Here is a 57,551-nt window from a genome sequence, read left to right as displayed (position 1 = left end):
GCGGGCCGCACCTCGGCCGCAGAGCACATGGCCTACCTCAAGGCCGAAGTGGACAAGGTGCTCAAGGCCACGGGTGCAAGCCAAGTGGTATTGGTGGGCAACTCGCGCGGCGGCAACGCCATCCGCAACTACATCTACAACGGCGGCGGCGACAAGACGGTGAGCCACGCGATCCTCGGCGGCACGCCCAACCACGGCGTGTGGGCGATACCGGGGTTCCGAGAAGGCAACGAGTTCTCGGGCACGGGCCCTTTCCTCAAAGCCCTGAATGCTCCCAAGAACGCGGCGGGCGACGAGGTGAGCGGCCCCGTGAAATGGATGACGATCCGCTCGGACAACAACGACAAGTTCGCCCAGCCCGACGGTCTGTGGATAGGCCAGAAAGGCAAGCCCACCTACGTGACCGCCGCAGGCCCCGAACTCAAGGGCGCCACCAACGTGGTGATTCCGCGCATCGACCACCGCGAGACGTCGTACTCCCCCGCTGCGTTTGAAGCCACCTACCGCTTCATCACCGGCAAGGCACCACAGGTCACCACCATTGCGGCTGAAAAGCAGGTGGTGCTCAACGGCAAGGTCACCGGCCTGGGCGTGGACCCGGCCGACCCCAAAACCGGCAACTTCAGCAACAACCTGCCCCTGGCGGGCGCGCAACTGGAGGTGTATGCCACCGACCCCGCCACGGGCGCCCGCGCGGGCAATGCCTTGCTGCGCAAGACCTTGGGTGCGGATGGCCAATGGGGACCACTGACGGTGCCCAACGGCGCGCCCGTCGAGTTCGTGATCAGCGCACCCGGCTATGCCACCACCCACATCTACCGCAGCGGCTTTCCACGCAGCAGCAACCTCATCCACCTGCGCGCAGAACGCATGGCCGATGCCGACAAAAGCGCCGAGAGCGTGGTGACACTGACCCGCCCGCGCGGCTACCTGGACCCGGCACGCGACAAGATGCTGCTGGATGGCGCAGCACCTGCTGGTGTGCCCGCTGGGGCAGGTGTTGCATCTGCCAAGGTCAAGCCTGCGGGCGGCGTGCGCAGCATTGCGGGTGAGTTCAATGGCGAACGCGTGGTGGGACAGACCTGGCCGGCCGCCAGCGGCCACCTGGTGTTTCTCGAACTGACTTACTGATGGAATAGGCGTTGCTCGGTGCCTGAGCTCCGTGCAGCACACCACCAAGAGCGGTCAAGACGGCCCCGATGGCTAGGCGCTCCGTCGCAGACAGTACGAAGGGCCTGCCAACCCTCTTTTCGGGGTCGCGAAGGCCCTTGCGGGCGTGCCAATCTAGGCGCGCGACGCAGCGTGCACTCTTGCACACGTAAGGAGCGGAACGACGAGTGGCGCGCCCGCAGGGGCCTTCCCTTCGGGTTGCCCGGCCTGGGGGCCGTCTGCGGCGTTGCCCGCGCTTGCAAGGTGCCTACCTTGCTGCGCACAGGCGCCTTGCATCCCACCCCCAGGTCGGGCAACGCGATCCCCGAAAAGAGGGTTGGCAGGCCCTCACGGCAAGACGAAGCAACGACGCCAGCGGGGTCGTATTGGCCGCTCTACGCCAAAAGACGCGAGGACTTGGGGACGTGCGCCATCAGGAACTCCATCTGATCGGCCAGGATGCGCCGGTTACGCAGGATGAAGTCCTCCCACAGACTCGGCACATAGGGCGCATACAGCAGCGGCATGTGTGCCTGCTCTGGAGTGCGGGGGCCCTTGCGGTGGTTGCAGGGGCGGCACGCCGTGACCACGTTCATCCAGTGGTCCTGGCCGTTGCGCGCAAACGGCACGATGTGCTCGCGCGTCAGGTCTTCCTCATGAAAATGCCCGCCGCAGTAGGCGCACACATTGCGGTCGCGGGCAAAGAGCTTGCTGTTGGTCAGGCTGGGCTTGAGCTCGAACGGATTGATGCTGGGCACGCCCTTGGTGCCGATGATGCTGTTGATGGCGATCACCGATTGCTCACCCGAGATGGCGTTGTGCCCGCCCCGGAACCGGGCAATCTGTGCACCAGACTCCCAGCGCACTTCCCCGGCGGCGTAATGAATCACCGCCTGCTCCAGCGAAATCCACGATTGGGGCAGCCCTTGGGCTGACAGCTTCAAGACCTTCAAAACACGCCTCCTGGAACACAAAGTACACAAGGATCGGAACGCAGATGTCTCGCGGGCAGCCCTGCGCGGGGCCAGCCGTGGGTCACAATATACTCCGTTTTCATGACAAATTGGCGTCCTGCGCTTGATGGACTTGCGCATGCTGCTATCAAAAAGATAACAAACCGATGAAGATCTTTCGCGGATTCCACCACCCTGGCATTGCCAATGCCTGTGCGCTGACCATCGGCAATTTCGATGGTGTGCACCGGGGCCACCAGGCCATGCTGGCCTTGCTGAACAGCGAGGCTGCACACAGGGGCGTGGAAAGCTGCGTGCTGACGTTCGAGCCCCACCCCCGCGACTACTTCGCGGGCGCCCACCAAAAGCCCGAGCTGGCACCCGCACGCATCGGCACCCTGCGCGACAAGCTCACCGAACTGGCCCGCTGCGGTGTGCAGCAGACCGTGGTGCTGCCGTTTGACGCGCGGCTGGCCGCCCAGTCGCCCGACGCTTTCATCGACGAGGTGCTGGTGCGTGGCCTGGGGGCCCGGTATGTGCTGGTGGGCGACGATTTCCGCTTTGGCCGCCAGCGCGCCGGCGACTACGCGATGCTGGACGCCGCCGGGCAAGCCAAGGGTTTTGACGTGGCGCGCATGAACAGCTACGAGGTGCATGGGCTGCGCGTGTCCAGTTCCGCCGTGCGCCAGGCGCTGGCCGCAGGCGACATGGAAGCCGCGGCACGCCTGCTGGGACGGCCCTACACCATCAGCGGCCATGTGGTGCACGGACGCAAGCTGGGGCGCGAGCTGGGCGCCACCGCCGGTGGAGCCGGCGACGGCTTTCGCACCCTGAACCTGCGCTTTGCCCACTGGAAGCCTGCCGCCAGCGGCATCTTTGCCGTGCTGGTGCATGGCCTTGCCGCCGAGCCGTTGCCAGGGGTGGCCAACCTGGGCGTGCGCCCCTCGCTGGACCCGAACGACGTCAACGGCGGGCGCGTGCTGCTGGAAACCCATTGCCTGCATTGGCCCGCCGATCTGGGGCCCGAGGGGGCGTACGGTAAAATCGTGCGCGTGGAACTGCTACACAAACTGCACGACGAGCTGAAATACGACGGTCTGGATGCCTTGACGAAGGGCATCGCCAAAGACTGCGCCGACGCGCGTGCCTACTTTGCCTCGGCCCAGGCACCCAACCACACCGAAACCCGGCGCCAGACCACCCGCGACCGAATTTGAGGGAGCTGCTTCTCGCAGCGCCCGCCTGACGGGCCCGCCATCCTTCGCGCTCCAACCCCGTTCTTGCTCCGGGCCTTGCCCCGGAATGCCCCGTTTTTAAGGCTCCCTCATGTCCGACGACAACGCCAGCACTCCTTCCACGGATTTCCGCAGCACCCTCAACCTGCCCGACACCTCCTTCCCCATGCGTGGCGACCTGCCCAAGCGCGAGCCGGGCTGGGTCAAGGACTGGGAAGACCAAGGCATCTACAAGCGCCTGCGGGATGCCCGTCGGGGTGCGCCCAAATTCATCCTGCACGACGGCCCGCCCTACGCCAACGGCCAGATCCACATGGGTCATGCGGTCAACAAGATCCTGAAGGACATGATCACCAAAGCGCGCCAGCTCGAAGGCTTTGACGCGCTGTACGTGCCTGGCTGGGACTGCCACGGTCTGCCGATCGAGAACGCCATCGAGAAGAAACACGGCCGCAACCTGAGCCGCGATGACATGCAGGCCAAGAGCCGCGCGTTTGCCACCGAGCAGATCGCGCAGCAGATGGTGGACTTCAAGCGCCTGGGCGTGCTGGGCGAATGGGACAACCCCTACAAGACCATGAACCCCGCCAACGAGGCGGGCGAGATCCGCGCCTTCAAGCGCGTGATGGAGCGCGGCTTTGTGTACCGGGGCCTCAAGCCCGTGTACTGGTGTTTTGACTGCGGCTCTTCGCTGGCCGAGTTCGAGATCGAATACCAGGACAAGAAGAGCACCACGTTGGACGTGGCCTTCAAGTCGCACGACCCCGCCAAGCTGGCAGCCGCCTTTGACCTGCCCGCATTGGCCAAGGATGCGTTTGTGGTCATCTGGACCACCACTGCCTGGACCATCCCTGCCAACCAGGCGCTGAACCTGAACCCCGAGATCAGCTACGCGCTGGTGGACACGGGCGAGCGCATCCTGCTCGTGGCCGAGCCGCTGGTGGCCTCGTGCCTGGAGCGGTACGGCCTCACGGGCAGCGTGCTGGCCACCACCCTGGGCAAGAACCTGGGCGGCCTGGAATTTGAACACCCGCTGTACGACCTGAAGAGCGAGGACGGAACCCAGGGTTACAAGCGCCTGTCGCCCGTGTACCTGGCCGACTACGCCACGGCCGACGACGGCACGGGTATCGTGCACTCCTCGCCCGCCTATGGTTTGGAAGACTTCAACTCCTGCCGCGCGCATGGCATGGCGCTCGACGACATCCTGAACCCCGTGCAGGGCAACGGCACCTACGCGGCCGACTTCCCGCTGTTCGGCGGCCAGCACATCTGGAAGGCCGTGCCCGTGATCATCGAAGCCTTGCGCAACGCAGGCCGCCTGATGACCACCAAGGACATCACACACAGCTACCCGCACTGCTGGCGTCACAAGACGCCGGTGATCTACCGCGCCGCCGCACAGTGGTTCGTGCGCATGGACGAGGGCGAAGGCGTGTTCACGAAGCCCGGCATGAAGCCCGCTAAGACGCTGCGCCAGATCGCCCTGGATGCCATCGAGCACACCAGCTTCTACCCCGAGAACGGCAAGGCCCGCCTGCACGACATGATCGCCGGCCGGCCCGACTGGTGCATCTCGCGCCAGCGCAGCTGGGGCGTGCCCATCCCGTTCTTTCTGCACAAGGATTCGGGCGAGTTGCACCCGCGCACCATGGAAATCATGGACCAGGCCGCTGACATCGTCGAAAAGGGCGGCATCGAGGCCTGGAGCCGCGTGACGACCGAAGAAATCCTGGGCGCCGAAGACGCGCCGCATTACACCAAGAGCACCGACATCCTGGAGGTGTGGTTCGATTCCGGCTCGACCTTCAGCCACGTGCTGCGCGGCACGCACCCCGAGGTGCACCACGACACGGGCCCCGAGGCCGACCTGTACCTCGAAGGCCATGACCAGCACCGCGGCTGGTTCCATAGCTCGCTGCTGCTGGCCTCCGCGCTGGAAGGCCGCGCGCCCTATCGCGGCCTGCTGACCCATGGCTTCACCGTGGACAGCCAGGGCCGCAAGATGAGCAAGTCGCTGGGCAACGGCATCGACCCGCAGGAAATCAACAAGAAGCTGGGCGCCGAGATCATCCGTCTGTGGGTGGCCGCCAGCGACTACTCCGGCGACATCGCGGGCGACGAGAAGATCCTGGCCCGCGTGGTGGACGCCTACCGCCGCATCCGCAACACACTGCGCTTCCTGCTGGCCAACGTGAGCGATTTCGACCCGGCCAAGGACGCCGTGCCGTTCGACCAGATGCTGGAGATCGACCGTTACGCCCTCACCCGCGCATCCGAGTTCCAGGCCGAGGTGCTGGCGCACTACAAGGTCTACGAATTCCACCCCGTGGTGGCCAAGCTGCAGCTGTACTGCTCGGAAGACCTGGGCGGCTTTTACCTCGACGTGCTCAAGGACCGCCTGTACACCACGGCGCCCAAGAGCCTGGCCCGCCGCAGCGCGCAGACCGCGCTCTACAACATCACGCACGCCATGCTGCGCTGGATGGCGCCGTTCCTGTCGTTCACGGCCGAAGAGGCGTGGAAGGTGTTCGGCAGCTCCGACTCCATCTTCCTGGAGACCTACGGCAACGTGGCGGGCGTGGGTGCCGGTGCCGACGAAGGCCTGCTGGCCAAGTGGTCGCGCATCCGCGAGATCCGTGATGCGGTGAACAAGGAGATCGAAGCACTGCGCGCCGATGGCAAGGTGGGCTCGTCCCTGCAGGCCACCGTTACCCTCACGGCGGCGCCCGAAGACCATGCGCTGCTGGCCAGCCTGGGCGATGACCTCAAGTTCGTGTTCATCACATCTGCTATCGAATTGGTAGCTGGTAGCGCATTACAGATAAGCGTCAAGCCCAGTTCTGATGCCAAATGCGAGCGCTGCTGGCACTACCGCAGCGATGTAGGGCAGGACGCCGCCCACCCGACGATCTGCGGCCGCTGCACCAGCAACCTCTACGGCGACGGCGAGAGCCGGGAGCACGCCTGATGGACCGCACATTGCAGGCCGGGCGTTCCGGCGCGAGCATGTGGCCCTGGCTGGCCTGGGCTGTGGTGCTTGTGGTGGTCGACCAGATCACAAAGACCCTGATCCTCAACCACTACCAGTTGGGCGATTCCACGTTCATCACCAGCTTCTTCAACATCGTGCGGGCGCACAACACGGGTGCTGCGTTTTCGTTCCTGTCGGACGCGGGGGGCTGGCAACGGTGGCTGTTCACCGGCATCGGCGTGGCAGCCACGATCTTCATCGTGTGGCAGCTGCGTGCCCACCCGGGGCAAAAGCTCTTCGGCTTCGCGCTGTCGAGCATTCTGGGCGGCGCGGTGGGCAATGTGGTGGACCGGCTGATGCACGGCTATGTCGTGGACTTTCTGGACTTCCATGTGAGCGGCTGGCACTTTCCGGCGTTCAACGTGGCGGACTCGGCCATCACGCTGGGGGCAGCGTGTCTCATTCTGGATGAGCTGCTTCGCGTGCGGCGCGAGCGCTGACGCCACCGGCATCCCCCGTGCAAGCCTTGCAACAGCCCGCCTCGTGCGGGCTGTTTGCTTTGTAGCGCCAGTTGCTCTTGCCGCATGCAGTGTCATGCGCATGTCACGGTCAGCGGTTGCAATGTAAACGTTTACATCAAATGTATTGCACCAAACTGCCATGAGCATTCTGGAAGTCGCCCGCGAGGCCGGTGTGTCGGTTGCCACCGTGTCGCGTGTTTTCAACGTGCCTGACAAAGTGGCCCCGGCCACGCGCGAGCATGTGGAGCACATCGCCCGCACCCTGGGCTATCTGCCCAACGCCAGCGCGCGCACCTTGCGCACCCAGCGCAGCCGTGTGCTGGGCGTGGTGTTGCCCACACTCACCAACCCCGTGTTTGCCGAATGCCTGGAAGGCATTGCCCAGGCCGCCGTAGCGGGTGGCTACGCCATCTCGCCGTTCACCACCGACTACCGCCTGGACCAGGAAGACCGCGCGGTGAACCTGCTGCTGGCGGGCAACGTAGACGGGATGATCCTGGTGGTTTCGAACCCCGCCACCTCCACCGCACTGCAGCGGCTGGCCGAGGTGGGTCTGCCCTATGTGCTCGCCTACAACCACCACCCCGATCACCCCTGCGTGTCGGTGAACAGCGAGCTGGCTGTGGCCGACGTGGTGACCCATCTGGCCACGCTGGGGCACCGCCGCATCGCCATGGTCAGCGGGCTGCTCAGCGCCTCTGACCGCGCGCAACAACGCTGCCGGGGCTACGCGCGCGGCATGGAGCAGGCAGGCCTGCGGGCCCAGCCTGTGTTGCAGGTGCCCTTCGTGGCCGCTGCGCCAGAGGTGTTGGGCGAAGCCCTGAACAGCCAAGACCGCCCCACGGCCCTGGTGTGTTCCAACGACCTGCTGGCCATCCGCAGCATCCGCGCCGCGCACCTGGCGGGCCTGGCAGTGCCGCGCGACCTGAGCGTGGTGGGCTTCGACGGCATTGCGCTGGGGCAAGACCTCACTCCGCAACTGAGCACCGTGGTGCAACCCAATGCCGACATCGGCCGCCACAGCGTGGAGCTGCTGGCCCAGGCAGTGGCCAGTGGCAACCCGCTGGGGCCCGACATGGGTCTGACGCTGGCGCACCAGTTCCGCGCTGGCGAGTCCTGCGCACCGCCCGCCTCTTCCCTTGTTCCTCCCCTCACCTGAACCCAAGGAGCTGATCCATGAAAACAACCCTCAAAAACTTCACCCGCGCCACGCTGCTGGCCTGGGGCCTGGCCGCCGGTGCCACGGCCATGGCGCAAAACGCCATCTGCTACAACTGCCCGCCCGAATGGGCCGACTGGGGCAGCCAGATCAAGGCCATCAAGGCCAAGACCGGTATCACCGTGCCACCAGACAACAAGAACTCCGGCCAGTCGCTGGCCCAGCTGGTGGCAGAAAAAGCCAGCCCCGTGGCGGATGTAACCTACCTGGGCGTGACCTTCGCCATCCAGGCGCAAAAGGATGGTGTGGTAGCCACCTACAAGCCCGCTGCATGGGCCGAGATTCCCGATGGCCTGAAGGACCCTGCAGGCCACTGGTTCACCATCCACTCGGGCACCCTGGGCTTCATGGTCAATGTGGATGCACTCAAGGGCAAGCCCGTGCCGCAGTCCTGGGCCGACCTGCTCAAGCCCGACTACAAGGGCCTCATCGGCTACCTGGACCCGGCATCGGCCTTCGTGGGCTATGTGGGCGCTGTGGCAGTGAACCAGGCGCGCGGCGGCACGCTGGACAACTTCGGCCCTGGCATCGACTACTTCAAGGCGCTGCAGAAGAACGAGCCCATCGTTCCCAAGCAAACGTCTTACGCCCGTGTACTGTCGGGCGAGATCGCGATCCTGCTGGACTACGACTTCAACGCCTACCGCGCCAAGTACAAGGACAAGGCCAATGTGCAGTTTGTGATCCCCACTGAAGGCACGGTGGTGGTGCCCTACGTGATGAGCCTGGTGGCCAACGCGCCGCACGCCGACAACGGCAAGAAGGTGCTGGACTTTGTGTTGTCGGACGAAGGCCAGGCGCTGTGGGCCAATGCCTACCTGCGCCCGGTGCGCGCCAGCGCCATGTCCAAGGAGGTGCAGGCCCGCTTCCTGCCTGCCAGCGAATACGCACGCGCCAAAACGGTGGACTACAGCAAGATGGCCGCAGTGCAAAAGGCCTTCTCGGACCGCTACCTGAAAGAAGCCCAGTAAGCCGGGGCGAGCTGGAGAGATGCACATGCGCCACAACAGCTTTGCTCCATCCCGCGCGCTGCTGCTGGCGTGTACCGCACCTGCCGTGGCATTCTTTGCAGCGTTCTGGCTGCTGCCCATCGTGCAGCTGATTGCGCTGCCCGCCAGCAAGGGCTGGGAGACCTACTTGGTGGTGCTCACCCACCCGCGCTACCTGCAAAGCCTGCTGCAGACACTGGGGCTGTCCCTGGCGGTGACGCTGGCCACCCTGGTGCTGGGCGCGGCCGTGGGCATCACGCTGGCGCGGCACCGTTTTACAGGGCGGCAGCTGCTGCTGTCGCTGCTGACGTTGCCGCTGTCGTTTCCAGGCGTGATCATTGGTTTTTTCATGATCTTGCTCGGTGGCCGCCAAGGCCTGGTGGCCGACCTGACGGACGCCCTGGGCCTGGGCCGCATCACGTTTGCCTACGGCCTGGCCGGGCTGTTCCTGGCCTATCTGTACTTCTCGCTGCCACGGGCCGTTGCGACCTACACAGCGGCGGCCGGGGCCATGGATGCGGCACTGGAAGAAGCCGCCCGCTCGCTGGGCGCGCCGCGCTGGCGGGTGGTGCGCGACGTGTGGGTGCCCGAACTCGCGCCCACCACGCTGTCGTGCGGGGCCATTGTGTTCGCCACGGCCATGGGCGCGTTTGGCACCGCGTTCACGCTGTCCAGCAAGTTCGAGGTGCTGCCCATCACCATCTACAACGAGTTCACCAACTACGCTAACTTTGCACTGGCCGCCAGCCTGTCGATCACCCTGGGGCTCATCACCTGGGTAGTGCTGTGGCTGTCCCGCCGTGTTGCGGGCCCGGCACCGGCTGCCGGGGCGTAACCACCACCATGCGCACGACCCAACAAGCCTCCTTCCCCCTGCTGGCGCTCACGGCGCTGGTGGCGGCGTTCATGCTCGCCCCCATCGCGCTGTCGGTGATGGCGGGGCTCGTCAACAACTACAGCACTGGCATTTCCAGCGGGCTCACCACACGATGGCTGCACGAGGTGTGGGACCTGTACGGTGGCACCGTGGGCTGGTCGCTGGGCCTTGCGCTGCTGTGTGTGCTGGGCAACCTGCTGCTGGGCGTTCCCTGCGCGTATGCGCTGGCACGCAGCCGCTCGCGCGCCGCACGCCTGTTTGAAGAACTGCTGACCTTGCCAGTGGCCGTGCCCGGCCTGGCCAGCGCGCTGGCCTTGATCCTGGCCTACGGCACGCTGCAAGGCTTTCGCACCAGCTTTGCGTTCATCCTGGTGGGGCACATGGTGTTCACCCTGCCGTTCATGGTGCGCACCGTGGGCGCTGCATTCCAGCGCAAGGAACTGCTCTCGCTTGAAGAAGCGGCACGCTCGCTGGGTGCCAGCTTCGGGCAGCGCTTTTTGGGTGTGCTGGTGCCCGCCGTGTTGCCCGCCATCGTGGCGGGCAGCCTGATGGTGTTCACGCTGTCGGTGGGCGAATTCAACCTCACCTGGATGCTGCACACCCCGCTGACCCGCACCCTGCCCGTAGGCCTGGCCGACAGCTATGCGTCCATGCGCATCGAGATCGGCTCCGCTTACACGCTGGTCTTTCTTATCGTCATCCTGCCCGTGCTGTGGGGCCTGCAGGCCGTCGGCACCCTGATCGAAAAACACCATGGAACTTGAACGCACGCGCGTGGAGATAAACCAATGCGCCAAAACCTACCCTGATGGCACGCGGGGCCTGCGGCCGACCGACCTCACTGTGGAGCCCGGCGAGGTCGTCGCCTTGCTGGGGCCATCGGGCTGCGGCAAGACCACACTGCTGCGCCTGATTGCCGGGCTGGAGGCGCCCGATGAAGGCAGCCGCATTGCCTTTGGCGGCACCGACGTGACGCGCCTGCCCATCGAGCAGCGTGGCATCGGCATGGTGTTCCAGCACTACGCCCTGTTCCCGCAAATGACGGTGGCAGCCAACATCGGCTACGGCCTCAAGATCCGCAACGTGCCCGAGGCCGAGCGCCGCCGCACCGTGGGCGAGCTGGTGGACTTGGTGCGTCTGCAAGGGTTGGAGCACAAGCGCCCCGCCGAGCTCTCCGGTGGCCAGCGCCAGCGTGTGGCCCTGGCCCGCGCCGTGGCGGTGCGCCCCCGCGTGCTGCTGCTGGACGAGCCCTTGACCGCGCTGGATGCCAAGCTCAAGGAGTCTCTGCGCGACGAGCTGGCCGACCTGCTGCGGCGCCTGCACATCACCGCCATCCACGTCACCCACGACCAGCAAGAAGCCCTGGCCATTGCCGACCGCCTGGCGGTGATGCACGCGGGCCAGATCGTGCAGGTGGGCGATGGCGAGACGCTGTACCGCGCGCCCACCCACCCCTTTGTGGCGCAGTTTCTGGGCCGCGTGAACCGGCTCCAACGGGACGCCGCCGCAAGCGCCCAGGCCGTGTTGATGCTGGGTGGGCTGCCTCTGCCCTGCCCTGCCGCCGTGCAGGCCCACACGGCCTTGCTCGTGCGGCCTGAAGACATCGAGGTGTCGGCCCTTCAAACTGGCTGGGGTCAGGCCGAAGTCACGCGCCGCAGCTTTCTGGGCGACCGCGTGCAACTGATTCTGGCCCTGGCCGACCAGCCCCCGCTGATGGCCGATGTGCCGCGCGACCACCCCGCCCGCACGGGCGACACCGTGGGCGTGCGCATCGCCCCCGAGCGCCTCATGCCCTGCCACGAAACCAGCGACTGACCCAGCCAGCCCTACCCCGCCTGCACGCCTTTTAGCCATGACCACCACACTGCTGCTCCAACTGTCTGACCCCCACATCCGCGAGCCCGGCCGCCTGGCCTATGGCCGCATCAATACCGCGCCCTATCTGGCCGAGGCCGTGGCCAGCGTGAACCGGCTGCCGCAGGCGCCCCATGCCGCCGTCATCACTGGCGACCTGACAGACTTTGGCCGCGCCGCCGAATACGAGCACCTGCGCGCCCTGCTCACGCCGCTGAACATGCCGGTGTACCTGCTGCCCGGCAACCACGACAGCCGCGAGCAGATGCGCGCGAGCTTTCCGCAGCACCACTACCTGGGGTCCGAGGGCTTCATCCAGTACAGCGTGCCGGTGGGCGGCATGCAGCTCATCGCGCTCGATACCGTGGTGCCCGGCGCCAGCGAGGGCAGCCTGTGCACAGAGCGCCTGCAATGGCTGGAGGAAGAGCTGGCACGCCACACCAGCCGCCCGGTGGTGATCGCCATGCACCACCCACCGTTTCGCACGCTGATTGGCCACATGGACGACATCGGCCTGCGCGAAGGCGCCGATGCGCTCGAAGCCATCGTGGCCCGCCACCCGCAGGTGGAGCGTGTGATCTGCGGGCACCTGCACCGGGCCATCCAGGTGCGGTTTGGCGGCACCATCGCGGCCACCGTGCCATCGCCCGCGCACCAGGTGCGGCTGGACCTGGCGCCCAACGCCGCCTCGGCCTGGATGCTGGAGCCGCCCGGCTTTGCGCTGCACGCTCTGCCTGCGGGGGGACGGCTGGTCAGCCACACCGTGGCCAGCGGCCAATACGCGGGGCCCTACCCGTTTCATGACGGCGGGCAGCTGATCGACTGAAAAAACGGGCCCTGGCGACAAGACCTCCACCGCCGAGCACCCAGCCGCGACAGGGTCATCGCTGCACAACTCCTCAATCAGGAGTATGCTTATATGTCAGTTTTGTGACAAATGGTCCGGGTGCCGCAGTATTTTCTGCGCGCTCTTCATCCCGGAAGCCGAGCAGCCAGGCTCATGCCTCCCCGCCTGCCGCCGCCTACGGGCACAGAAATGAATGAAACCGCTTCCCTGCACGGGCGCCAGCTTTAACGCTTGCGTCTGCGCAGTGCATGGCGCATGCTCGTTTGGGTGGACACAAGAAGAAGAAACAACGGTTTTTCATGAAGCATCTCTTGAATCTGTTGGCAGCGGTGTCGCTGCTGATCTGGGGCACCCACTTGGTGCGCACCGGCATCCTGCGTGTCTTTGGCGCCAATTTGCGCCAGTTGATCGCGCACAGCGTCAGCAACCGGTTCACGGCCGTGCTGTCGGGCATCGGGGTGACCGCCGTGGTGCAGTCGAGCACGGCCACGGCGCTCATCGTGTCCTCCTTCGTGGGCCAGGGCCTGGTGGGCCTGCCCGCCGCGCTGGCTGTGATGCTGGGCGCCGACGTGGGCACCAGCGTGATGGCGGTGGTGTTCTCGATGGATTTGTCCTGGCTGTCGCCCCTGTTCATCTTCGCAGGTGTGGTGCTGTTCATCTCGCGCAAGGACACGGCCGTGGGCCGTGTGGGCAGGGTGCTGATCGGCCTGGGGCTGATGCTGCTGGCGCTGCGCCTCATCACCGAATCGACCACGGTGCTCACCCAGTCACCCACGGTGCGTACGCTGCTCGGGGCGCTGACCAGCGACCTGCTGCTGGAGATCTTCACCGGCGCCATCCTGGCCATCGTGGCGTATTCGAGCCTCGCCACCGTGCTGCTCACCGCCGCGCTGGCAGGCTCCGGCGGCATCCCGCCCGACGTGGCGCTGGGCCTGGTGCTGGGTGCCAACCTCGGCAGCGGCGTACTGGCGGTGCTGACCACGATGAAGGCCAACGTGCAAACGCGCCAGGTGCCACTGGGCAACCTGTTCTTCAAGATCATTGGCGTCATCATCATGACCCCGCTCACCGGGCTGTGGCTGCAGCATGTGCGCCCCTACGTGCCCGAAATCGCAGCACTGGTGGTGCTGTTCCACCTGGCATTCAACGTGGTGGTGGGCATCATCTGCATCGGCCTGACGGGCACAGTGGCGCGCGTGGTGCAACGCCTGCTGCCGAAGGAAAAGGCGCAGGCTGCGGGCACCCGACCCCAGCATCTGGACCCCTCCGCCCTGGCCACGCCCTCGCTGGCCATCTCGTGCGCCGCGCGCGAGGCCCTGCACCAGGCCGACGTGGTCGAATCCATGCTGCTGGGCCTGCACAAGGTGATCCGCACCGACGACCTGCAGCTCGCGCAGGACCTGCGCAAACTGGACGACGAGGTGGACGGCCTGTACTCGGCCATCAAGTACTACATGACCAAGATCTCGCGCGAGGCCCTGGATGAACGCGAGGGCCGCCGCTGGGCCGACATCATCAGCTTCACGATCAACATGGAGCAGATCGGCGACATCATCGAGCGCGTGCTGATCGACATCGAGGACAAGAAGATCAAGAAGGGTCGCCAGTTCTCCGAGGCCGGCATGGAAGAAATCAACGAACTGCACGCCCGCCTGATCGACAACCTGCGCCTGGCGATGAGCGTGTTCCTCAACGGCAGCGTGCGCGATGCGCAAAAGCTGCTCGAAGAAAAAGCCCGCTTTCGCGACCTGGAACACGCGTATTCCGCCACCCACCTGGCGCGCCTGTCGGACAACACGGTGCAAAGCATCGAGACCAGTTCGCTGCACATCGACCTGATCAGCGAACTCAAGCGCATCAACTCGCTGCTGTGCTCGGTGGCCTACCCGATTCTGGAATCGGCCGGAGCACTGGCCCCCAGCCGGCTGCGGGCAATGGCGGACCAGGCTTGAGCAGCGCCTTCAGCAGAAATTCAAGCCTTTTCTGGTCTCTAGCGCTTTATCCATAAGCGCTAAAAGCTATTATTTTCATAGCAACACCTCACCACCGCCGCTGTGCGGCGTTGTCTCGCCGTCACTCCACGTCCGCCACGTAGCGCTGCAGCCCCGTCCACAACGCATCCAGCGTGACCTTGCAGCGCGGGCTGGCGCGCAGGTCTTCGTGCATCACCACCCAGGTTTCCAGCCCGTACACAAACTGCTGTGGCAACACATGCACCAGCGCCGGGGTGCTACGGCGCGCCAGTGCCACCTGGCAAACGCCAATGCCGCCCCCGGCGCGCATGAAAGCCAGTTGCGCCACATCGCTGTCGCTGCGCACTGCAAACTGGTCGCGCCGCCACGCGGGCACCGCCTTTTGCGCGGCGCGCAAAAAGGGCGTTTCTGCATCAAAACCAATCAGGCGGTGGTGGGGGAGGTCGGCCAGCGTCTCGGGCACGCCGTGCGCCTGCAGGTAGCTGGGGTGGGCGTGCAGTCCCAAGGGAATGCTGCCGACGCGGCGGGCGATCAATGCGTCCTGGCGGGGCTCGGTCATGCGGATGGCGATGTCGGCCTCGTGCTGCAGCAGGTCCTGCACGCGATTGCTGAGCACCAGTTCCACCGTCAGCGCCGGGTGCTCGGCTTGCAGTTGCGCCAGGATGGGCGGCAGCACCTCCACGCCGATCACCTCGCTGGCCGTCACCCGCACCGTGCCCCGCACGCCGCCGCCATGGCTGTCGGCTGCGCGCACCAGGGCAGCGGCGGTGTGGCCCATGGCTTGCGCGTAGGGGCGCAGCGCCAGCGCCGCCTCGGTCGGCAGCAGGCCCTGCTGCGAGCGGGTGAACAGCACCAGTCCCAGCGCCTGCTCCAGCGCCGCAATGTGGCGCCCCACCGTGGGTTGTGTCACCCCCAGCGCGCGGGCTGCGCCCGAGAGCGATCCCTCTTGCACCACGCCCAGGTACGAGCGGTACAGCTCCCAGCCAATGTCTTTGTGTGCAGGTTGTGTCATACATAAATGTATAGCCATGCGCTGATTTTCGGCAATTCCATTTCACAAAACCCACGACCACACTGCATCCATCACCACTTTTTTTGGAGCAAAACATGGCAAACACAGGCAATACGGTTCTGGTTCTCGGTGCGACCGGGGGCATCGGTGGCGAAGTGGCGCGGCAGCTGCGCGACCGGGGATGGCAGGTGCGCGCACTGCACCGGGGCGTGGCGCAGGCCGGGGAGCAACGCGACGGCATGGCCTGCATTCGCGGCGACGCGATGCGGCGCGAGGACGTGGTAGCCGCTGCCGCAGGCTGCGACGTGATCGTGCACGCGGTCAACCCGCCCGGCTACCGGCGCTGGAGCGAGCTGGTGCTGCCGATGATCGACAACACCATTGCGGCGGCCACCGCAGTGGGTGCCACCGTGGTGCTGCCCGGCACGATCTACAACTACGGGCCCGACGCCTTCCCAGTGCTGCGCGAGGACTCACCGCAGCGCCCCCACACCCGCAAGGGCACTGTGCGCGTGGAGCTGGAGCGGCGCCTGCAGCAGGCGACCCAGCCCCACCCGTTGCGCGCGGGCACCTGCCGCGTGCTCATCGTGCGGGCGGGGGACTACTTTGGCCCCCAGGTGGGCAACAGCTGGTTCTCGCAAGGCCTCGTCAAGCCCGGCCAACCCGTGAAGGCGGTGAACCTGCCCGGCGCACCCGGCGTGGGCCACCAATGGTCATACCTGCCCGACGTGGCGCGCACCATGGTGCAGTTGCTGGAGCGCCGCGCCACACTGCCCGCGTTTGCACGCTTTCACATGGCCGGGCACTGGGACGCCGACGGCACGCAGATGGCCGCCGCGATTGGCCGCACCGTGGTGGCACATGGTGGTGCGGCCCCGCACGTGCGGGCCTTTCCGTGGTGGCTGGTCACACTCGCCTCGCCGTTTGTGGCCACGCTGCGCGAACTGCGGGAGATGCGCTACCTGTGGAGGCAACCGGTGCGCATGGCCAACGACCCGCTGCGCGCCGTGCTGGGCGAAGAGCCCCACACGCCGCTGGACGCGGCGGTGCAGGCCACGCTGTTGGGTTTAGGCTGCCTGTCAGGGGCCAAAGCGCCGCTCACAGCCCCAGGAAACCCGCAATCACCAGCCCGGCTTCCAGCGTGAACCGGCCCTGGGCAACCTGCGCGCGCACCTCTTCCAAGGGCAGCAGTGCAAACTCGTCCACCTCGCCGTCCTGGTTGTCGGGCGCCATGCCCTCTGGCACCACGGCGCGGAACCAGTCGATGCGCTCGACCATGTACCCCGCGCCGCCCCCCTCGCTGCTGGGGCGGCTGAACAGCACATGGCCACCGTGCGCCACGCCGGCAAGGGTGTGCACATGCAGCCCGGCTTCTTCCCAGGTCTCGCGCACCAGAGCTTGGGGCAACGAGTCGGCGGCCGAGATCATGCCGCCCATCAGCGTGTCCCACAGGCCTGGGTCGTTGGGTTTGTTCAGCGAACGCTTTTGCACCCACATGCGCCCATCGGGTGCCAGGCCCACCAGGTGCACGGCGCAGGTGGTGATGCCCAGCACACGCACGGCACCCCGCTCCACGGTGCCCACGACTTCGCCGCTGGGGTTGGTCACCGCCAGTTGCTCGTTGCGCCACGGGCCACACAGGTTGGCGTCGCGCAGCGCTTCGGCCAGGGTGTTCAGGGCGTCGGTGGTGGCGTTGACGTTGGCATCAGAGGCAGCTTCGGGCGGCAGATGCAGACTCCATGCAGGGGCGCCGCCATGCTCACCCATTGATAGCTGGTAGCGCTTATCCAATAAGCGCTGGAGGCTTATTTTGCTTAGAAATCCTTCCGCCACCGACCCTACCACCTGCCCCGCCACCCGCAAGGGTTGGCGTGGCTGGCGGGCGGGCTGGTGCGCCAGTTGCCGCGCGCCCACCAGCCACTGGTCGAACGATGCGCCGGGGTAGGAGGCTGTCACAGCGTGAGAATGGTGCAGCCCGTGGTCTTGCGTGCTTCCAGGTCGCGGTGCGCCTGCTGCACGTCGGCCAGCGGGTAGCGCTGGTCGATGTGGATCTTCACCTGTCCACTGGCCACCACGGCAAACAGGTCGTCGGCCATGGCCTGCGTGCTTTCGCGCGTGGCGATGTGGGTGAACAGCGTCTGGCGAGTGACGTAGAGCGAGCCCTTGGCGCCCAGCGAACCCGGTGCAAACGGTGCCACGGGGCCCGAGGCGTTGCCGAAGCTGGCCATGAGGCCAAAGGGACGCAGGCAGTCGAGTGACTTGTCCCAGGTGTCCTTGCCCACCGAGTCGTACACCACCTTCACGCCCTTGCCGCCGGTGATCTCTTTGACCCGGGCTGCGAAATCTTCTTTTTGATAGTTGATGGCGTGCGCCGCGCCGTTAGCCAGGGCCAGCTGGCACTTGGCATCGGTGCCTGCCGTGCCGATGAGCTGCAGTCCCAGCGCCTTGGCCCACTGGCTGGCGATCAGGCCTACCCCACCCGCAGCGGCGTGGAACAGCACATGGTCGCCGGGCTGCAGGCCTTCCACGGGCAGCGTCTTCTTGAGCAGGTACTGCGCCGTCAGGCCCTTGAGCATCATGGCCGCGCCCCTCTCAAAGCTGATGGCATCGGGCAGCTTGCACACACACTTGGCGGGCATCACCCGCACTTCGCAATAAGCGCCGGGGGGCTGGCTGGCGTAGGCAGCGCGGTCGCCCACCTTCAGGTGCGCAACGCCCTCGCCCACGGCTTCGACCACGCCCGCGCCTTCCATGCCGATGGTGGCGGGCATGTTCAGGGGGTACAACCCCGTGCGGTGGTACACGTCGATGAAGTTCAGGCCGATGGCGTGGTGGCGGATGCGGATCTCGCCGGGGCCGGGCTCGCCCACGGTGACGTCAACGATGTGAAGTTCTTCGGGACCACCGTGCTGGCGGATCTGGACGGCAAGGCTCATGGCAAAACGCTCCTGGATAACGGGTGTTGAACGGGTCCCCAACGGGCATGGATGGGGCCTGTAACGGGCGAGACAAACGGCGGCCATCCTGCCATGAATCTGAAAGCCTTGTCCTGCCCTGCACCGTTACAGTGCAGCCCATGACTCAAAGACTCACGCCCGGTACGGCGGCGCTGCTGGTGATACCGCCGCTGCTGTGGGCTGGCAACGCCGTCACAGGCCGGCTGGTGCACGACCTGATCCCGCCCATCACGCTCAATTTCATCCGCTGGGTGCTGGCTTTCTTCATCCTGCTGCCGCTCGCGTACAACGTGCTGCGCAAGGACAGCCCGCTGTGGCCCCACTGGCGCCGCTATGCACTGCTGGGGCTGCTCGGCATTGGCCTGTACAACGCGCTGCAGTACATGGCGCTGCAGACTTCCACGCCCATCAACGTGACGCTGGTGGGCTCCAGCATGCCGGTGTGGATGCTGGCCGTGGGGGCGCTGTTCTTCGGCGCGGCGGTCACGCGGCGGCAACTGCTGGGCGCGCTGCTGTCGATGTGTGGCGTGCTGCTGGTGCTCAGCCGGGGCGAGTGGTCGCAGCTACTGGCTTTTCGCCTGGTGCCAGGCGATGTGTTCATGCTGCTGGCCACCATCTCGTGGGCGTTCTACAGCTGGCTGCTGTCGCGCACCAGCGAGCCCGCCCGCATCCGGGGCGACTGGGCCGCTTTTTTGATGGCGCAGATGGTGTTTGGCCTGGCATGGTCGGGCAGCTTCGCGGGCGTGGAATGGGCGATGGGCCACACCCACATCGCATGGGGCTGGCCGCTGATCGCAGCGCTGGCTTTCATCGCCGTGGGCCCCGCCGTGCTGGCCTATCGCTGCTGGGGCGTGGGGGTGGAGCGCGCCGGGCCTGCGGTGGCGGGCTTCTTCGTGAACCTCACCCCGCTGTTTGCGGGCATCCTGTCGGCCGCCTTTTTAGGGGAAACCCCACAGCTTTTCCACGGTGTGGCATTCGCACTGATCGTGGGCGGGATCGTGGTGTCGTCGCGGCGATAGCGGCAGGCGGGATCAGCCTGCTGCGCCTTCGGCCGAGGCTTGTGTTGCGGCCTGCTGCAACAAGACTTCGAGCTCCGATACCGGCCCGGGCATGCCCAGCAAATAGCCCTGAAAGAGCTGGCAGCCATAGTCTGCCAGCAGGGCTTTCTGCTGTGCGGTTTCCACACCTTCGGCAATCACATCCAGCTCCAGGTTGCGCGCCATGCCGATGATGGTCTGCACGATCACGTCGTCGGTGTGCCGCACACCCAGGTTGCGCACAAACGACTGGTCGATCTTGAGCTGGTCCAGCGGCAGCCGCGTGAGGTAGGCTAGCGACGAGTAGCCCGTGCCGAAGTCGTCCACCGAAAAGCGCACACCCTTGGTCTTGAGCAGGCCCATCTTGGCAATGGTGTCGTCCACGTTGTCCAGCACCAGCGACTCGGTCAGCTCCAGCTTGAGCAGGTGGGGCCGCGCGCCGGTCTCGCGCAGCACCTCGACCACGCGGGCCACGAAGTCGCGCTGGCGGAACTGCCGGGCGCTCACGTTGACCGACAGCGGCACATGCCGGTAGCGGGCATCGTTCTCCCACGCCGCCAGCTGCTCGCACGCGGTGCGCAGCACCCAGTGGCCCATGGGCACGATGAGTTCGCTTTCTTCTGCCACGCCAATGAAGGCGCTCGGCGCAATAAGGCCGCGCTCGGGATGGATCCAGCGGATCAGCGCCTCGGCGCCCACGATGCGCCCGTCCAAATGGAACTGGGGCTGGTAGTGCAGCGCGAACTGCCGCGCGGCCAGCGCGGCCTGCAGATCCCCCTCCAGCTGCGCGCGCACGCTGATGGCAATCTGCATCTGCGGATCGAAAAAACACAGCGCATTGCGGCCCTGCGACTTGACCTGGTACATGGCGATGTCGGCCTGTTTAAGCAGATCGACGGAGGGCTGCAGCGCCCCGCCCATGAGCGTGGCCCCGATGCTGGGCGTGCTGTGGTGGCTGAGCCCGGCCAGCGAGTACGGCATGTTGAGCGTGCGCAGGATCTTTTCGCCCACGCGGCGCGCATAGGCAGCCGCCTCTTCGCTGTGCAGCGACAGCTCGTGCAGCATGACCACGAACTCGTCTCCCCCCAGGCGCGCCACGGTGTCCTCGCGGCGCACGCAGGTCTTCAGGCGCTCTGCCACCTGGCGCAGCAGCATGTCGCCCACCTCATGGCCCATGGTGTCGTTCAGCGTCTTGAAGTGGTCCAGATCCAGGAACAGCAAGGCCCCGTACTGCCCGCTGCGCACACTGGCCGCAATCACCTGCTGCATGCGGTCCATCAGCAGCCGGCGGTTGGGCAGATTGGTCAGAGGGTCGTAGAAGGCCAGGCTCTCAATCTCGGCGCTGGCGCGGCGCAGGGCCGTCACGTCGTGGTAAGTGATGACCAGACCGCCCTCGGGTGTGGGCCGTTCGGTGATCTGGATCGTGCGGCCATTGGGCAGCACCTGCTCATGGGGCTCATGGTGCTGGTTCTGCTTGAGCAGCCGCAGCTCCACCCAGCGCATGCGTTCTTCCTCGCTGGCGCGCGGCAGATGGTGCCGGGCGGTCTCTTCCATCACGCGCCGAAACGGCACCATGGGCGCCATCACGGCGCGCAGCCACGGGAAAATTTCCTCAAACCGGCTGTTCCATTGCACCACGCGCTGCTCGCCGTCGAGCAGTACAAAACCACTCACCATCGACTCCAGCGCTTGGTCCAGTGTGGCCTTGGACTGCGCAATGGCAAGCCGCGCCTGGGACATGCGGTCTAGGTAGCGCAGCGCCAGGTTGCCCGCTGCCACGATCATGGCCACAAACAACAGCCCCGTCAGTGCAATGGCGTTGCGCTGGTCGCGCCAGCCTGCCAGCGCATCGCGCAGCGGAATGCTCGCCGAGATGCGCAGGTCCTGGTACAGGATGGGCCGGTAAACCACCAGCGCCGGCTCGCCACTCAATCGTGCCGGGGCCTTCCACGCCTGCCCCAGGTCAGCCACCTCCTGCAGGGGCGGGGACAGCACGGGCGTGATCGCCTCTTCGCGGTTGGGCGCACTCAGCAGCAGCAGCCCTCCGGCACGCTCCAGCGTCACTTGCAGGCCTGTGATGTCCACACCCTGGACCAGCACCGAGCTGAGCGCCCCCACCGGCAATTCGGCAATGGCCACCACAAGGGAACTGTCGGCCATGCGCAGGTGGCGCGCAAAATACAGCACGCGCTCGGCAGTCGCAAAACTCACCACCGGCGGGCTGATCATCAGGGTGGAAACGGGCTGCTCCAGCACAGACGCCAGAAAACCGGGAGGCAGCTGCAGCGGCAGCGCACTGCCAGCCGCATCGGAAGAGGCGATGGTCTTGCCGTTCGCGTCCAGCAGCGCCACATAGCGCACCATCAGGTTCTGCCGAGCGGAGCTGCGCAGGCGCTGGCTTGCAAGGTCAGGGTCCACCCATTCGCTCATCGAACCCGACAGGCCCAGAAGTTCGTCCATGCTGGCCAGCAGCACGTCCACCGCCAGCAGGGAACGATTGAGCGCCGCTTCGGCACCCGCCACAAAACGGGTGGCCTGGGCTTCGTAATCGTCCAGCGCCACCTTGCGGGCGTTCCATACCAGCGCGGCAGACACCATCACCACCGCCGCAATGAACACCGCCGCCCCGGCCCATACAAAGGCCCTGATGCGCAGTGGGGTCGTGGTATCCCTCATTTCGCCGGGGCCGCAGCCAGGCCACGGACGGGACCGATCGTCTGGTTCCACACCTGGGCGCAACGCGGCCCGCAGCGCTGCACCCAGCGCGGCAGCACGGTGGAGGCAAGGATCTCCTGGCGGCTGCGTTCATCCTGCGCAGACACCGGCACCACCACCATGCTGCCCTTGCGTCCCCCCACACAGGCGGGGATGCCACGGTTGCAGGCCATGCCGTCGGAGGTTTCGCGCTCGGACTCCTCCCAGATGGCGGCCTCCAGCCGGGGCAGCTCGCGCCGCAGCAGGGCCCGCAGATCGGGCGGTAGCGCCTCCCAGGCGGCCTTGTTGGCGCTGAACACCGCCAGTCCCCAGGTCACGGGCAGCGCATGCACATGGGAGGTCATGGTATGCAGCCCCAGCGTGTTGCCCGACATGGTGCCGGTGATGGCGCACTCGGTATTGCCCGCCGTGAGGCTGGGCACGATCTGCGCGAAGCCAGTCAGCACGGGGATGCCGCCGAGCGCCCCGACAAAATCCGCCTGGGTGGATGACGACACGCGCGTGCGGCGCCCGGCCAGATCGGCCAGCCCGCGCAGGGGCTTCTTGCAAAACACCACCTGGGCCGGATACACATACATCGCCAGCGCCTCCACGCCGTGCTGGTCACGCAGACTCTTCTCCAGGTAAGGGCGAAACGCCGCCAGCGTGGTCTTGAGCGTGGCAATGTCGGGGTTCAGCCCCGCCAGATCGGGTGCGGTGTACTCGGGGTACTGGGCCGTGAACGAGCTCATGAGCGTGGTGCCAAAAGGCACCACACCCAGCTGCAGCAGGCGCAGCATTTCGGCGCCAGGCACGCCCGCTCGGTCAAAGGGCACGATTTCAGCGTCAAACCGGCCACCGCTCAAGCGGAGCAGTTCCTTGCTCCAGAAGGGCTCTTCCTGCCGGGTGTACTGGTTGATACCTGCCAGCCCCCCCACGATGCGCAGCTTGTAGGGCGCAGTGGCCGCTGCCGGGGTGGCCGCAGGCTGGCCCACAGCCTGTGGCGAACAACCCAGCGCGGCCCATGCCACGCACAGTGCAGCGATGCGGTGCAGAAGGCGGGAAGTCACAGCGGGTTTGGGCTGCATGGCAACTTCTGGCTCGTCAACCGGGGGGCAGTGGACGGCCACCGCCGCGCACCCTTCATGCCCAGGGCCATGCCAGCGCCCCAGCGGCATCCATGGATCGCATAGAGGTCTGGAAGGCCGCCCTGGGGAGGGATGCGCGGTGTCATGTTCCGGTACTTTCGGGTTGGAATGCTGGGGCACCATTCTTCACCAAGTTTTCCCCCTCGGCGGGCAAAGCTGTCTGCAAAACGCCACGCCCTGCCGCCAGGGAATCTCCTTCGCCCGCCAGTGACCACAGACGACGGGTTGACCTTCTGTCTCAACCCGGGTCAGAAGGTCCCAGGATAAGCGCCGCCGTCCGCCAGCACGTTCTGCCCGGTCATATAACCCGCCTGCTGGCTGCACAGGAAAGCGCAGATGGCACCAAACTCCTGCGCCGTGCCATACCGCCCTGCCGGAATCTGGGCCTGCTGTTGCGCGCGAACATCGTCCACGCTCTTGCCAGCCTTACCGGCAGCAGCGGTCACGGTGGCGGCCAGTCGGTCGGTGTCGAACTTGCCGGGCAAGAGGTTGTTGATGGTGACGCCCCGTGCAGCGATCTTGCTGCGCGAGACCCCCGCCACAAAGCCCGTGAGCCCGCTGCGCGCGCCGTTGGACAGACCCAGGATGTCGATGGGCGCCTTCACCGCGCTGGAGGTGATGTTGACGATGCGGCCAAAGCCTCGCGCAGCCATGCCGTCCACTGTGGCCTTGATCAGTTCGATGGGGGTGAGCATGTTGGCGTCCACGGCCTTGATCCATGCATCGCGGTCCCAGTCGCGGAAGTCGCCCGTTGGCGGACCGCCGGCATTTGTCACCACGATGTCAAAGTCACGGCCCGGGCCACCTGTCACGGAGAACACGGCAGCACGGCCCTCGGCGGTGGTGATGTCAGCAGCTACCGCCAGCACCGTCGGTTTGGAGCTTTTTTGGCCGCCAGCGCCTTCCTGCATTGCGCCTTCAGCTACCAATTGTGTAGCAGCCTGCTCCAGCGCCTGGGCATTGCGGGCGTTGATGACCACGTTGACGCCCTCACGCACCAGGGCCAGCGCACAGCCATAGCCCAAACCCTTGCTCGCGCCACACACCAGCGCCCATTTGCCTGCGATACCCAAATCCATAACAATCTCCGGTTCTGCTGCAAGCCGCAGCATTCACAGATCATCATAAGTGGAGAGCTGCAACATGAATTGGCTGCACCGCGGAGCCCTGGCCACCTGGCTGGCATGGGCCGCATTGGCACCCCTGGCAGGTAGCGCGCATGCGCAGGAGGCGGCCGTGGTCAAGCGTGCCACCCAGTTGCGCGACACCCCCGCCGACAGCGGTGCGAGCGTGGCCCCGCTGGAGGCCAACACCGTGGTCACGCGCAGCAACGAGCGCAAGGGCCCCTGGACCAAGGTGAGCACACAGCAAGGCGCCACCGGCTGGGTGCACATGTTCGACCTGGGACCGCAGTCGGGGTCGGCCACGCCCACCAACAACGCCGCCACCAGCGGCCTGCGAGGCCTGGGCGGGCTGTTTGGCGGCAACAGCGGCTCCACCACCACGGCCACCTCCACGGTGGGCATTCGTGGCCTGGATGCTGAAGACATCGCCAATGCGCAGCCCAATCCTGCTGCTGTCGGCCGGGCAGAAAGCCTGCGGGTGAATGCCGACCAGGCGCGCCAGTTCGCCAGCTCGGCGTCCCTGCAATCCCGGGATGTGCCCGCCCTGGCGCAGCCAGCACTGCCCACATCCAGTCGGGGCTCCGGCAGCGGGTCCAGCAACCCCTCCGACCCCAACTACAGCCCTAACTGAGGAAATGGCCATGAACCGGAATTCCACCTGGAAACGCCGCGCGCAGACGGCAGCCTTGTGCGCGCTGCTCGCCGCAGCGCCCCTGGCCGCCCACAGCCAGAACGTGATGAACATCCTCAACTCCCTGGGGGGCGGGCTGGGCTCGGCCATCACGGGGGGCAAAGCCGCTCCGGCGGCGCAGGGTGACGATCTGATCAGCCTGCTCACGCAGTCGATGGAGAACATCGACGAGGCCAAGGAAATCGAGATCGGCCGCCAGCTGGCCGCCCTGCTGCTGGGCGCCAAGCCCGCCCACCCGGACATGGCGCTGCAGCGCTATGTGAACCGCCTGGGCCGGTGGGTGAGCCTGCAGTCGTCGCGCCCCGGACTGCCCTGGACCTTTGTGGTGCTGGACGACGCAGGCTACAACGCCTTTGCCGCGCCGGGCGGCTATGTGTTCGTGACGAAGGGGCTCATTGACCGCTGCGCCGACGAGTCCGAGCTGGCGGGCATCCTGGCGCACGAGATCACGCACGTGACCTCCAAACACCACCTCCAGGCCATCCGGCAAAGCGCCATGGCGGGGGTCGGCACGCAACTGCTGGCTTCGCAGATCCGCACCAGCAACATCGCCGGGCAGCTCGTCAAGGACCAGCTGCTGTCGCTGTTCCGCACCGTATACACCAAGGGGCTAAGCCAGTCCGACGAATTCGAGGCGGACCGCACCGGGGTGTCGCTGGCGGCCAAGGCGGGTTTTGACCCCTACGGTCTGGTCTCAGTGCTGCAGCAGCTGCGCACCGTCACGCCGGACAACCCCATGTTCACGCTGACGATGTCCACCCACCCCGCGGCACAGGCCCGCCTGGACTACCTGGAGCAATCCATGGGCCGCCAGCTCGATGGGCTGGGCGGGTCGCGCGCATCGATTGCACAGCGCCTGGGCGGCAGTGCGCCTGCCAATGCGCCAGCACCCTCTGCCCGGCCTGCAGCGGCAAAGAAGGCGGGATAAATCACCCCCAAGGAGAGCGCGCACCCGCTCTCCGCTGCCAGGTCAGGGCGCTTGGCGGCGCGCCAATTGGGTAAACACAAAAATACCCGTGATCACCAGTGCCGTGCCCGCAGCCACCCACACCGTAAACGGCTCACCCAGAATCCAGACCCCCATGAGGATGGTGGACAGCGGCCCCACCATGCCGGTCTGCGCGGTCATTCCAGCGCCCACGCGCTCAATGGCCATCATCACCATGAGCACGGGCGCAGCCGTGCAGAGCGTGGCGTTGAGCACGGACAGCCAGATCACCTCGGGTGCCACCACGGCAGCACTGAAGGGCCGCAGCACCACAAACTGCAGCAGGCATAGCAGGCACGCCACGGTGGTGGCCAGTCCCACCAGCCGCAGCGAACCCAGGCGCCGCACCATCTCGCCGCTGTAGACCAGATAGATGGCATAGCTCACCGCACTCAGGAACACCAGCAGGGTGCCCCAGGCTGCGTTGGTGCCCTGCAGGTTGGCTTCGTGGCCGAACACCAGCACCACGCCGCAGTAGCTGATCAGCATGCCCACCGCCTGCCCCCAGGTGATGCTGCGCCGATACAGCACCCAGCCCAGCATTACCACCAGCGTGGGGTTGAGATACAGGATCAGGCGCTCCAGGCTGGCACTGATGTAGGCCAGCCCTGCAAAGTCCAGAAAGCTCGCCAGGTAGTAGCCCGTGAGCCCCAGGCCCAGCACGCCCAGCCAGTCCTTGCGGGTCAGGGGGGGCTTGCCCCGGCTGGCCCACCAAGCCATCACGGCAAAGATGGGCAGCGCAAACAGCATGCGGTACATGATGAGCGTGACCGCATCAACACCATGGCGGTACGCCAGCTTGACGATGATGGCCTTGCCGCTGAAGGCGATGGAGCCCAGCAGGGCCAGGGCGAGACCAGTTGCTACGTTTTTTGTAGCTGCTTGCGCTTGTTCAGATTGCGATGGAGCCACTTTTTTCTATATTCAGTTATTCATTGCGCTGCGCGACAGCACAGCCCATGAAACTGGCACGTCCTGACGCGAGGTGGCCGCGGAACTGGCTTTGCCAGGCCGCTGGCCGCGTCCCCCTCCCGTAGCGCGCAGCGCGTAGAGAGAGGGGGAAGGCGCGAAGCGACTCAGGGGGTGTTCCATCAATACCCCGCCACCTGGCCGTCGCGACGCGGATCGCTGGCGGCCACATAGCCCTGCACCTTGGGGTCGCCCATGCGCCAGATGAACTGGCCGGCGCCAAAGTCCTGGTAGGAATCCTGGATCACCTCCATGCGGTGCCCCAGGCCCAGCAGGCCCTGCACCGTCGCGGCGGGCATGGCGGCCTCGACGTTGATCGACAGCCCTTCATTGAAGCGCCAGCGTGGTGCGTCGCAAGCCACCTGCGGGTTCTGGCCGTAGTCCAGCATGCGCACCAGGGTTTGCATGTGGCCCTGTGGCTGCATGTTGGCGCCCATCACTCCGTAGCTCATCACAGGCTGGCCGTTTTGCGTGAGGAAGGCGGGGATGATTGTGTGAAACGGTCGCTTGCCGGGCGCCACCAGGTTGGCTGGGTTGGGGCCCGCCGGGTCGGTGCTGAACGCCTGGCCCCGGTTCTGCAGGCTGATGCCAAAGGTGGGCTCCACACAACCCGAGCCGAAGCCCATGTAGTTGCTCTGGATGAAGCTCACCATCATGCCGTTTTCGTCGGCCGCAGTGAGGTAGATCGTGCCACCCTTGACCGGATTGCCAGCCCCGAAATCCTGCGCCTTGTTCATGTCGATGAGTTTGGCACGGGAGGCCAGGTACGCGTCATCGAGCATTTGCGCGGGGGTCACCTCCATGGACGATGGCTCGGCCACATGGCGGTACACATCGGCAAATGCGAGCTTCATGGCCTCGATCTGCAGATGCTGGGACGCTGCGCCATCCACGGGATGGCTCGCCAGATCGAATCGGTCCAGGATGCCCAGCGCAATCAGCGCTGCGATGCCCTGCCCGTTGGGCGGGATCTCGTGCAGGGTATAGCCTCGGTAGTTGCGGGCAATGGGCGTAACCCATTCAGGGCGGTGTGCTGCCAGATCCACCAGCGTCAGGCTGCCGCCCTGGGCCTGCGAGAAGGCGACCAGCGCCTGGGCAATTTCGCCCGTGTAGAACGCCTGGCCCTGTGTGGCCCCGATGGCGCGCAGCGCACGGGCTGCGGCGGCAAACTGGAACAGCTCCCCCACCTGCGGCGCGCGGCCCCAGGGCATGAAGCTTTGCGCAAACCCCGGCCGCGACTGCAGCTCAGGCACTGCAGCGGCCCATTTTTGCTGCACCACCACCGGCACCAGGTAGCCACGCTCGGCAATCTCGGCGGCGGGCTCCATCAGCGCGGCAAAGGGCAGCTTGCCGAAACGCTCAGACAGGGTGACCCACGCGCTGACGGCACCCGGCACAGTGACGGAATCGATCCCGCGTTTGGGAGGGCTCGCCGGGCTCTTGCCGTAGCGGCTGTGAAAGTACCCGGGTGTCCAGGCCGCAGGGGCGCGGCCCGAGGCATTGAGCCCGTGCAGGGCCTGTCCGTCCCACAGGATGCAGAACGCGTCGCTGCCCAGCCCATTGCTCACGGGCTCGCAGATCGTCATGGCCGCTGCCGCCGCCACAGCAGCATCAACGGCATTGCCGCCCTGCTGCAGCATGCGCAGGCCCGCCTGGGCGGCCAACGGATGCGAGGTGGAAACCACATTGCGCGCAAACACCGGCAGGCGGGTGCTGGCATAGGGGTGGGTGTAGCTGAAGTGCATCGAGCCATTATGGGTCGCGTGCCATGTCCGCACACCGGGCGTGCGACAAGGGCCTGCCTGCCCGTCGGGCTTGGCCCCACCCCCAGCATCCCTGCTCAGCACTCAGCACGCCGCGGTGCGCTGAGCTGTCTTCTTGTGGATCCCTGCTAGCCGTGCTTGCGGAACACCCGGTGATGCAGCCGCCTCAGCGACCACCACACGCCGCCCGCCACCACCGGAATGGCGATGGCCGCCGTGGTTTCCGGCGACAGGGGCCAACCAAGCTTCTGCGCCCCCTTGGCCAGGTAGCTCACCAGGCCCACGATGTAGTACGTGATGGCCGCCACCGACAGGCCCTCCACCGTGGACTGCATCTGCAGCTGCAAATCCTGCCGGTGGTTCATGGTGGTCAGCAGCGCCTGGCTGCTTTGCTGCTGCTCGATCTCCACGCGGGTGCGCAGCAGGTTGCTCATGCGCGAGACACGTTGCGACAGCGCATCCTGGCGCCGCGCCGCCCATTCGCAGGTGCTGCGTGCAGGCGTGAGGCGCCGGTCCATGAATTCCCGAATCGTCTGCATCCCGGCCAGGCGCGATTCGGCAATGTCCTGAATGCGCTTGTCCAGCAGTTCGAAGTACGCGCTGCTGGCCGAAAAACGCGAGTGGGTGGCCGCATACTGGCTCTCCACCTGCCCGGCCAGACGGGTCAGGCGGTCCAGCAGCGCAGGCTCTGCGTCACGGTTGGCGGTGCGGATGGCGTCGGCCAGTTCGGCCAGTTCGCGTTCGGCAAAAGCCAGCACACTGGCGGCCTCGCGCGCAGCGGGCAGGCCCAGCAAGGCAGCCATGCGGTAGGTCTCGATTTCGAGCAGGCGCTGCACCAGGCGGCCCAGGCGGCGCTGCGTCATGCCGCCCGCGAGCAGCACCATGCGCGAGAACCCATCGGCGTGGATCGCAAAATCGGTGTAGACCTCGCCATGCCCGTCGGCCACCGTGGAGGCCACCAGCGTGTCCTCATGCAGCACATGCTTGACCAGCGACCCCGAACCGAAGGTGTGGGTGGGCAGTACCCACAGGTTCAGGCTGCACAGACAGTGCCCGGGCAAAGCCGCCAGCCACCCGCGGGGCACCGCGTCTGCGGCGCTGGCCGGCTCCCGCTCGCCAAAGGCGTCGGCCGCCATGGGCACCATGAAGGTCCAGGACACAAATTCGGTGTGCAGCTCCCAGCGCATACGGTAAGCCCCCAGGTCCATGCGCAGGTGCGTGGTGTCCGCATCGGGCAATGCCAGGTGGTGGTCGCGCAACAGAGCCGCCACATGGGCCCGGCTCGCTTCACGCCCTGCGGCATCGGCCAGCATCACGATGTGTGCAATGGCCAGCGGGGCCGTCATGGCCTCGGGCGGACGGGCGTGGATTTCGTTGTGCAGCATCGCCCGGTGGGGATGCTGTGGCAGATGGAATGGAGTGGACATGCGGGCCTCTTGCCCGCCATTGTGTACTGGCGCTGAGGGCGTGCTGCGGCTGCAGATCGCCAAAAAACAACGGCACCCGAAGGTGCCGTTGTTCTGGAGTCGGATGGAAAAGGCCGTGCCGTCAGTCTTCGACGAAGGCTTCCTCGCGCTTGCTCTTCACCGAAGGCAGCAGCACGATGATGAGCAGCAGTGCCGCAGCAGCCAGCAGGCCTGCCGAAAGCGGACGCGTGACGAACACGCTCCAGTCGCCACGCGACAGCAGCAGCGCGCGGCGCAGGTTCTCTTCCATCATCGGGCCCAGGATGAAGCCCAGCAGCAGAGGTGCGGGTTCGGTGCCCAGCTTGTGGAAGATGTAGCCCACCAGCCCAAACGCACCCACCATCCAGATGTCCCAGGTGTTGTTGTTGGTCGAATACACACCCACGGCGCAGAACAGCACGATGGACGGGAACAGCCACCGGTAGGGCACCGTGAGCAGCTTGATCCAGATGCCGATCAGCGGCAGGTTCAAGATGATCAGCATGGCATTGCCCAGCCACATCGAGGCGATCAAGCCCCAGAACAGCTCGGGATTGCTCGTCATCACCTGGGGACCAGGCTGGATGTTGTGGATCGTCATGGCACCCACCATCAGCGCCATCACGGCGTTGGGGGGGATACCCAGCGTCAGCAGCGGGATGAAGGAAGTCTGCGAACCGGCATTGTTGGCCGACTCAGGCGCTGCCACACCACGGATGTTGCCCTGGCCAAAAGGCACTTCACCGGGCTGGAGCTTGGTCTTCTTCTCCACGGTGTAGGCCGCAAACGCAGCAAGCAATGCCCCACCACCGGGCAGGATACCCAGGGCGGCACCCAGCGCCGTGCCCCGCAGCACGGCAGGAATCATGCGCTTGAAGTCGTCCTTGGTGGGGAACAGGCCTTCCACCTTGGCAGTGAACACTTCGCGCTCATCGTCAGGGCGCGAGAGGTTGGCAATGATCTCGCCGTAGCCGAAAACACCCATGGCGATGGTCACAAAGCCGATGCCGTCGGTCAGTTCAGGAATGTCGAAGCTGAAACGGGCCACACCCGAGTTCACGTCGGTACCCACCAGGCCCATCAGCAGGCCCAGCACGATCATGGCCACGGCCTTGAGCAGCGAGCCCGAAGCCAGCACCACGGCACCAATGAGGCCCAGCACCATCAGCGAGAAGTACTCGGCAGGGCCGAACTTGAACGCCACTTCGGTCAACGGAGGTGCGAAGGCCGCCAGGATCAGCGTACCCACACAGCCGGCAAAGAACGAGCCCAGGCCCGCCGCCGCCAACGCAGGGCCTGCACGGCCCTTGCGCGCCATCTGGTAGCCGTCGATCACGGTTACCACCGACGAGGACTCGCCCGGCAGATTCACAAGAATGGCAGTGGTCGAGCCACCGTACTGCGCACCGTAATAGATACCGGCCAGCATGATCAGCGCAGCCACGGGCGGCAGCGCGTAGGTGGCTGGCAGCAGCATGGCAATGGTGGCCACCGGGCCGATGCCGGGCAACACACCAATGAGCGTGCCCAGCAAGCAGCCCACAAAGCAGTAAATGAGGTTTTGGAACGTGAACGCGACGCCAAAACCCATCGCGAGGTTGTCAAATAATTCCATGGTCGGTGCTCCTGCTCAACCCGTGATGAAACTCGGCCACACAGGGAACTGCAGCTTGAGCGCCCAGACGAATGCCACGTAACTGCCAATGGCCAACACGGTGGCCAGGATGAACACGGACTTCGCGTGGAACTCCTGGCCCGCCAGGCTTGCGATGAAGGTCAGTGCATAGATGCCCACGATGAGGCCCATCGCCGGGACACCTATGCTGGGCAAGCCGCCCAGCAGGATACCGAACGCAAAGTTGGCAGCCAGGATGAAGAACAGCGGCTTCCAGGCCCACTTTCCAATCTTGTCACCGTCTTGGGTTTCGACCGTGGTGGCCTTGAAGGTGATCGCGCCGCCGATGATGGCCAGCAAGATACCCAGCAGCAGCGGGAAGTAACCCGGGCCCATGCGGGCCCCGTTTCCGACGTTGTACGTGGTGGCTCCCCACGCAAACGCAACACCAACCCCCATGAACATGAGGCCGGCAAAGAAGTCTTTTTGACTTTTGATTTTCACGAATTGTCTCCTTGGCGGGAAATCTCGACTGCGCGATTGTGCGTGCAACCAAGGCCCGCGCGGATGTGGATTCCACCTACATCCGGTAACGCTTGGGATGTCTTGCATAACCCTCGCGCGTCGGTGGTAGTGCGGATCGGGAAAGGCCGCAAGGCGTCTTTTTGCGGCCAATAGCATGGCTATTGGCAAGAAAAGCAACGCAGCGGACTGCCCGAGACCGCGCTATCACAGACCGCAGGGAGTTATGCAGGACATCCCTTGCTCCTGCGGAGCTGGTTCAAGGTCTTACTCCAGCGGCGGTGTCGCAGCAATCACCTCGTCCAGCGTGGTCAGGCCCTCTGCCACCCGCAGCGCGCCTGCCAGACGCAAGGGCCGCATGCCGTCCTGCACGGCCTGGCGGCGCAACTGGTCGATCGAGGGCGCCTGGTTGATCTTCTCCTTGAGCGCCTCGGTCACGGTGAGCAATTCATACAGGCCCATGCGCCCCCGAAATCCACCCATGCGGCAGTCCACGCAGCCCACGGGCTTGTAGGGGTGGTAGCCGCCACTGAGCTTCCAGGGCTTGACCACCTCCACCAGCGTTTCGCGCTGCGCCGTTTCGTCCTTTTGTTTGCATTGCTTGCACAGCGTGCGCACCAGCCGCTGGGCCAGCACCCCCAGCAGCGTGGCATTGAGCAGATAGGGGGGCACCCCCAGTTCCATCATGCGGGTGATGGCCGACGGGGCGTCGTTGGTGTGCAGTGTGGAGAACACCAGATGCCCGGTCAGCGCAGCCTGGATGGCCATCTCGGCCGTCTCCAGGTCGCGGATTTCGCCCACCATGATGATGTCCGGGTCCTGGCGCATGAGGGCACGCAGGCCCTCGGCAAAGTTGAAGTCGAGCTGGGGCTGCACCTGGGTCTGGTTGAAGCTGGGCTCGATCATTTCGATCGGGTCTTCCACCGTGCTCACGTTCACCTCTTCGGTCGCCACCCGCTTCAAGGTGGAATACAGCGTGGTGGTCTTGCCCGAGCCCGTCGGCCCCGTCACGAGAATGATGCCGTGCGGGCGCTTGACCAGCGCCTCCCAGCGCTCGGCATCGTGCTGGGCAAAGCCCAGGGCGTCCAGATCCTTGACGGCATTGTCCGGGTCAAAGATCCGCATGACCATCTTCTCGCCAAACGCCGTGGGCAGCGTGGACAGGCGCATTTCCACCTCGTCCCCGCGCTGGTTGCGCGTCTTGATGCGGCCGTCCTGCGGACGGCGCTTTTCCACCACGTCGATGCGGCCCAGGAGCTTGATGCGCGAGACCATGGCGTTGTGCACACCCATGGGCATCTGGTAGACCGGGTGCAGCACGCCGTCAATGCGAAAGCGGATCACGCCCTGGTCGCGCCGGGGTTCCAGGTGGATGTCGCTCGCGCGCTGGTCAAAGGCATATTGCCAGAGCCAGTCCACCACCTTGACCACGCCCTGGTCGTTGGCGTCGAGCTGCTTGTTGCTCTTGCCCAGTTCCACCAGCTGCTCGAAGCTGCTGCCCCCGGAGTTGCCCCCTGCCTTCTGCGCGGCACGCACGGACTTTGCCAGGGCAAAAAACTCTGCAGTAAACCGGTGAATGTCCAGCGGGCTGGCCACCACGCGGCGCACGGTGCGCCGGGACTGGCGCTCCACCTCCGCCACCCAGTCTTCGATGAAGGGCTCGGCCGTAGCCACCACCACTTCCTTGGGGGTGACCTGCACGGGCAGCACCTTGTGGCGCTCTGCATAGGTGGCGCTCATGGTTTCGGCCACGCGCCCCACGTCCACCTTGAGCGGGTCGATGCGCAAATAGGGCAGGCCCGCGCGCTTGGCGAGGTACTCGGAAAGCGCCTCAATGTCCAGCGGCTTGCCATCGCTGGCACGTTCCATGGCCACGTTGGCCAGGCGCACCAGCGCATGCTGGGAGCTTTCCGCCTGCGAGCAGCGGGCGATGGTGCGTTGAGCTTCTTCCTGGGAGATGACTTCGTCATCGCTGAGCCACTGCACCATACGTCGCCAGTCCACCGGACCGACGTAGGGTCGCGCCGCAGTGCTGGCCAGGGAAGCGGAGATTGTTTTCATCAGATACCTTTCCGAAACGGGGCTGTGGGCGGCCCGGGGGCTCAGGCCGCGACGGGATTGAATGCCCGCAGCCATTTGGTGGTCGGCAGGTCCCAGCGCGCCTGGATGGCCTGCGCCTGCACGTCGAGTTCCGCCCGCTTGGGGCGCGTTGGCGTCTTCTGGGCCAGCACCACGGTGTTGCCTTCTCGCGTGGGCTTGAAGGCCCAGAGTGCCTTGTCACCAAAGGCCGCCGCCATGCTCTGCAGGCTGCGCTCAAAGCTGGACGCCCGCCCGAACAGGTTGACCGTCATGCACCCCGTGTCGGTCAGCAAGGCGCGGCAGTCGGCGTAGAAGTCTGCGCTGTCGAGCACCGGCGCTGCGGCCTCATGGTCGTACAGGTCCACCGCCAGCGCATCCACCGTGCCCTGCCACATGGGGTTCTTGATCTCTTGCGCCGCATCGGCCAGCACCACCCGCAGCTTGGGGCCATCGGGCGGCAGCTTGAACCACTGCCGGCACACCGCCAAGACCTGTGGGTTGAGCTCGATGGCCGTGGTGCAGATGCGCAGCTTCTTGTGGCAGAACTTGGTGATGGCACCGGCCCCCAGCCCGAGCTGCATGGCATGCCCCTTGGACACCTGGGGCAGGTCGGCAAACAACAGCCACGCCATCATGCGCTGCACGTACTCCAGTTCCAGTTCAAAAGGCTCTGCAACGCGCATGGACCCCTGAATCCACGGGGTGCCCAGGTGCAGGTGGCGCACTTCGCCGTCATCAGAGACGCTGACTTCGGGCAGTTCTTGTGATTTTTCTTTTTTGCGGGTCATTCACAACAATCAAAGCAGGCGGTGGGCCGCCATCAGGTCCGCCCAGGCAGCCAATTTACGTTCAAAACTCCAGGAGGCATTGGCCGGGCTGGTCGAGGGCAGACGGTGCGATGCGATAGAGCGGGCGGAACCAGGCCCGGAACCCGTGCCCACGCGCTGATCGGAAAGCACATCATCATGCGCCGCAGCGCGGGGGGGCCGGAAGCTGCTGAGCACCGCCGGGGCATGCTTGAAGCTCTCACCCCCATTGTGGGCGACGGCGGCGAGCTGCCGACATACCGTCTGCAGGCGCGCAAAGTCGTTGACCTGCGCATTGCGGATGCTGGTGTCCATGCTGCCCTCCCGCTCGCAGCTCTCATACACATCCCACAGGCCAAGCCCCCTTGCCAGCAACCAGTCGCAACGTGCGGCATACCCTTCGGCCCCTGCGGGCGGCAAGGGATGGTGCGGCCACAGCGCTTGCAAGATCTTCCAGAAATGGTTTTGCGGGTGTGCGTAGTACTGGCGCAGCCGCAAGGAGGCAGCCCCCGGAAAACTTCCGAGGACCAGCACCACCGTGCCTGCAGACACCACCGGCGGCAGCCCCTGGAGGCGCACCGGCGGAGCTGGCGCCGGAGCATCAGGGAGCGGAGGGGGCTGCGTCAGAGCGGCGTCGGGCATCCGCCGATTCTGAACCGAAACCCGTCAGCAACCCCGCGACATCCTCAAAAAAAACTATAGCTGTAAACCCTTTACCACAAAGCGCTGGCCTCCTAAAAACCTACCAATTGGTGGATCAGACGGAGACCAGAGCCTGCAACCGGGGCAGCGCCACCAGCGCATTGGCACAGGTGATACCCGCCAAATCCTCCAGCGGCTGACTGCGCAGCTCGGCCAATGCGCTTGCAATGCGCGGGAGTTCGCCGGGTGCATTGCGCCCTTGGGGCAGGCCTTCGAGCCGCTGGGCGGCGGTGGCATACAACCAATGGGGCGGGATGTCCGGCGCATCGGTCTCCACCACCAGGGCCTCTGCGGGCAGTTCTGCCGCCATGCGACGCAGCTGCAGCGCCCGGTCGTAGGTCATCGCGCCGCCAAACCCCAGCTTGAAGCCCAGGGCGATGAACGCCTGCGCCTGCTGCACGCTGCCGTTGAAGGCATGGGCGATACCGCCTTGTACCGGCAGCTCCCGCAAGCCCTTGAGCAATTTGTCGGACGAGCGGCGCACATGCAGGATTACGGGCAGGTCAAACCGCCGTGCCAGTTGCAGCTGCGTGCGATAGAACTGCTCCTGCCGGGCTGGGTCCAGGCCGGGCACAAAATAATCCAGGCCAATCTCTCCGATGGCCACCAGACGCTGGTCAGCCCGGTGTTGCTCCAGTTCCTGCGCCAGCAGCTCCAGATCTGCGTCGTGCGCGCGCCCTGTGTAAAGGGGGTGAATGCCCAGCGCATAGCTATCGCCATGCCGATGGGCCAGGGCGCGCACCGTGACCCAGTTGCTGCGCTCCACCGCCGGAATCACACAATGGGCCACGCCCTGGGCCCGCGCCTGGGCACGCACGGCATCACGGTCGGGGTCAAATTCGGGCGCATCCAGGTGGCAATGGGTATCGATCCAGACAGTCATTGGGTGATGATGCCCCATCAGCCCCATCAGCCCGATCAGCCCCGACCGCTCCCTCGGCGTGAAACCTTGCAAGTGCACTCTGCAGCGATCCGTGCTAACGTGAAAACCGTGCGCCGTCTCGCGGCGTCTTCCGTAGAAAAGGTGACAGGATGCCCCGGCCCGCCCTCTACAGCAGCTCCCGCCACACCCGCCGCTCCCCGCCCGAGCCGGTTGAAAAAGCGCCTGCGCCCACCGAACAACCTGCGGCCAGTGTGATGGAGCCCTTTCCAAACCCTGCCATCAAGCCTGTGGCGGGCACGGCTCTGTCGCGGCGCCATCTGTACGCCCTGTGGGCGCTGATCGCGCTGCTGACCACATTGCTGCTCTACAGCCTGTGGCTGCACCAGCGCCCCGCCGCCCAGCGGATCACCCAGGAAGACATCGACGCCGCCGTGCTGCGCACGCTGGAGACGACCACCCCGCCCTCCGCCGCCGCCCGCGCTGTGGAATCGATCTCTCCCTCGATCGTGCGCGTGGTGGGCTACGGCCGCAGCAAAAACGGCAAGGAAGAGGTGGAACGCGGCATTGGCACGGGCGTGGTGATTGTGGACAAAGGCATCATCCTGACCAACCTGCACGTGGTGGCGGGCTCAGACCGCATTGCAATCACCTTCCACGATGGCCTGGAAACCACCGCCAGCATCACGGGCGCCCAGCCCGAAAACGACCTGGCCGTGCTGCAAGCCCACAAAGTACCCGATGACCTCTTCGCAGCCCCGCTGCGCTCCACCCAGGACCTGCGCCCCGGCGACCACGTGGTGGCCGTGGGCTTCCCGTTCGGCATCGGGCCTTCGGCCTCAGCGGGCGTGGTCTCGGGCCTCCAGCGCGAATTCACCTCGCCCGAAGGCAAGCGCCAGCTCAGCAACCTGATCCAATTCGATGCTGCGGCCAACCCCGGCAACTCCGGTGGCCCACTGGTCACGCTCGATGGCGAGGTGGTGGGCATCGTCACCGCCATCCTGAACCCCACGTCGGCACGCACCTTTATCGGCATCGGGTTTGCGGTGCCCATCGAGAACGCCGCTTCCGCCGTTGGCATGCCCCCCTTCTGATCCCGAACCTTCACAAGGAGCACCATGGAAACCACCCCATCGCCCTCTGCCATGAACAACGCCGCCACCGCCACCCTGATGGAGCAGGTGCTCTACGAAGTCAAGCGCGTGGTGGTGGGCCAGGACCGCTTTCTGGAGCGGGTCATGGTGGCCATGCTCGCCCAGGGCCATCTGCTGGTCGAAGGTGTGCCGGGCCTGGCCAAGACGCTGACGGTGAAGACGCTGGCCAGCACCATCCAGGGCAGCTTCAAGCGCATCCAGTTCACGCCCGACCTGGTGCCCGCCGATCTGGTGGGCACGCGCATGTACAACCAGAAGACCGGCGAGTTCAGCACCACGCTGGGCCCGGTCTTCACCCACCTGCTGCTGGCCGATGAAATCAACCGCGCCCCAGCCAAGGTGCAAAGCGCCCTGCTGGAGGTGATGCAGGAGCGCCAGGTGACCATTGCGGGCGAGACCCACAAGGTGCCCGAGCCCTTCCTGGTCATGGCCACCCAGAACCCCATCGAGACCGAAGGCACCTACGCGCTGCCCGAAGCCCAGGTGGACCGCTTCATGATGAAAGTGCTGCTGGGCTATCCGTCCGAGGAAGAAGAGTTCGTGATCGCCCAGCGCGCGCTCGATGTGCCCGTGCAGGTGCTGCCCGTGGCCACCACCGCGCAGCTGGCGGCGCTGCAGGCCGAATGCCGCACCGTGTATGTAGACCCGTCAATGCTGCAATACGCCGTGAAGCTGGTGGCCGCCACCCGCGAGCCCACGCGGCATGGCCTCAAGGACCTGGAGGGCTACATAAGCTGCGGCGCCAGCCCGCGCGCCACCATTGCCCTCGCAGAGGGCGCCCAGGCCCTGGCCATGCTGCGCGGGCGCAACTATGTTCTGCCCGAAGACATGACCGACCTGGCGGCCGACGTGCTGCGCCACCGCATCGCGCTTTCGTACGAAGCGCTGTCCGAAGGGCTGGATGCCGATGCCCTCGTCAAGCGCATCATGGCCAAGATACCGGCGCCTGCTCGGCCTCTGCATCATGAGCAAAAAGTTGCCTGACACCACTTCAGCCACGGTCCACACGCTGCCCACCCTGCCGGGGCAGGCGGACCGGCTACTGCGCGAGCTGGAGTGGAAGGTGATCCGCCGCCTGGACGGCCTGCTGCAGGGCGACTACCGCACGCTGATGCGCGGCAGCGGCCTGGACCTGGCCGACCTGCGCGAGTACCAGCCGCATGACGACGTGCGCCACATCGACTGGAACGTCACTGCACGCCTGAACATCCCCCACGTGCGCGTGTTCACCGAAGACCGCGAGATGTCCGCCTGGTTTTTGCTGGACCTGAGCCCGTCCATCAACTTCGGCCCGCAGGGCAACGCCAAGCGCGACATCCTGACCGGCTTTGTGGCCGTGCTGTCGCGCCTGCTGACGCGCCACGGCAACCGCGTGGGCGCCATGCTCTACGGCGCAGGCAATGCACCCGCCCGCGCTGTGGATGCGGTGTTACCGCCCCGCAACAGCCGCGCCCATGTGCTGCATCTGGTGCACAGGCTGTTGACACCGCCCGCCCCTGCCACCGGCACATCCAAACCCGGCGGAGGCGCCACAGAACTGCACCGTTTGCTGCAAACGGGCCTGGCCAACCTGCGCCGCCGCTCCACGGTGTTTGTGGTGTCCGACTTCATCAGCGCACCCGGCTGGGAAAAGCCCCTGGCCCAACTCGCCCAGCGGCACGACGTGGTGGCCGTGCGCCTGCTCGACCCGCTGGAGTTGGAACTGCCCGATGTGGGCCTCATCACGCTGCGCGATGCCGAAAGCGGCGAGCAGCTGCAGGTGGACACCCACGACGCGGGCTTTCGCCGCCGCTTCGCCCGCCTGGCGGCCGAGCGCGAGGCCGTGCTACGCGAAGGCCTGACCCGCGCGGGCGCCGACACGCTGGAGCTGTGCACCGACGACGATCTGGTCGATGCCCTGCTGCGTTTCATGGACCTGCGCCAGCGCCGGGTACGCACCTCCCGAGCCGCGCCCTCCCGCGCTGCAGATCCGGCGCAGCACGCCGCCTGAACGAACCACGTCCCCGCCCGAAGGAACACACCATGGTTTTTCTCTGGCCCACCCTGCTCTGGCTGTTGCTGGTCGTGCCCCTGCTGGTGCTGATGTACTGGTGGCTGCTGCACCGGCGCAAGAAAACGGCGCTGAGCTATTCCAGCCTGTCGCTGGTGCGCGAGGCCATGGGCCCCGGCCAGAACCTGCGCCGCCACATCCCGCCCGCACTCTTTCTGCTGGCGCTGGTGGCGCTGCTGCTGGCCACCGCACGCCCGCTGGCCGTCATCACCCTGCCCTCGCAGGACCAGACCATCATGCTGGCCATGGATGTCTCGGGCAGCATGCGCGCCGCCGATGTGGAGCCCGACCGCCTCACCGCTGCGCAGAACGCCGCCAAGGCCTTCATCGCCGAGCTGCCCCGCCATGTGCGTGTGGGCATCGTGGCGTTTGCCGGCAGCGCCCAGCTGGCCCAGCTGCCCACGCAAAGCCGCGAAGACCTCGTCAAAGCCATCGACAGCTTTCAGCTGCAGCGCGGCACGGCCACGGGCAACGGCATCATGCTGTCGCTGGCCACCATCTTCCCCGACGCGGGCATCGACATCTCCGCCCTGGGCGGCCGCCAGGCCATGCGACCCAAACCCATTGACGAAATTGGCAAGCAAGACCCGGCCAAGGCGTTCACACCTGTGGCGCCCGGCTCCTACACCTCGGCCGCCATCATCATGCTGACCGACGGCCAGCGCACCACCGGCGTGGACCCGCTGGAGGCCGCCAAATGGGCGGCCGACCGGGGGGTGCGGGTGTACACCGTGGGCGTGGGTACGGTGGCGGGGGAGACCATCGGCTTTGAAGGCTGGTCCATGCGGGTGCGGCTGGACGAAGAAACCCTGAAGGCCGTGGCCACGCGCACCAACGCCGAGTACTTCCACGCGGCCACCGCCGCGGATTTGAAGAAGGTGTACGAGACGCTCAGCTCACGGCTGACGGTGGAGAAGCGGGAAACCGAAATCTCGTCATTGCTGGCGTTGCTGGGGGCGACGTTGGCGTTGCTGGCAGCCGGGCTGTCGGTGTGGTGGCACGGGCGGATTTTGTGAGATTTTTTGGCTCTACCGCTTACCAGACAAGCGTAAATAGCTACCATTTTTATAGCATACAGCCTGTAGTGCTTGTCTCGGGCGTGCTTGGGATGCGAGCAAGCGCCACCGTGCACTCCTCAGCATTCTCCAAACCATAGACTTCAAAAAAGATAGCTGTCAGCGCATTACCAGCCAGCGCTACACCCCAAAATCTTTTGGAATCTGCTCACGCCGCTCCCAGCGCCATCCGCCCCGACGCCGTCGCCTGGCTCGCATGGCGCGTCTCTACCCGGTTGCGCCCCGCGCGCTTGGCGTCGTAGCACGCCATGTCGGCCGCATACAGCACCGACGGCACATCCTGCAGACTCGCATCCAGCACCACCAACCCGATGCTCACCCCCAGCGTGAAGCTGCGCCCCTGGTACGAAGGCTCCCACGCCTGTACCGAGGCGCGCAGCTGCTCCGCCACCGCCTGGCCCCGTGCCAGCGCGCACCCGGGCAGCACCACCGCAAACTCGTCGCCGCCCAGCCGCGCGGCCCAGCCAATCTGGCGCACCTGGGATTCGAGCAAGCGGGCCACATGGCGCAGCACGTCGTCGCCCGCGTCATGCCCGGCAATGTCATTGACCACGGTGAAGTGGTCCAGATCCAGAAACAGCACCACGCCGTCCCCGGCTGCTTCGCTGCTGTCTGCATCCGGTGCGCGCGGGCGCATCGAGTGTTCGGCCAGCAGCAGGCCCAGACGCTCGTCAAACGCATTGCGGTTGTAAAGCTGGGTCAGGGCATCGTGCGTGCGCTCCCACGCCTGCTGCATCTGTGCCTCGCGTGCAGCGGTGATGTCCTCCAGAATCCAGACGGTGCCGCCTGCCATCTCGTCGGGCCGCACACCACGGCCCTGCACGCGGGCCCACACGGGGGTGCCATCCTTGCGCATGAAGCAGACATCGCCATCGAAGGCGCCATGTGCGGCGAACTCGGCCTGCACACGCTCGCCAATGCGGCCGTATTCGGCATCGTTGGCATACAGGGTGCGCGCCGGATGGCCCTGCAGTTCGCCCTCGGTGTAGCCCAGCATCAGGCAGGCCTGCCGGCTCACCACCTCCAGGATGCCGTGGCGCGAGATGACGATGCCCACGGAGGCACTGTCCAGCACGGCCTGGAACTGCCCGTCCAGCGTGGCCTTGTGCTGCTGCTGCAGGCTGCCCTGCTGCACCATGCCCTGGAACATTTGCACCAGTTCGCCCACTTCCCCCCCCGCACGTGGCCAGGCGACGGTGCCTTGCGGCGGGCCAGCACGCGTGCTGCGCCGCAGCAGCTGGCGGGCACTGTGCGTGAGCTGCGCCAGCGGCTGCGCCATCCAGGCCATCAGCCCGGCCACGAGCAGCATGCACAGCGCCATGCTGGCGGCGGCCAGCCACCAGGCTTCGCGCTGCGCGCCCTGCAGGGGCGCCAGCAGCGCCTGCGAGGGGCTGACCCGCGCCACGATCCATTGCGGCAGCGGCATGCCCGCCATGCTGACGATATGCTGGTCTTCAAGATGGGTCGTGCCCCGCCCTACCACTGGCTGGGCCTGCTCCAGCCAGCGGCTGTAGACGGGCGCCAGGCCCGTCTCGTCGCTCACCTTGCCCATGATGCGGGTCGGGTCCGAGTGCGAGAGGATGGTGCCGTCGCGCGTAAACACCAGCAGCCGAGAATCATCGCGCGCGGGCAGCGTCATGGACGGCGGCAGCAGGCCCTGCGATTGCAGGCGCAACGCACCTGCCACCACACCCAGCACAGTGCCGTCTTCGCGGTGCAGCGGCATGGTGAACATCACACGCGCGTCGCTGGTGCGCCCGGCAATCAGCTCGGACACCAGCGGCTTGCCGTCGATGAGCGTGCGGCGCAGCGCATCGCGCTCGGCGGGGTCCAGGTTGGAGGCCTTGTCCAGCCGCCCCCCACGCAAGTTCAGCCGCAGTTCTCCATTGTCGCGGGCGACCTGCATCGCATCAAAGAACTGAACGGCGGGCAGGCCCTGCTGCAGCAGCCATTCGAGGGCTGAGGGTGATTCAAGCATGGCAGGCGTAATACCAGCAGCCACCGTGCGCAACACCTTCTGGCTTTGCTCGATCTTGCTGGCCAGCAAGCGGGCCACCACCTCGACCTCATCGGTCTGCTGGCTCACCACCCGCCGCATGGCCTCCTGCCCGGAGGCCCGCGTGACCAGCCACGCCGACACCGCCCCCGACAGCCCCACGGCCAGCACCGCCACCAGCACCAGCCGCAACACCAGCGGACCGGGCATTGACCAGCCCGGCGCGTCCTGTGGCGGCGCAGGGTGGGTCGGGGGCGTCATGGACACTCCGCGCAGGGAGCGCCCGATGGGCGCAAAGGGGTGGCGTTGGGCATGGGGACAGGTCAAACCGGACAGGTCCCAACAAATATACGCAGCCCCTGCAGCCCAGGGCTTGGGTAGAACCCTCAGTGAAACCCAAGGACAAACCCTGACGAGGAAGCCCCCCTGAGCCGCTGCGCGGCTTCCCCCGGAGGGGGACGCACCCAGTGGCCTGGCAAAGCCAGTTCCACGGGTGCGCTGGCGGGCGGCGCGCCAGTAGCAGAGGCGGTGCGCGCTATTTTTCGCGCGGCGCCGAAGCCATCCACACTGGGTTCAGTTCAGCAACCCGCCATCGACTGCAGCGCCCGGGGCTGGGGCAGGTTCAGCACATTGCCCGTGCCGTGGATCAGGCCCAGCTCCCGCAGATGGCGCAGCACGCGCGAGAAGGTTTCGGGGGCGATGCCCAACTGCGCCGCAATCAGGCGCTTGCGCTGGTGCAGCGTGACCTGCATGGTGCCGCTGTGGTCGGGCTGGGCGTGGTTGAGCAACCACTGCGCGCAGCGCGATTCGGCATCCTGCGCGAGGCGGCTCACGGCCAGCTCGGACTGCTGGCGGTAGCCCTGAGCCATGTCGAGCAACAGGCCCCGTGCACCCGCCGGCATTTCTGCAAGGCTGCGGCGAAACTCCTCGATGGGAAGGCGGCGCACCTGCACACGGGTATCGGCCACCATGTCCACCGGCAGCGGCATGCCCATCAGGGCCGACGCGGCGTCCAGCCAGAACGGCCCTTCCACGGCCCCCAGCTGGTGGCGCAGGTAGCCATCGTCGAGCACACCGCGCAGCACGCGGCCACTTTCGAGGTGCAGCACAGACGTCAGCACCTCGTTGCGCCTGCGCAGCACTTCACCGGCGGCAATCACCTCGGTTTCGGCGGGCAGTGAGAAATAGGTAGAGGGCAGCATGGGACGGACTGTGCCGCGCCCCGGACCGCTGGGCATTGAGCAAGATCAAACCGAACCCTCGCGGCAGCCCTGCCGCTGCGCCAGGGTTGAGCCAACGCATGAACAACCTGCATGCCCCCCGAACGTCCACCCCAGGGAATGGCCTGCCACCTGACGGAAACAGTGTGTAACAAGGTTGTCACACCCGGCCGATATCGTGGGCACCTTGCTCAGAGCCCCCCATCTACCGTGACGCACAACCCCCTTTGGAGCCGACTGGAGGCGATGATGGCCTTGCTGTCCCCGGCTGCGCGCCATGGCAAGGGCCCTCTGGCACAACTCATGCGCGAAGGGGGCCTGCACTGCGTGTTCCAGCCCCTGGCCGACCTGCGCGAGGGCAGCGTGTATGCCCACGAAGCCCTGATCCGGGGCCCCGAGGGCACCCCTTTGCACACGCCCGATGCCTTGCTGGAGCTGGCGCGGCGCGAGCACATCCTTCAGGACTTCGAGCTGCTGTGCGTGTTCACCGCCTTGCAGCAGTGGGGCGTTCAGAAGGCGCCGGGCCGCCTGTTTGTGAACATCAGCGCCGACGCGCTGGTGCACGGGGTAGCCCTGGTGGGCGCGCCGATGCTGGGCGAGGCCGTGCGCAGCTTTGGCGTGAGCGCCCGCCTTCTGGTGCTGGAAATCACCGAGCACGAGCGCGTGACCGACATGCCCCAGCTGCGCCAGGCCATCAAGGCGGTGCACGCCTGCGGCGCGCGGCTGGCGCTGGACGACTTTGGCGACGGCCGCTCCAGCCTGCGGCTGTGGTCCGAGGTGAAGCCCGACTTCGTGAAGATCGACAAATACTTCATCCGCGACATCAGCAACCAGCCCGAAAACCTGCAGATGCTGCAGGCCATCAAGGGCATAGCCCATATGTTTGGCACCAAGCTGATTGCCGAAGGCATCGAGACACGCGACGACCTGCGCGCACTGCGGGACCTGGACGTTCCTTACGGCCAGGGCTGGCTGCTGGGCCGCCCTGCCAAGGCCCCGCGTGAGGCCGTGGAGAGCCCGGCACAGGAAGTGATGCAGGACCGCCGCGTGGCTGTGCTGCCGCACCTGGGCCAGACCGCACGCCCGGGCATCCTGCGCAGCCTGCTGGTGGTGCAGGCGCCCACCGCCGCGCCCGCCACCAGCAACGATGCAGTGGCCGCCATGTTCCATGAGCGCACCGACCTGCACGCGCTGGCCGTGGTGGACGGCACGCGCCCCGTGGCGCTCATCAACCGCCAGCAGTTCATGAACCACTACGCCACGCTGTACTTTCGCGAGGTGCATGGCCGCAAATCGTGCCTGGCGTTTGCCAACCAGGCACCGCGTGTGGTCGAGCTCGACTGTGACGTGGACCAGCTCGTGGGCATCCTCACCTCGCAGGACCAGCGGTATCTGAACGACGGCTACATCGTCACCGACAACGGCCGCTACCTGGGCCTGGGCACGGGCGACCAACTGGTGCGGGCCGTGACCGAGACCCGCATCGAAGCCGCGCGCCATGCCAACCCGCTGACCTTTCTGCCCGGCAACATCCCCATCAGCCTTCACATGCAGCGCCTGCTGGACCACCACACCGAGTTTGTGGCGTGTTATGCCGACCTGAACAACTTCAAGCCCTTCAATGACCACTACGGCTACTGGCGCGGCGACCAGATGATCCGCCTCGTCGCCCGTCTGGCCACGGCGCACTGCGACGCGCGGCGCGACTTTGTGGGCCATGTGGGTGGGGACGATTTCATGCTGATCTTCCAGAGCAGTAACTGGCTGCAGCGTTGCAAGAACATCGTGGACGCCTTTGCCCGCGAAGCGCTCACGCTGTTTGACGACGAGGCCCGGCGCGCCGGTGGCATCCAGGCCGAAGACCGGCATGGGGTGCCACGGTTCTTTCCGTGTACCACGCTGGCCATTGGTGCGGTGCGCATCACGCCCGGGCGTTTTCGGCATGCCGAGGAAGTGGCCAACCAGGCAGCCGTGGCCAAGCACGAGGCCAAGCAGGCAGCGACCGGGGTGGTGCTGCATGGCGGGTTTACCGAGTCGAGCCTGGGCGCACTGGCTGCTACGCGGGCGCTGCAGGATGTGCTGGCGGCATAGGGAGTAGAAGGGCCGCAGCGCGAGCGTTGGGCCTGTAGCGCGACTACACCGCAATGAGCATTCGCACGGCGCAGAGGCCAGTGCCCCCAGCGCAGCTTCCGTCGGCTACTGCCACTGCACGATCAAGAGGTAGGCTTGTCCGCTTGGAGCCCAGGCGCGCCTGTGAGCGCCACTCCCACACCCGATCATTGACCCTGTTCGCGGCTGAAATCTGAGTCTCGGTCACCCAGCCTTGCTGCGATGTCGCAGGCTATAGTTTGCTCGGCTGAGGCGTGCCGGGTTTCGCGGAATTTTTATACCTGGATATTTGCACAGCACAGCGACCGCAATCCCAGGCTGTAAGCCAATTTCAGGAGGAATCCGTGTCCAGAATACTTCGCAAGCGCAAGGTCCAGTGTATTTCGCAAGGTTTGCGGGATACATCACGTTAGGCAGCATGGATAAGCGCCTCGCTCTGCTCATTGAAGACTACCTCTCGTCAGTCGCGTCTGCTGTGCGGCTCCTTGAAGAAAACGGCATTGCTCGCCCGAAAAGCAATGATGCGTGGGCTTGTAATGAAGTCCCGCAAACAGGTGTCCTTGCGGGCGGAGTGAAGTACTTCAAACACGGCTTTGGCTGTGCAGTACACCTCAAAGGTGGTTCGGTAGATTTTGATTTCGGTGCAAACGGCGAAACAAATGGGTTCGACATTTGGCGTCTATCGAACTTCGCCGATGAACGCCTCGCTCAATACGGGTTCACGTCAGAGAAAGAACTTGAGGCTTGCTTCAAAGCAGAGGTCGAGGCTGGCTCAATCATCTATTCCGGCTACATCCTTCACTACCTTCGCGAAAATGCTGCCTAACCCGTCAATCGAGGCGACAAACACCGGCGTTCAACGTTTGCGCGCCTTTGCCAAGGCCGTGCCGCCGGTGTTTGCGCCTCATCTCCAACGTTAGGTTCGCAAGTCATGCCTTGTCCCACGCCTGAAGAGATCAACATCCATGACTCTCTTGATGAGCGAGTCGCGCTAGAGATTTTCCAGGGAAAATCCCAAAGGGAGGCAATTGCGTTGTTCCATGAGAACGCGATGCTGTGCGCAGAGGCGCTGGTCCACATGGGGCCGCGCGCCCGACTCTACTATCTCGACGCATACTTACAGTACCTTGCGTCAGACGCATCGAGAGGCAATGAGTGGGCTTCATCAAGTCTGCCGCCCGTTGCACAAGCTGTCATCGAGTCCGGCCTCGCTAGTGCCCAGACTCAAGAGAAGCTTCTCGTAGCTCTTGAGCGGGTTCACTCCCAGTTTGCTAGCTATGTACCCGACAGAATGACTCAGCGCATCTACCATCAAGTTCCGGGTGAGGTTCGCAGAGTGATTGCCCTATTGCGTCCAGGAGTGCAAACCTAACTATGCGTTCAAGCGGACCGCGGGGAGAGACTTTCGTGTTTCCTGATGTTGTATCGGCCCGCGGCCGCTTAACGCGGCGTTAAGCGTCAGGACAATGGATAGTTCGATGAGCGCCACTTTGAGCAACAGCTCATCCCAACCCAAATTTGCACCGTTACGCCATGAATGAAGCCGAAGTAGCAGCTGGCCTTGCAAGCACACCGATGTACCGATACGCGCAACAGGTAGGCGATCAGCTCTTCGTCGCAGGCCAAGTGCCTCTGAACTCTTGCGGCGAACTGGTGACACCCGATGACGCGGCTGCCCAAGCGACGCAGTGCCTACGGAATCTGGAGCTACTCCTGTCGGTGCATGGCTTCTCGATCACGGACATTCGGCAACTCCTGGTTTACGTCGTCGGAGATCGAATCCAACTCGAAAGCGCTTGGGCCGCCGTCGCTGCGTGGTTCGCTGAGGATGTTCCGCCAGCTACCCTGCTGGGTGTTGCCTGCCTTGGCTACGAAGGTCAACTCGTTGAAATCGATGCACGAGTCATCAAGGCCTAACCACCCTACGCTCTGGGCGTCGCATAGCCCTCACATCGATTGGACTCGCTCCGGCAGGCTGCTCATGTCAAACCTTGAGCGTCAGCCTCTGTTTGCCGCCACCGCAGTTCCTGACCGAATCCCGCCGCCGCACGCTGCGCTTCGCAACCACCCAATTCTTACGCCCCAAACCTCATGCCCTGGCCTCCAGAATACCAACGAGCATCCGTCGATTTCGAGAAGTTCATGGTGGCAGCCCGCGATCACGCCGGCCTGGCGACGACGAACATGGCCTGGAACATGGTCGAAGGCGTGCTTCATGTTTTCCGTCGCAGGCTTACTCTCGAGCAAGCGCTTCGCTTTGCAGATCAGTTGCCGCCTGCTGTAAGAGGTCTCTTCGTCGAAGGCTGGAGACCTGGCGATCACGTCGCCAGCGTCGGCACCCGGGCCGATTTACTGGAAGAAGTCCGCTCGCTGCGCCGCGAACACAACTTCTCCCCCGACAACGCCATTGAGTCCGTTGGATTCGCGTTATTCGCTGTAATCCCGTCGGACGCCTTCGCTCGTGCGTTGGAGGCACTGCCACCCGAACTGCGCGAGCTTTGGAGTGGAGTTGGCAAGCCCGCCTGACCCCTGCCAGGTTCGGCGAGCGAGGCCTCGCCTCTGCATTGGTCGGACCAATCCCGGCGAAACCTCAAGGCCCCGTAGGCGCCCCCGCCTCAAACCACCGCCCAATCAGCGCCCGCTCCGCGTCGGTGATCTGCGTGGCGTTGTTCATGGGCATGAGTTTTTGCACCACCACCTGCTGGTAGATGGCCTGGGCGTGTTGCTTGACCATGTCCGGTGAATCGAGCCGCAGGTTCTTCATCTGCACCGCCTCGCCGTGGCACAGGTAGCAGCGTTGCTCCAGCACCGCTTGCACCGATTTGTAGTCATTTTGGCCGCTAGCGCTTGCTGGAATTGCGCTAGCAGCTCCTGAAACAGGAGCACCACTGACAGCAGCCATGGGCGCGGGGCGCATCCACACGATGGCGCCGACGATGACGGCCACGCCCACCAGCGCATAGGGCAGCGGGTTGCCGTTGCGGCCCAGCTTGTAGCCGTGGCGCATCACAAAGAACTGGCGGATGGCGGCGCCCGCAAACATCATCAGGATCAGCACCAGCCAGTTTTGCGGGTGGCTCCAGGTAAAGCTGTAGTGGTTGCTCAGCATGGCAAACAGCACCGGCAGCGTGAAGTAGGTGTTGTGCACGCTGCGCTGTTTGCCGCGCTTGCCGTGGATCGGGTCCACCGGTTCGCCCGCCTTGATCTGTGCGATCACGGTGCGCTGGCCGGGGATGATCCAAAAGAAAACGTTGGCACTCATGGCCGTGGCGATCATCGCGCCCACCAGCAAGAAGGCTGCGCGGCCAGCAAACCAGTGGCAGGCCAGCCACGAGGCGATGCACACCAGCACGAAGACGAGCGCACCCACGATGGCGTCGCCGTTCTTCCTCTGGCCAAAGATGCGGCAGATCGCGTCGTACAGCAGCCAGAACACGAAGAAGAACGCGAGCGCCACCACGATGGCCGTGGCAGGCGCCCAGTCCATCTTCGACTTGTCGATGAGGTAGGTGCTGGCGCTGTACAGGTACGACACGGTGAACAGCGCAAAGCCGCTGATCCAGGTGCTGTAGCTTTCCCAGAAGAACCAGTGGAGGTGGCCGGGCAGCTTGGGCGGCGACACGGCGAACTTGACCGGGTGGTAGAACCCGCCGCCGTGCACGGCCCAGAGCTCGCCGCTGACGCCCTGTTTTTTGAGGTCTTCGTCTTCGGGCGGCGTGAGGCTGCTGTCGAGGAAGACAAAGTAGAACGACGAGCCAATCCAGGCGATGGCGGTGATGACGTGGACCCAGCGCAACAGCAGGTTGGCCCAGTCGAGAAAGTAGCTTTCCATATCTCAACCTTGATGGCGCGTCAGCGCCAAACAGCAAACCTGCTCACCACTGCGGGCGCTCTGAGCAGAAATTTTGGTCGCGCACCTTGGCGGGCAAACCCGCCGGGGCACCGCTGCGACCCGTAAACCGTCAACAAATCCGTTGAAAAGTGTATGCAGGAATTGTTCCCGACTCCAGCCCCAATCCGAGGCATGGAGGCCCGGAATTACCCTCAGCCCGCCCCCTTCAGAGTCTGCAGCAGCTGCGCAGCCACCGCGACGGCGATCACTTCGGGCTCCTTGCCCTCAATGCCGGGGATACCAATGGGGCAGGTGACCTGGGCCAGTTCGTCCTGTGCAAAGCCGCGCCCATGCAGGCGATTGCGAAACGTCGCCCATTTGGTCTTGCTGCCGATGAGGCCGATGAAAGGCAGGTCGCCCTGTTCACGCTGGCGGCGCAGGCAGGCGGCCACCACGTCCAGGTCTTCGGCATGGCTGAAGCTCATGATCAGCACGCGGCTGCCCGGCGCCAGGCGGGGCACAGCCAGTTGCACGGGCTCGGAGTGTTCGCAGACCACGCCCTCGGGCGTGGGGCTGGGGAAGATGCCGTCGCGGCTGTCGATCCAGGTCAGCGCAAACGGCAGCGGCGCCAGCACCCGCGCCAGCGCGTGGCCCACATGGCCGCCACCGAACAGTGCCACGGGGTGCTGGCGCGGTGACAGGCGCGCGCGCAGACCCGCAGCGGGTGCCAGGTCGGCAGCGGTCAGCACCTCAAAACCCAGGTACACCACGCCCCCGCAGCATTGCCCCAGCGCCGGGCCCAGTGCAAAACGCATGGGTGGCTGCCCCGGGGCCGGGCCGGGCACACCGCCCAGGCGGCGGCGCGCTTCGGCAATCGCCTGCAGCTCCAGATGGCCGCCGCCGATGGTGCCCACGATACGGTCTGCGAACACGGCCATCCACGCGCCGGGTTCACGCGGGGCCGAGCCTTCGGTAGACTCCACCCTTACCAGACAGGCGGGGGCGGCTGCAAGGCCGTCCAGCAACAAAAGTACATCAGTCAATCCAGATCCTTCACGCCACCAAGGGTCGCCCGCCCCACGGGGCATCGTTCAGTTCACAAAAGCCATCATGCCGCCCACCCCCACCGAGCGCTCCTCCAGCCACCGCAGCCACTGGCTGCTTGCCGGACTCATGGCCGCCGTTGCATCGCTGGTGGCGGCCTGCAAGTCGGCCCCCGAGCCACCAGCCCCGGCGCAGGACAGCACCATGCCCAGCCCGGACGCCGCAGGCGTCAAGGGGCCTGTGCCCGCTGCCGCAGGCTCGGCCCGCGCGTCTGCCGCCAGCACGGCACGCGCCTACCGCGAAGACGCCGCCACCCACCTTTATGGCCTGAACGCACAGCGTGTGTACAAGGGCAAGCTGCCGCCCATGCTGTATGCCATCGGCGTGCTGGAGGTGGATATCGACCGCGCCGGCAAGGTCACGCGCCTGCGCTGGATGCGTGCTCCCAAACACGCCCCCGAGGTGGTGGCCGAAATCGAACGCACCGTGCACGCCGCAGCCCCCTTCCCTGCGCCCACGCGCATGGGCAAGGTCACCTACACCGACACCTGGTTGTGGGATAAAAGCGGGCATTTCCAGCTCGATACGCTCACCGAAGGGCAGCATTAGGTACATCCCCCTGAGCGGCTACGCCGCTTCCCCGTTCTCTCGAAATCGCTCCGCGACTTCGGGAAAGGGGACGATGCCTTCGCTGCGGGGCGGCCCTTGCTTGGCATCCCTGGTCCGGGCAGCGCCCGTAAATACGGCCACGCGATGCCACGCACCGCAGCAGTACCTCTCACGACCCACGGTAGGTCGAATAGCTCCACGGGCTGACCAGCAAGGGCACGTGGTAGTGCTGGTCGGCGTGCGCAATGCCGAAGTCCAGGCTCACCTGGTTCAGAAAATTGGGTTCGGGCAACTCCACACCCCGGGCCTTGAAGTACCCCGCCACATCAAACCGCAGCCGGTAGGTGCCGGTGCGCAGGCTGGCGTTGTCAAACAGCGGGGCATCGGTGCGGCCATCGTGGTTCAGCACCAGGCGCTTGATGAGGGTGGCGTTGTCGCCGTCGGTGGAGTACAGGGCCACCTCCATGCCAGCGGCGGGGCAGCCGTTCATGGTGTCCAGAACGTGGGTGCTCAATCCCATAGGGAATCTCCTGAAGTGGGGGCCACGGCCAATCGGCGAGGATTGCCGGACCGCAGTGTGTAGACCAAAAGTGTATACACTTTTCGCCATCCACCGTATCATGCCGCCATGGAATCCTCATCCACCAGCGCCATTGTTGACGCTCTGACCCGCGCCATCGTAGAGCACCGCCTGCAGCCAGGCACCAAACTGGCCGAGCAGAAACTGGCCGACCACTTTGGCGTGTCGCGCACGCTGGTGCGCCAGGCGCTGTTTCAGCTTGCGCAAAACCGCCTCGTCACGCTGGAGCCCGCGCGCGGTGCGTTCGTGTCCACCCCTTCGGTGGAAGAAGCGCGCCAGGTGTTCGCCGTGCGCCGCATGCTGGAGACCGAGATGACCCGCGCCTTCGTGCGGAGCGTAACCCCGGCCAAGATCAAGGCGCTGCGCACCCATGTGGCCAGCGAGAAGGCCGCCATGGACACCGCCGACGCCAGCAGCCGCACCGAGTTGCTGGGCGACTTCCATGTGCGCATGGCCGAGCTGATGGGCAACGAGGTGCTGGCGCAGATGCTGGGCGACCTGATCTCGCGCTGCGCGCTCATCACGCTGATGTACCAGTCGGCCAGCGCCGCAGAACACTCGCACGAGGAGCACGCCGACATCGTGACAGCCCTGGCCGCGCGTGACGAAGAACGCGCCGTCGCCCTGATGCAAAGCCACCTCGAACATGTCGAAGCCAGCCTGACCTTTGACCGCAAGCGCCCGGCCAGCGACCTGGCCGCCGCCCTGGCCCCCATCACTGCCTGACCTTCCGAAGTTTTCCGCATTCCCATGATCTACGACTCCACCCAAGCCTACCCCCGCGACCTCATCGGCTACGGCAAGACTCCGCCCCACGCGCAGTGGCCGGGCGGTGCGCGCATTGCCGTGCAGTTTGTGCTGAACTACGAGGAAGGCGGCGAAAACGCCGTGCTGCATGGCGACGCGGGCAGCGAGCAGTTCCTCTCCGAAATGTTCAACCCCGCCAGCTACCCCGAGCGGCACATGAGCATGGAGGGCATCTACGAATACGGCTCGCGCGCCGGCGTGTGGCGCATCCTGCGCGAGTTTGAAAAACGCAATCTGCCGCTCACGGTGTTTGGCGTGTCCACTGCTCTGCAGCGCCACCCCGAGCTCACAGCCGCCTTGGGGGAGCTGGGCCACGAGATCGCCTGCCACGGCCTCAAGTGGATCCACTACCAGCACATCCCTGAAGAGGTGGAACGCGCCCACATGCAAGAAGCCATGGACATCCTCCAGCGCATGACGGGCGCGCGCCCCCTGGGCTGGTACACCGGCCGCGACAGCCCCAACACCCGCCGCCTGGTGGCCGACTTTGGCGGCTTTGAATACGACAGCGACTACTACGGCGATGACCTGCCCTTCTGGATGAAGGTGCGCAAAACCGATGGCAGCACGGCACCCCAGCTCATCGTGCCCTACACGCTGGACTGCAACGACATGCGCTTTGCCCTACCACAGGGTTACTCGCACGCCGACCCGTTCTTTCAGTACATGAAGGACACCTTCGACGCACTGTATGCCGAGGGTGACCCCGACGGTGACAACGCCCCCAAGATGATGAGCATCGGCATGCATTGCCGCCTGTTGGGCCGCCCCGGCCGCATCACGGCATTGCAGCGTTTTCTGGACCACATCGCACAGCATGACAAGGTGTGGGTGGCGCGGCGCATCGACATTGCGCGCCACTGGGCGCAGCACCACCCTGCGCCCGCCGTGTGAGTCACATTGATGAATCAAATTGCCCCCAGCGCTTATCCAACAAGCGCAAGTAGCTCACTTTTTTGAAGCACCACCATGCCACTGACCCTGGAACAACTCAACGCCGCCAGCCCCGCCGAGGCCTTGGCGCTGCTGGACGGGCTGTACGAACACTCGCCCTGGTTTGCCGAGCAGGCCCTGGCGCAGCGGCCCTTCCGAACGCTGGCGCACCTGAAGCACGCGCTGGCGCAGGTGGTGCGCACTGCCGAGCTGGACGCCCAGCTGGGTCTGATCCGCGCCCACCCCGAGTTGGCGGGCAAAGCCATGGTGGCGAAAAACCTCACGGCCGAATCCACCAACGAGCAAAGCACGGCGGGCCTGACCCACTGCACGCCCGAGGAGTTCGAGCGCATCCAGCAACTCAACGCGGCCTACAACGAGCGCTTCGGCTTCCCGTTCATCCTCGCCGTGCGCGGGCCGCGCGGCACGGGCCTGCCCAAGCGGGAGATCATCGACACCTTTGCGCGGCGCCTGGACAACCACCCCGAGTTCGAACTGGCCGAGGCCCTGCGCAACATCCACCGCATTGCCGAGATTCGCCTGAACGACAAGTTCGCCGCCGAGCCCGTGCTGGGCAACGACGTGTGGGACTGGCAGGAAAAACTGGCCGAACACTCGGACCCCGGCTTTGCCGAAAAAGGCCAGCTCACCGTCACCTACCTCACCGACGCGCACCGCGCCTGCGCACAGCGCATCAGCCACTGGATGCGCGACTGCGGCTTTGACGAGGTGGAGATCGACGCCGTGGGCAACGTGGTGGGCCGCTACCACCCGGCGGCCACAGGCGCACGCTACCTCATGACCGGCAGCCACTACGACACCGTGCGCAACGGCGGCAAATACGACGGCCGCCTGGGCATCTTCGTGCCCATGGCCTGCGTGCGCGAGTTGCACCGCTCCGGCAAGCGTCTGCCCTTCGGCATCGAGGTGGTGGGTTTTGCCGAAGAGGAAGGCCAGCGCTACAAGGCCACCTTCCTGGGCTCGGGCGCGCTCATTGGCGACTTCAACCCCGCCTGGCTCGACCAGAAGGACGTGGATGGTGTGACCATGCGCGCGGCCATGCAGCATGCAGGCTTGTGCATTGATGACATCCCCAAGCTGCAGCGCGACCCGGCGCAGTACCTGGGTTTCATCGAGGTGCACATCGAGCAAGGCCCCGTGCTCAACGAGCTGGACCTGCCCCTGGGCGTGGTCACCTCCATCAACGGCAGCGTGCGTTTTCTGTGCGAGATGATCGGCACCGCCAGCCACGCGGGCACCACCCCCATGGACCGCCGCCGCGACGCGGCCGTGGCCGTGGCGGAGCTGGCGCTGTATGTGGAGCAGCGCGCCGCGCAAGATGGCGACTCGGTGGGCACCATCGGCCAGCTGCAGGTGCCCGCTGGCTCCATCAACGTGGTGCCGGGGCGTTGCCTGTTTTCACTGGATCTGCGCGCCCCCACCGATGCCCAGCGCGATGCGCTGGTGAGCGATGTGAAAGAGCAGCTCGCCCACATCGCGGCCCGGCGTGGCCTGCGCTACACCCTGGAAGAATCCATGCGCGCCGCCGCCGCGCCCAGTGCGCCCGCCTGGCAGCACCAGTGGGAGCGCGCCGTGGACACTCTGGGCGTGCCCGTGTTCCGCATGCCCAGCGGCGCGGGGCACGACGCGATGAAGCTGCACGAAATCATGCCCCAGGCCATGCTCTTTGTGCGCGGCCAGAACTCCGGCATCAGCCACAACCCGCTCGAATCCACCACCAACAACGACATGCAGCTGGCCGTGGACGCCTTCACCCAGGTGCTGCGCCAACTTGCCGAGGAACCACAACCATGACAACGAATAACAACTACGCCGCGCTGGACGCCTGGATCGACCAGCACTTCGACGAGGAAGTGCGCTTTCTGCAGGCCCTGGTGCGCGTGCCCACCGACACACCGCCTGGCAACAACGCCCCCCACGCCGAGCGCACTGCGGAGCTGTTGACCGAGTTCGGCTACACCGCCGAGAAGCACGCCGTTCCGGCCGCCGACGTGTTGGCCTATGGTATGGAGTCCATCACCAACCTCATCGTGCGCAGACCGTACGGCGACGGCGGCAAGACCATTGCCCTGAACGCCCACGGCGACGTGGTGCCCCCCGGCGAAGGCTGGACACACGACCCCTATGGCGCCGAGATCGTGGATGGCGCCATGTATGGCCGCGCCACTGCCGTGAGCAAGAGCGACTTTGCATCGTTCACCTTTGCCGTGCGCGCCCTGGAAGCCGTGGCCAAGCCCACGAAAGGCGCGGTCGAGCTGCACTTCACCTACGACGAAGAGTTTGGCGGCGAGCTGGGCCCCGGATGGCTGCTTCAAAAGGGGCTGACGAAGCCCGATCTGATGATTGCCGCAGGCTTCAGCTACGAAGTGGTCACCGCCCACAACGGCTGCCTGCAAATGGAAGTGACCGTGCACGGCAAGATGGCCCACGCCGCCGTGCCGCACACCGGCGTGGACGCGCTGCAGGGCGCGGTGCACATCCTGAACGCGCTGTACGCACAGAACGACGAATACAAGAAGGTCACGTCCAACGTCACCGGCATCAAGCACCCCTACCTGAACGTGGGCCGCATCGAAGGCGGCACCAACACCAATGTCGTGCCCGGCAAGGTGATGTTCAAGCTCGACCGCCGCATGATCCCTGAAGAGAACCCGGTGGAAGTCGAAGCCGCCATCCGCCGCATCATTGAGCAGGCTGCGGGCGAACGCGCTGGCATCAGCGTGGAGATCAAGCGCCTGCTGCTGGCCAACGCCATGACCCCGCTGGCGGGCAATGCACCGTTGGTCGAGGCGATCCAGAAACACGCCCAGGCCGTGCTGGGCGAGCCCGTGCCCGCCGTGGGCACGCCGCTGTACACCGACGTGCGCCTGTATGTGGAGCGCGGCATCCCCGGCGTGATCTACGGGGCCGGGCCACGTACGGTGCTCGAATCCCACGCCAAGCGCGCCGACGAGCGACTGCAGCTGGAAGACCTGCGCCGTGCGACCAAGGTGATTGCGCGGGCGCTGTGCGATCTCCTGGCGTGAACTGTCAGGCAGAACTTGGGGGAAATTAGCCTCTAGCGCTTATCCATCAAGCGCTTGCAGCTACAAAATCA

At 65.6% G+C, this 57,551-nt stretch carries 50 protein-coding genes (2 of these 50 running past the window's edge); 28 read left to right on the top strand and 22 right to left on the bottom strand.

Translation table 11 applies throughout. From position 1 onward, the window contains the following. On the top strand, positions 1-1,131 hold the 3' portion of the coding sequence (locus tag LPA35_RS08965; RefSeq protein ID WP_228896573.1) for an alpha/beta fold hydrolase. The gene continues 264 nt to the left of window position 1, outside the view; the window shows 1,131 of its 1,395 coding nt (coding positions 265-1,395); the start codon falls outside the window, past its left edge; the stop codon is at positions 1,129-1,131. A gap of 413 nt (positions 1,132-1,544) precedes the next feature. Here the strand turns inward: LPA35_RS08965 and LPA35_RS08960 are convergent, their stop codons facing one another. Beyond that, positions 1,545-2,102 (bottom strand): HNH endonuclease, encoded by a 558-nt coding sequence (locus LPA35_RS08960; protein ID WP_055401504.1) that lies wholly within the window; start codon positions 2,100-2,102, stop codon positions 1,545-1,547. Positions 2,103-2,269: 167 nt separating this feature from the next. Here LPA35_RS08960 and LPA35_RS08955 point away from each other — a divergent pair, with 167 nt between their 5' ends. The 10 genes from LPA35_RS08955 (at position 2,270) to LPA35_RS08910 (ending at position 14,570) form a co-directional block, all read left to right on the top strand. Beyond that, on the top strand, positions 2,270-3,319 hold the full coding sequence (locus tag LPA35_RS08955) for a bifunctional riboflavin kinase/FAD synthetase (protein ID WP_228896571.1): 1,050 nt from the start codon (positions 2,270-2,272) through the stop codon (positions 3,317-3,319). A gap of 109 nt (positions 3,320-3,428) precedes the next feature. After that, entirely contained in the window at positions 3,429-6,308 is a 2,880-nt protein-coding gene (gene ileS / locus LPA35_RS08950; RefSeq protein WP_228896569.1) for an isoleucine--tRNA ligase, read from the top strand. Beyond that, on the top strand, positions 6,308-6,811 hold the full coding sequence (lspA, locus tag LPA35_RS08945) for a signal peptidase II (protein ID WP_121420870.1): 504 nt from the start codon (positions 6,308-6,310) through the stop codon (positions 6,809-6,811). Before ileS ends, lspA begins: the two co-directional genes overlap by 1 nt. Before the next feature lie 160 nt (positions 6,812-6,971). Then, complete coding sequence (locus LPA35_RS08940) at positions 6,972-7,991, top strand: LacI family DNA-binding transcriptional regulator (protein WP_228896567.1); 1,020 nt, start codon at positions 6,972-6,974, stop codon at positions 7,989-7,991. Positions 7,992-8,008: 17 nt separating this feature from the next. Then, positions 8,009-9,022, top strand: a complete 1,014-nt coding sequence (locus LPA35_RS08935) for an ABC transporter substrate-binding protein (protein WP_228896565.1) — start codon at positions 8,009-8,011, stop codon at positions 9,020-9,022. A gap of 19 nt (positions 9,023-9,041) precedes the next feature. Next, positions 9,042-9,875 (top strand): ABC transporter permease, encoded by an 834-nt coding sequence (locus LPA35_RS08930; RefSeq protein WP_228896563.1) that lies wholly within the window; start codon positions 9,042-9,044, stop codon positions 9,873-9,875. A gap of 8 nt (positions 9,876-9,883) precedes the next feature. Continuing rightward, positions 9,884-10,681, top strand: a complete 798-nt coding sequence (locus tag LPA35_RS08925) for an ABC transporter permease (RefSeq protein ID WP_121420874.1) — start codon at positions 9,884-9,886, stop codon at positions 10,679-10,681. Continuing rightward, positions 10,671-11,732 carry an ABC transporter ATP-binding protein gene (locus LPA35_RS08920; RefSeq protein ID WP_228896562.1) on the top strand — a complete coding sequence of 354 codons (1,062 nt, stop codon included), beginning with the start codon at positions 10,671-10,673 and terminating at the stop codon, positions 11,730-11,732. Before LPA35_RS08925 ends, LPA35_RS08920 begins: the two co-directional genes overlap by 11 nt. A 37-nt stretch (positions 11,733-11,769) precedes the next feature. Then, complete coding sequence (locus LPA35_RS08915; RefSeq protein ID WP_218300459.1) at positions 11,770-12,597, top strand: phosphodiesterase; 828 nt, start codon at positions 11,770-11,772, stop codon at positions 12,595-12,597. Positions 12,598-12,917: 320 nt separating this feature from the next. Further along, entirely contained in the window at positions 12,918-14,570 is a 1,653-nt protein-coding gene (locus LPA35_RS08910; RefSeq protein WP_121422825.1) for a Na/Pi cotransporter family protein, read from the top strand. Between the two features lie 121 nt (positions 14,571-14,691). Here LPA35_RS08910 and LPA35_RS08905 read toward each other — a convergent pair whose 3' ends face one another. Continuing rightward, positions 14,692-15,603: a LysR family transcriptional regulator gene (locus LPA35_RS08905; protein ID WP_228896560.1), complete on the bottom strand. Its 912-nt coding sequence runs from the start codon at positions 15,601-15,603 to the stop codon at positions 14,692-14,694. Positions 15,604-15,698: 95 nt separating this feature from the next. Here LPA35_RS08905 and LPA35_RS08900 point away from each other — a divergent pair, with 95 nt between their 5' ends. Beyond that, positions 15,699-16,748, top strand: a complete 1,050-nt coding sequence (locus LPA35_RS08900) for an NAD(P)H-binding protein (protein ID WP_228896558.1) — start codon at positions 15,699-15,701, stop codon at positions 16,746-16,748. Here the strand turns inward: LPA35_RS08900 and LPA35_RS08895 are convergent. Together LPA35_RS08895 and LPA35_RS08890 are read right to left on the bottom strand one after the other, a co-directional pair. Further along, a complete protein-coding gene (locus LPA35_RS08895; RefSeq protein WP_228896557.1) occupies positions 16,702-17,559 on the bottom strand; it encodes an NUDIX domain-containing protein in 858 nt (285 codons plus the stop codon). The two genes, LPA35_RS08900 and LPA35_RS08895, sit on opposite strands and share 47 nt — an antisense overlap. Continuing rightward, positions 17,556-18,539 (bottom strand): quinone oxidoreductase, encoded by a 984-nt coding sequence (locus tag LPA35_RS08890; RefSeq protein WP_228896555.1) that lies wholly within the window; start codon positions 18,537-18,539, stop codon positions 17,556-17,558. Before LPA35_RS08890 ends, LPA35_RS08895 begins: the two co-directional genes overlap by 4 nt. 140 nt (positions 18,540-18,679) lie before the next feature. Between LPA35_RS08890 and LPA35_RS08885 the strand changes: the two genes are divergently transcribed. Then, the gene (locus tag LPA35_RS08885) at positions 18,680-19,579 is read left to right on the top strand and encodes a DMT family transporter (protein ID WP_121420880.1); all 900 of its coding nucleotides are present in this window, start codon (positions 18,680-18,682) and stop codon (positions 19,577-19,579) included. Between the two features lie 12 nt (positions 19,580-19,591). On the opposite strand, the gene LPA35_RS08880 is transcribed toward LPA35_RS08885, so the two are convergent. The 3 genes from LPA35_RS08880 to LPA35_RS08870 all read right to left on the bottom strand — a co-directional run bounded on the left by LPA35_RS08880 (position 19,592) and on the right by LPA35_RS08870 (position 24,518). After that, positions 19,592-22,273 (bottom strand): EAL domain-containing protein, encoded by a 2,682-nt coding sequence (locus LPA35_RS08880; protein WP_228896553.1) that lies wholly within the window; start codon positions 22,271-22,273, stop codon positions 19,592-19,594. Further along, complete coding sequence (locus LPA35_RS08875) at positions 22,270-23,379, bottom strand: TRAP transporter substrate-binding protein (RefSeq protein WP_228896551.1); 1,110 nt, start codon at positions 23,377-23,379, stop codon at positions 22,270-22,272. The genes LPA35_RS08880 and LPA35_RS08875 overlap by 4 nt, the downstream gene beginning before the upstream one ends. A gap of 308 nt (positions 23,380-23,687) precedes the next feature. Then, complete coding sequence (locus LPA35_RS08870) at positions 23,688-24,518, bottom strand: SDR family oxidoreductase (RefSeq protein WP_228896549.1); 831 nt, start codon at positions 24,516-24,518, stop codon at positions 23,688-23,690. Between the two features lie 64 nt (positions 24,519-24,582). On the opposite strand from LPA35_RS08870, the gene LPA35_RS08865 reads away from it, so the two are divergent. Then, complete coding sequence (locus tag LPA35_RS08865; RefSeq protein WP_121505639.1) at positions 24,583-25,194, top strand: SH3 domain-containing protein; 612 nt, start codon at positions 24,583-24,585, stop codon at positions 25,192-25,194. 10 nt (positions 25,195-25,204) lie between these two features. Further along, a complete protein-coding gene (locus LPA35_RS08860; protein WP_228896545.1) occupies positions 25,205-26,182 on the top strand; it encodes a M48 family metalloprotease in 978 nt (325 codons plus the stop codon). Positions 26,183-26,224: 42 nt separating this feature from the next. On the opposite strand, the gene LPA35_RS08855 is transcribed toward LPA35_RS08860, so the two are convergent. From LPA35_RS08855 to LPA35_RS08815, 9 genes are all read right to left on the bottom strand, one after another. Then, entirely contained in the window at positions 26,225-27,154 is a 930-nt protein-coding gene (locus LPA35_RS08855; RefSeq protein ID WP_228896543.1) for a DMT family transporter, read from the bottom strand. Positions 27,155-27,333: 179 nt separating this feature from the next. Next, complete coding sequence (locus LPA35_RS08850) at positions 27,334-28,956, bottom strand: gamma-glutamyltransferase family protein (RefSeq protein ID WP_228896539.1); 1,623 nt, start codon at positions 28,954-28,956, stop codon at positions 27,334-27,336. A 146-nt stretch (positions 28,957-29,102) separates the two neighbouring features. Then, a complete protein-coding gene (locus LPA35_RS08845; protein WP_228896822.1) occupies positions 29,103-30,359 on the bottom strand; it encodes a DUF3422 domain-containing protein in 1,257 nt (418 codons plus the stop codon). Between the two features lie 163 nt (positions 30,360-30,522). Beyond that, on the bottom strand, positions 30,523-32,034 hold the full coding sequence (locus LPA35_RS08840; RefSeq protein ID WP_055401467.1) for a tripartite tricarboxylate transporter permease: 1,512 nt from the start codon (positions 32,032-32,034) through the stop codon (positions 30,523-30,525). Between the two features lie 15 nt (positions 32,035-32,049). Continuing rightward, a complete protein-coding gene (locus tag LPA35_RS08835; RefSeq protein ID WP_055401465.1) occupies positions 32,050-32,538 on the bottom strand; it encodes a tripartite tricarboxylate transporter TctB family protein in 489 nt (162 codons plus the stop codon). Between the two features lie 285 nt (positions 32,539-32,823). Continuing rightward, positions 32,824-34,617 carry a GspE/PulE family protein gene (locus LPA35_RS08830; RefSeq protein ID WP_055401463.1) on the bottom strand — a complete coding sequence of 598 codons (1,794 nt, stop codon included), beginning with the start codon at positions 34,615-34,617 and terminating at the stop codon, positions 32,824-32,826. Positions 34,618-34,658: 41 nt separating this feature from the next. Further along, positions 34,659-35,423 (bottom strand): spermidine synthase, encoded by a 765-nt coding sequence (locus LPA35_RS08825; RefSeq protein ID WP_228896537.1) that lies wholly within the window; start codon positions 35,421-35,423, stop codon positions 34,659-34,661. Positions 35,424-35,432: 9 nt separating this feature from the next. Then, positions 35,433-36,083 (bottom strand): DNA-deoxyinosine glycosylase, encoded by a 651-nt coding sequence (locus LPA35_RS08820; RefSeq protein ID WP_228896535.1) that lies wholly within the window; start codon positions 36,081-36,083, stop codon positions 35,433-35,435. Positions 36,084-36,198: 115 nt separating this feature from the next. Beyond that, positions 36,199-37,026, bottom strand: coding sequence for a TatD family hydrolase (locus LPA35_RS08815; protein ID WP_228896533.1), 828 nt, complete (start codon positions 37,024-37,026; stop codon positions 36,199-36,201). Positions 37,027-37,175: 149 nt separating this feature from the next. Here LPA35_RS08815 and LPA35_RS08810 point away from each other — a divergent pair, with 149 nt between their 5' ends. Genes LPA35_RS08810 through LPA35_RS08795 form a run of 4 tightly spaced genes read left to right on the top strand, consistent with a single transcriptional unit; the run spans position 37,176 to position 41,243 of the window. Continuing rightward, positions 37,176-38,117: a S1C family serine protease gene (locus tag LPA35_RS08810; RefSeq protein WP_228896531.1), complete on the top strand. Its 942-nt coding sequence runs from the start codon at positions 37,176-37,178 to the stop codon at positions 38,115-38,117. 24 nt (positions 38,118-38,141) lie between these two features. After that, entirely contained in the window at positions 38,142-39,161 is a 1,020-nt protein-coding gene (locus tag LPA35_RS08805) for a MoxR family ATPase (protein ID WP_228896529.1), read from the top strand. Then, positions 39,142-40,167, top strand: a complete 1,026-nt coding sequence (locus tag LPA35_RS08800) for a DUF58 domain-containing protein (protein WP_228896527.1) — start codon at positions 39,142-39,144, stop codon at positions 40,165-40,167. Before LPA35_RS08805 ends, LPA35_RS08800 begins: the two co-directional genes overlap by 20 nt. A 32-nt stretch (positions 40,168-40,199) precedes the next feature. Further along, positions 40,200-41,243: a VWA domain-containing protein gene (locus LPA35_RS08795; protein WP_121420892.1), complete on the top strand. Its 1,044-nt coding sequence runs from the start codon at positions 40,200-40,202 to the stop codon at positions 41,241-41,243. Between the two features lie 208 nt (positions 41,244-41,451). On the opposite strand, the gene LPA35_RS08790 is transcribed toward LPA35_RS08795, so the two are convergent. Both LPA35_RS08790 and LPA35_RS08785 read right to left on the bottom strand, forming a co-directional pair. Then, positions 41,452-43,560 (bottom strand): diguanylate cyclase domain-containing protein, encoded by a 2,109-nt coding sequence (locus tag LPA35_RS08790; protein ID WP_228896525.1) that lies wholly within the window; start codon positions 43,558-43,560, stop codon positions 41,452-41,454. Between the two features lie 317 nt (positions 43,561-43,877). Then, the gene (locus LPA35_RS08785; RefSeq protein ID WP_055401449.1) at positions 43,878-44,501 is read right to left on the bottom strand and encodes a Crp/Fnr family transcriptional regulator; all 624 of its coding nucleotides are present in this window, start codon (positions 44,499-44,501) and stop codon (positions 43,878-43,880) included. A gap of 264 nt (positions 44,502-44,765) precedes the next feature. On the opposite strand from LPA35_RS08785, the gene LPA35_RS08780 reads away from it, so the two are divergent. The 4 genes from LPA35_RS08780 to LPA35_RS08765 all read left to right on the top strand — a co-directional run bounded on the left by LPA35_RS08780 (position 44,766) and on the right by LPA35_RS08765 (position 49,154). Beyond that, complete coding sequence (locus tag LPA35_RS08780) at positions 44,766-46,610, top strand: phosphodiesterase (protein ID WP_228896820.1); 1,845 nt, start codon at positions 44,766-44,768, stop codon at positions 46,608-46,610. Positions 46,611-47,046: 436 nt separating this feature from the next. Next, entirely contained in the window at positions 47,047-47,454 is a 408-nt protein-coding gene (locus LPA35_RS08775; protein WP_228896523.1) for a hypothetical protein, read from the top strand. A 707-nt stretch (positions 47,455-48,161) separates the two neighbouring features. Further along, the gene (locus LPA35_RS08770) at positions 48,162-48,545 is read left to right on the top strand and encodes a RidA family protein (protein WP_228896520.1); all 384 of its coding nucleotides are present in this window, start codon (positions 48,162-48,164) and stop codon (positions 48,543-48,545) included. A 174-nt stretch (positions 48,546-48,719) separates the two neighbouring features. Then, positions 48,720-49,154, top strand: coding sequence for a DUF2267 domain-containing protein (locus LPA35_RS08765; protein ID WP_228896518.1), 435 nt, complete (start codon positions 48,720-48,722; stop codon positions 49,152-49,154). 64 nt (positions 49,155-49,218) lie between these two features. On the opposite strand, the gene LPA35_RS08760 is transcribed toward LPA35_RS08765, so the two are convergent. Both LPA35_RS08760 and xdhC read right to left on the bottom strand, forming a co-directional pair. Further along, positions 49,219-50,460, bottom strand: coding sequence for a urate hydroxylase PuuD (locus tag LPA35_RS08760; protein ID WP_228896516.1), 1,242 nt, complete (start codon positions 50,458-50,460; stop codon positions 49,219-49,221). Between the two features lie 212 nt (positions 50,461-50,672). Beyond that, on the bottom strand, positions 50,673-51,503 hold the full coding sequence (xdhC, locus tag LPA35_RS08755) for a xanthine dehydrogenase accessory protein XdhC (protein ID WP_228896515.1): 831 nt from the start codon (positions 51,501-51,503) through the stop codon (positions 50,673-50,675). Positions 51,504-51,570: 67 nt separating this feature from the next. Here xdhC and LPA35_RS08750 point away from each other — a divergent pair, with 67 nt between their 5' ends. Further along, on the top strand, positions 51,571-52,113 hold the full coding sequence (locus LPA35_RS08750) for a hypothetical protein (RefSeq protein WP_228896513.1): 543 nt from the start codon (positions 51,571-51,573) through the stop codon (positions 52,111-52,113). 169 nt (positions 52,114-52,282) lie between these two features. On the opposite strand, the gene uraH is transcribed toward LPA35_RS08750, so the two are convergent. Then, positions 52,283-52,633 (bottom strand): hydroxyisourate hydrolase, encoded by a 351-nt coding sequence (gene uraH / locus LPA35_RS08745; protein ID WP_055394878.1) that lies wholly within the window; start codon positions 52,631-52,633, stop codon positions 52,283-52,285. A gap of 108 nt (positions 52,634-52,741) precedes the next feature. Between uraH and LPA35_RS08740 the strand changes: the two genes are divergently transcribed. The 4 genes from LPA35_RS08740 (at position 52,742) to LPA35_RS08725 (ending at position 57,480) form a co-directional block, all read left to right on the top strand. Further along, positions 52,742-53,419 carry a GntR family transcriptional regulator gene (locus LPA35_RS08740; protein ID WP_228896511.1) on the top strand — a complete coding sequence of 226 codons (678 nt, stop codon included), beginning with the start codon at positions 52,742-52,744 and terminating at the stop codon, positions 53,417-53,419. Between the two features lie 24 nt (positions 53,420-53,443). Beyond that, on the top strand, positions 53,444-54,394 hold the full coding sequence (gene puuE / locus LPA35_RS08735; protein WP_228896509.1) for an allantoinase PuuE: 951 nt from the start codon (positions 53,444-53,446) through the stop codon (positions 54,392-54,394). Positions 54,395-54,469: 75 nt separating this feature from the next. Then, the gene (gene uraD / locus LPA35_RS08730; protein ID WP_228896507.1) at positions 54,470-56,248 is read left to right on the top strand and encodes a 2-oxo-4-hydroxy-4-carboxy-5-ureidoimidazoline decarboxylase; all 1,779 of its coding nucleotides are present in this window, start codon (positions 54,470-54,472) and stop codon (positions 56,246-56,248) included. Continuing rightward, positions 56,245-57,480: an ArgE/DapE family deacylase gene (locus tag LPA35_RS08725; protein ID WP_228896504.1), complete on the top strand. Its 1,236-nt coding sequence runs from the start codon at positions 56,245-56,247 to the stop codon at positions 57,478-57,480. Before uraD ends, LPA35_RS08725 begins: the two co-directional genes overlap by 4 nt. Positions 57,481-57,540: 60 nt before the next feature. On the opposite strand, the gene LPA35_RS08720 is transcribed toward LPA35_RS08725, so the two are convergent. Further along, positions 57,541-57,551, bottom strand: partial view of a glycerate kinase gene (locus LPA35_RS08720; protein WP_228896503.1) — the end only. The gene runs 1,330 nt beyond the window's last position; 11 of the gene's 1,341 nt are visible here — the last part of the coding sequence; its start codon lies beyond the right edge, outside the window — the gene reads right to left on this strand; it ends in the stop codon at positions 57,541-57,543.

The sequence above is a fragment of the Acidovorax sp. Leaf73 genome (genome assembly GCF_916855635.1).
GTDB classification, from domain to species: Bacteria; Pseudomonadota; Gammaproteobacteria; order Burkholderiales; family Burkholderiaceae_C; genus Acidovorax; species Acidovorax facilis.
This window is presented reverse-complemented; position numbering and strand designations above follow the sequence as displayed.

Bases quoted from the DNA above. Each gene is read 5' to 3' on its own strand.
- LPA35_RS08770 (WP_228896520.1), top strand. From the start codon at position 48,162: ATGAATGAAGCCGAAGTAGCAGCTGGCCTTGCAAGCACACCGATGTAC.
- LPA35_RS08935 (WP_228896565.1), top strand. From the start codon at position 8,009: ATGAAAACAACCCTCAAAAACTTCACCCGCGCCACGCTGCTGGCCTGG.
- LPA35_RS08785 (WP_055401449.1), bottom strand. From the start codon at position 44,501: ATGCTGCCCTCTACCTATTTCTCACTGCCCGCCGAAACCGAGGTGATT.
- LPA35_RS08800 (WP_228896527.1), top strand. From the start codon at position 39,142: ATGAGCAAAAAGTTGCCTGACACCACTTCAGCCACGGTCCACACGCTG.
- LPA35_RS08925 (WP_121420874.1), top strand. From the start codon at position 9,884: ATGCGCACGACCCAACAAGCCTCCTTCCCCCTGCTGGCGCTCACGGCG.
- LPA35_RS08900 (WP_228896558.1), top strand. From the start codon at position 15,699: ATGGCAAACACAGGCAATACGGTTCTGGTTCTCGGTGCGACCGGGGGC.
- LPA35_RS08830 (WP_055401463.1), bottom strand. From the start codon at position 34,617: ATGAAAACAATCTCCGCTTCCCTGGCCAGCACTGCGGCGCGACCCTAC.
- LPA35_RS08930 (WP_228896563.1), top strand. From the start codon at position 9,042: ATGCACATGCGCCACAACAGCTTTGCTCCATCCCGCGCGCTGCTGCTG.
- LPA35_RS08845 (WP_228896822.1), bottom strand. From the start codon at position 30,359: ATGCTGCACAACGAAATCCACGCCCGTCCGCCCGAGGCCATGACGGCC.
- LPA35_RS08940 (WP_228896567.1), top strand. From the start codon at position 6,972: ATGAGCATTCTGGAAGTCGCCCGCGAGGCCGGTGTGTCGGTTGCCACC.
- LPA35_RS08870 (WP_228896549.1), bottom strand. From the start codon at position 24,518: ATGGATTTGGGTATCGCAGGCAAATGGGCGCTGGTGTGTGGCGCGAGC.
- LPA35_RS08810 (WP_228896531.1), top strand. From the start codon at position 37,176: ATGCCCCGGCCCGCCCTCTACAGCAGCTCCCGCCACACCCGCCGCTCC.
- uraH (WP_055394878.1), bottom strand. From the start codon at position 52,633: ATGGGATTGAGCACCCACGTTCTGGACACCATGAACGGCTGCCCCGCC.
- LPA35_RS08865 (WP_121505639.1), top strand. From the start codon at position 24,583: ATGAATTGGCTGCACCGCGGAGCCCTGGCCACCTGGCTGGCATGGGCC.
- LPA35_RS08850 (WP_228896539.1), bottom strand. From the start codon at position 28,956: ATGCACTTCAGCTACACCCACCCCTATGCCAGCACCCGCCTGCCGGTG.
- LPA35_RS08725 (WP_228896504.1), top strand. From the start codon at position 56,245: ATGACAACGAATAACAACTACGCCGCGCTGGACGCCTGGATCGACCAG.
- LPA35_RS08765 (WP_228896518.1), top strand. From the start codon at position 48,720: ATGCCCTGGCCTCCAGAATACCAACGAGCATCCGTCGATTTCGAGAAG.
- puuE (WP_228896509.1), top strand. From the start codon at position 53,444: ATGATCTACGACTCCACCCAAGCCTACCCCCGCGACCTCATCGGCTAC.
- lspA (WP_121420870.1), top strand. From the start codon at position 6,308: ATGGACCGCACATTGCAGGCCGGGCGTTCCGGCGCGAGCATGTGGCCC.
- LPA35_RS08775 (WP_228896523.1), top strand. From the start codon at position 47,047: ATGGATAAGCGCCTCGCTCTGCTCATTGAAGACTACCTCTCGTCAGTC.
- ileS (WP_228896569.1), top strand. From the start codon at position 3,429: ATGTCCGACGACAACGCCAGCACTCCTTCCACGGATTTCCGCAGCACC.
- LPA35_RS08815 (WP_228896533.1), bottom strand. From the start codon at position 37,026: ATGACTGTCTGGATCGATACCCATTGCCACCTGGATGCGCCCGAATTT.
- LPA35_RS08915 (WP_218300459.1), top strand. From the start codon at position 11,770: ATGACCACCACACTGCTGCTCCAACTGTCTGACCCCCACATCCGCGAG.
- LPA35_RS08885 (WP_121420880.1), top strand. From the start codon at position 18,680: ATGACTCAAAGACTCACGCCCGGTACGGCGGCGCTGCTGGTGATACCG.
- LPA35_RS08825 (WP_228896537.1), bottom strand. From the start codon at position 35,423: ATGACCCGCAAAAAAGAAAAATCACAAGAACTGCCCGAAGTCAGCGTC.
- LPA35_RS08875 (WP_228896551.1), bottom strand. From the start codon at position 23,379: ATGCAGCCCAAACCCGCTGTGACTTCCCGCCTTCTGCACCGCATCGCT.
- LPA35_RS08795 (WP_121420892.1), top strand. From the start codon at position 40,200: ATGGTTTTTCTCTGGCCCACCCTGCTCTGGCTGTTGCTGGTCGTGCCC.
- LPA35_RS08890 (WP_228896555.1), bottom strand. From the start codon at position 18,539: ATGAGCCTTGCCGTCCAGATCCGCCAGCACGGTGGTCCCGAAGAACTT.
- LPA35_RS08955 (WP_228896571.1), top strand. From the start codon at position 2,270: ATGAAGATCTTTCGCGGATTCCACCACCCTGGCATTGCCAATGCCTGT.
- LPA35_RS08910 (WP_121422825.1), top strand. From the start codon at position 12,918: ATGAAGCATCTCTTGAATCTGTTGGCAGCGGTGTCGCTGCTGATCTGG.
- LPA35_RS08920 (WP_228896562.1), top strand. From the start codon at position 10,671: ATGGAACTTGAACGCACGCGCGTGGAGATAAACCAATGCGCCAAAACC.
- LPA35_RS08760 (WP_228896516.1), bottom strand. From the start codon at position 50,460: ATGGAAAGCTACTTTCTCGACTGGGCCAACCTGCTGTTGCGCTGGGTC.
- LPA35_RS08740 (WP_228896511.1), top strand. From the start codon at position 52,742: ATGGAATCCTCATCCACCAGCGCCATTGTTGACGCTCTGACCCGCGCC.
- LPA35_RS08905 (WP_228896560.1), bottom strand. From the start codon at position 15,603: ATGACACAACCTGCACACAAAGACATTGGCTGGGAGCTGTACCGCTCG.
- LPA35_RS08840 (WP_055401467.1), bottom strand. From the start codon at position 32,034: ATGGAATTATTTGACAACCTCGCGATGGGTTTTGGCGTCGCGTTCACG.
- LPA35_RS08780 (WP_228896820.1), top strand. From the start codon at position 44,766: ATGATGGCCTTGCTGTCCCCGGCTGCGCGCCATGGCAAGGGCCCTCTG.
- LPA35_RS08790 (WP_228896525.1), bottom strand. From the start codon at position 43,560: ATGACGCCCCCGACCCACCCTGCGCCGCCACAGGACGCGCCGGGCTGG.
- LPA35_RS08820 (WP_228896535.1), bottom strand. From the start codon at position 36,083: ATGCCCGACGCCGCTCTGACGCAGCCCCCTCCGCTCCCTGATGCTCCG.
- LPA35_RS08750 (WP_228896513.1), top strand. From the start codon at position 51,571: ATGCCGCCCACCCCCACCGAGCGCTCCTCCAGCCACCGCAGCCACTGG.
- LPA35_RS08880 (WP_228896553.1), bottom strand. From the start codon at position 22,273: ATGAGGGATACCACGACCCCACTGCGCATCAGGGCCTTTGTATGGGCC.
- LPA35_RS08860 (WP_228896545.1), top strand. From the start codon at position 25,205: ATGAACCGGAATTCCACCTGGAAACGCCGCGCGCAGACGGCAGCCTTG.
- LPA35_RS08805 (WP_228896529.1), top strand. From the start codon at position 38,142: ATGGAAACCACCCCATCGCCCTCTGCCATGAACAACGCCGCCACCGCC.
- uraD (WP_228896507.1), top strand. From the start codon at position 54,470: ATGCCACTGACCCTGGAACAACTCAACGCCGCCAGCCCCGCCGAGGCC.